Raw genomic sequence first — 57,671 nt, 5'->3', positions numbered from 1 at the left:
GCACGTCTTCCAGTTGTTCCTTAAGCAGTTCGTATGCAGCAGCATCAGCTGGGGCAAGCGCTTCTTGGTCCTCAATGAAATCTCCGAGGTGAGAATCATCTTCTTCCCCGATTGGAGTTTCGAGAGAAACTGGTTCTTGAGCAATTTTCATGATCTCGCGAACCTTCTCCGTGCTAAGCTCCATCTCCGCAGCAATTTCCTCCGGTGTCGGTTCGCGTCCAAGTTCTTGGAGCAATTGACGAGATACCCGAATCAGCTTGTTAATCGTTTCCACCATATGAACCGGAATACGAATGGTACGTGCTTGGTCAGCAATTGCGCGAGTAATCGCTTGACGAATCCACCAAGTCGCATAAGTACTGAACTTAAAGCCCTTCTGATGGTCAAACTTCTCAACCGCTTTAATAAGTCCCATATTGCCCTCTTGAATCAAATCAAGGAACAACATGCCTCTGCCTACATAACGTTTTGCAATACTAACAACAAGGCGCAGGTTCGCTTCCGCAAGTCTACGTTTTGCTTCCTCATCACCATTCTCGATACGCTGTGCAAGCTCAACCTCATCATCTGCAGAAAGAAGCGGAACCCGGCCTATTTCTTTTAAATACATACGTACCGGGTCATTAATTTTTATACCCGGCGGCAAAGCAAGATCATCATCAAAGTTAAAGTCGTCCTGTTCGCGCTCTTGCTCTTCCCCTTGAGCTGCGAGTGGATTTTCTTCATCGTTTTCGTTCAGTACCTCAATCCCAAAATCATCGAGCTGTTCGAAAAACTCATCAATTTGTTCAGGGTCTTGATCGAACGGAGCCAACTTATCCATAATTTCTTTATACGTCAAAGATGACCTCTTCTTGCCTTGTTCAATCAGTTGATCCTTCACATGATCCAATTTTTGTTCGGTATCTAGTTCAGTATGTTGATCATTCGCCATATTCCGACTCCCTCCCCCCTAGAAACGATCTTCCTGTCGTCCTTTGAGTTGTCTCTCTAGGGTTATAATCTCACTTGCTATTTGTGCTGCTGCCAAAAAATCTCCGGTACGCTCAGCACGCACCATCTCTTCTTTCTTGCGTTCAATATCACGATACTGCGGAACTTTAATAATGTCATGGATATATGCGTCCATCGTCGTATCATCGAACGGAAAATCACCGTCCATCATCAAAATCGATGCTGCTGTACGTTCTAATCGGTCATCATGCAGCGTTGCAATAAAGCGGCTTACATCCGGATCATAGCCTTGAGCAAAATAAGCGTATAAATAAGCAGCAAGAGCTGCGTGATCCTCTACATTAAACGCATCACCGAGTCGATCATGAACCGTTTGTGCTACATCTCGATCCCGCATCATAACGTGCAGCAACCTTCGTTCTGCATGTGTGTAAGCAGGCATAAGAGTAGGCGGTCCAGACTTTCGGGGCTTTTCATTCCTACCATTATTCCACGAATTGTCGTTATTATCCCCTTGCGGTTTCTTTTTTTGCAGCTCCTGTCTAATTTGATGACAGTCCTGTTTCAAAGCATCCAGGGAGATTTCGAACTCTCGTGAAATTTCCTTCAGGTAGACCTCGCGTTCTGTTGACGAATCAAGCTCTGCAACAATTTGTACCGCCTCAAGCAGATAGTTCTTTCTACCTTCTTCTTTTAGCAGTATATGGTTTTTCCTTGAATATATAAGCTTAAATTTTGTTACCGATACCGGCTGATCCATCGTCTCTCGCAAGAAGGCTTCCGGACCGTATTCGCTTATATAATCATCGGGATCCTTACCTTTCGGAAGCATCGCCACCGATACTTTGAGGCCTGCGCTCTCAAGCATCGGAATTGATTTGAATGCTGCTGCTTGTCCTGCGTCATCACCGTCATAACAAACGATGACTTCTTCGGCTTGTCGTTTTAAAATAGCGCAATGTTCCTCAGTTAATGCCGTACCCATCGTCGCAATTCCATTTTTCACGCCAGCGCTCCATGATTTAATGACGTCCATGTAACCTTCAAACAATACAACTTGCTTACTCTTACGAATAGATGGCCGCGCATAGTGCAGATTGTAAAGTGTTCTGCTTTTCGTAAACAGCATCGTTTCCGAGGTATTCAAGTATTTCGGCTGTCCTTCGCCTATAATGCGACCCGCAAACGCGGTAGCTTTGCCGTCTCGATCCCAAATTGGAAACATAATGCGATTACGAAACCGATCCACATATCCACTCCCGTCAGATTTAGCCGAAAGCAATCCGCCTTTTTCCATTAACGCCAGATCAAATCCACGATTCGTTAAAAACCGAGCTAGCAAGTCCCATTCCTCAGGGGCGTAACCAATCATAAAATGATCAATCAGCTTATCGCTGAGTCCACGATCCCGCAAATATTGTTTTGCAGTCTGTCCTTGCTTTGTGTTATTCAGCACATGATGATACAACTTAATCGTCAGCTCATGCGCTTCAATGATCTTAGCTCGGTCTGCGTCATGCGGCGTGGATTTCACTCCATCAGGAGAAGCCCAGGTTACAGGCATTCCCGCATCCAGCGCCAGCACTCGAACGGCTTCAGGAAACGAATATCCTTCCATCTCCTCAAAAAAACGTATAACGTTGCCGCCCTTGCCACAGCCGTAGCAATGGTAAATTTGGAGCTCCGGCGTTACTGTAAAAGAGGGAGTCTTCTCCGAATGGAACGGACATAACCCCTTCATATATTTGCCGTGCTTCGTGAGATGAACATATTTCCCGACCGTCTCTACGATGTCATAATGCTTTCGAACCGCATCAATGACCTCTTCCGGTATTTTATTACCGTATGTCATCGTTCATCACCTTCATCCTAGTAACACGTAAATAATATTCGCTATACGTCATGGTTCTCCTGCTCATTTCGTAAAACTTTTGTCAACTTTTGTTGAAACCGGGCACGATCGTCGTTGTTCATCGCTTTCGGACCTCTTGTTTTGCCTCCAGTTCGACGACGTTTTGCAAGCTCATGTCTACGTTCCATCAAATAATCAATGTTCTCATCGGTGTATTGCTCTCCGCGAGGAGACAATACGACAGCGCCTTTGCCGATCGCTATGCATGCCAGTCCAAAATCTTGTGTTACGACAATATCCCCACGCGCAATATGGTTCACAATGTAAAGATCGACGGATTGATTGCTTCGATCGACCTGTACAATTTCTACGCCTGGCTGCGGCTCCAGCCGATGGTCATGAGATGCAACCATAAGCACACCAACAGAAAAGAGTCTTGCCGTTTCGCCTATTTCCGTTTTTACCGGACATGCATCCGCGTCGACCACAATGGTAGGTTTTTCTTGTCGAATAGAAAATCACCGCTCGATTTCAAATTCTTATCCTATACTATTATATACGGCATAACTCTAAAAAATCCTTCCGCTTGACATTATGGCAATCGTACATATTCCATAATTAAGCTTGCTGTCTCTTCAACGGCTCGATGTGAGACATCAATAACTACACAGCCTAGCTGCTTCATAATAGTATCGGCATAAAGCAGTTCCTTTTCTATACGATCAGGAGTCGCATAAGATGCATTATTTGGTAAGCCGAGTGCTTTAAGACGTTCTTTCCGTATCGTATTCAAGTATGGAACACCTATTGTAAGCCCAATTACTTTGCGCTTTGGCAGCTTAAACAATTCGTCCGGCGGTTTCAGCTCCGGGACTAACGGCACATTCGCAACTTTAAACTTTTGATGCGCGAGGTACATCGATAAAGGCGTTTTCGACGTTCGTGATACGCCCACGAGTACAATATCAGCTTTCAGTACACCAGATGTATCTCTCGCGTCATCATATTTTACCGCAAACTCGACCGCATCAACCTTCTTGAAATAATTGGCATCAAGCACATGATTAAGACCAGGTTCCTGACGGGATTTACGTCCAGTCCGCTTCTCCAGCGTTTCAATAAAAGATCCCAAAAGATCAATAGCATCAACACTATAAGCTTCCGCAAACTTTTTCATGCTGTCGCGAAGATGCGGAATAACCAGTGTATAGATCACGATTGCATCAGCTTGCTGGGCCTGCTCAATAATCCGCAATAGACCTGCCTCTTCCGTTACAAAAGGGGCTCTGCGGATATCGGTATGAAGTGGATGAAATTGCGCGATTGCCGCGCGTACAACAAGCTCCCCTGTATCACCAGCTGCATCGGAGACGACATATACGATTACTTCGGGATTAGAACGAGACATGATCTATCATCCTCCTTACGGACTCAATTACCAAACGAGCTTCGAGAAATCAGCGATAATCGCAATATCTTCAGCGATACCGGCAAGCGTTGACAATCGATTCGCACGAACGGCCTCATCAGGTGCCATGACCATAACCTTCTCAAAATAACTATGAATAAATGGTTTCAATGAAGATAAGGATTGAACAGCTTTTGAAATATTACCTTCATCAATCGCAGCTTTAAAGATCGGACGCTGCTGCTGCCATTTTTCGTAAAGCTCTGTTTCGACTTGCTCTGCGAACAAAGCTGGATCAACCGCAGCATCTGTTGCTTTAGAGCCCAAGTTGCTAACACGGTTAAACTGCTCCACCGTTAGCTTGAATTCTGTGCGATCATTGCTACCAGCTAAAGCTTGAACGACGCTTGCACGCTCGATCGTTGATTTCAAATCTGCAAAGCCTGAGGCCATAACTGCATCTACAACATCATAACGAACGCCTTGCTCGGACAATACGTTCTTAACCCGGAGCGCAAAGAAATCAGATAAATCCTTGCGGATATCAGAAGCGTTACGTTTAAGGCCGCGGTTCTCATGAACGGATAGTGCTGCATCGTACAAATCATGTAACTGAAGTTTCAAGCCGTGCGCCAAAATAATTTGAACGATACCTGCTGCCTGTCTACGCAGCGCATAAGGATCCTGCGAACCCGTTGGGATAATGCCAATTGAGAAACATCCTACGATCGTATCGATTTTGTCGGCTAAGCTTACAATAGCTCCCGTTAATTCCGAAGGTGCCAAATCGCCGGCAAATCGAGGCTGATAATGCTCATTAATGGCTTTCGCCACTGAGCCGCGCTCTCCTGCTTTAACAGCATAATCTTCCCCCATAATGCCTTGAAGCTCCGGAAATTCATAAACCATTTGCGATACGAGATCGAATTTACAAATATCGGCAGAGCGGCTGATGTCGCTGGACGTTTGCTCATCGATGAGCAGATGCTTGCTCAGAAGGTCAGCTGTCGCACGAATTCGTCTTACTTTGTCAGCTACAGTACCTAATTCTTCGTGGTATACGATATTCTCAAGCTTCGATAGAGCATGCTCAATCGTCAGCTTATGATCTTCTTCATAAAAAAACTTGGCATCCGAAAGTCTAGCGCGCAGCACCTTCTCATTTCCTTTGGCCACAAGCTCAATCGATTTAAGATCTCCGTTGCGAACGGTGACGAAGAAAGGAAGCAGCTCGCCTTCGCTGTTGAAGACCGGGAAATACCGCTGATGCTCACGCATCGAAGTAATAAGAACCTCTTGCGGAATGTGTAGAAATGCTGGATCGAAACCGCCAAACAATACGTTTGGATATTCAACTAGAAATACAACTTCTTCGAGCAAATCTTCTTTGATTGCAATTTCCCAGCCTTTTTCTTTGGCTAGACGATCTATCTGAGCTACAATCAGCTCCTCACGTTCACTAACATCTACAAGAACATGCTGCTCGCGCAGACGCTCAACGTATTGAGCCGGCTCTTGCACGGTAGTATCATTTCCAAGGAAACGATGTCCGCGCGTAATATTTCCTGTTTGTACTCCTGTAATCTCAAACGGAATAACCTCTTGACCGAACAACGCCACGAGCCACCGGATAGGTCTTACAAACTTTAGCTCATGATTTCCCCAACGCATATTTTTCGGGAAAGACATCGAGGTAATCAATGTTAGCAAGCCGTCCGGCAGTACCACAGCGGTATCTGTACCAATGCTGCTTTTGGTCGCATATACGTACTCTACGCCAGCTAGCTCTTGGAAATACAATTGCTCAGGTTCTACGCCTTGGCTTCTTGCAAACCCTAGAGCTGCCTTACTCCAGTTACCTTGATCATCTTGTGCAATTTTACGAGAAGGCCCTTTGGCTTCTTCATTCATATCGGTCTGCTTCTCAGCTACGTCTTTGATAAGAACGGCTATACGACGCGGTGTAGCATAAACATTTACCGCTCCGTGCTCGATTCTCGAGTCTGAAAGCCACTTCACCGTTTTATCCTTCAACTGGTTCATCGCGCCGCGCACGAACCTAGCAGGCACTTCCTCAAGTCCGATTTCAAGCAACAAATCTCTAGTCATGCTGCTCCACTCCTTTCTTCAGCAACGGGAATCCAAGACGTTCTCTTTCCTCGTAGTAAGTCGATGCGCAAGCACGCGCTAAGTTTCTTACCCGTGTAATATAGCCCGTTCTTTCGGTTACGCTGATTGCGCCGCGCGCGTCGAGCTGGTTAAAGGTGTGCGAGCATTTCAATACATAATCATAAGCGGGAAATACAAGATGATGTCCCATCGTTTTTTGAGCTTCTTGCTCGTACATGTTAAACAAGGAGAACAACATATCCGTATCCGAAGTCTCGAATGTATATTTGGAATGCTCGTACTCTGGTTGTTTGAAGACGTCTCCGTAAGTTACCCCTTCAACCCATTCCAAATCGAAAACATTCTCTTTTTGTTGAATATAGGAAGCCAAACGCTCCATACCGTATGTGATTTCTACTGCAACAGGATTAGCATCAATTCCGCCAACCTGTTGGAAATAAGTGAATTGCGTAATTTCCATGCCGTCCAGCCAAACTTCCCAACCTAAACCCCAAGCGCCAAGCGTCGGTGCTTCCCAATTATCCTCAACAAAACGAATATCATGATCTTTGGCATCAATACCTAGCTGTTTCAAGCTTTCCAAATAAAGCTCCTGAATATTGTCAGGCGACGGCTTCAGAATAACTTGGAATTGATGATGCTGATAAAGACGGTTCGGGTTTTCACCGTAGCGACCGTCCGCTGGACGCCTTGATGGCTCCACATAAGCAACATTCCAAGGCTCTGGACCAATCGAACGTAAGAACGTCATTGGGTTCATCGTTCCTGCACCCTTCTCAACGTCATAAGGCTGTACGAGAATACAATTTTGTTCAGCCCAGAATTGCTGCAGCGTCAAAATCATTTTTTGAAAATTCATCACTGACCCTCTCCTTCTTCCTCTGTTTTCTACTTGTTAATGCGAAGCAGGCAAAGGCGTTTATACGCAAAAAACTCCCGTCACTACGCCTGCTCCCAGACGTAGGGACGAGAGTTGTAATCCCGCGGTTCCACCCTACTTGGTCAGCTCCTTACGAGCAAACCCTCTTTGCTTTCATACGACTCCGGAGTGCCTTTTCATCGTTTTGACCGTCTGGGCTTTCACTTCCCCCAGCTCGCTAATCATGTCCGCTTAAAACGATTACTTTCTCCATCATTGCCCGATATTCATATTGCATTATTTTATGCTTCTTTATGCCAATTGTCAAACTTGGTTTCTAAGCACCAAAATAAAGCAATTAATGAGCACGAATCTCATCACTTTTAGTTGTATTTCCTTCACGTTTACCGATAATGTCTTTCATACCCGTGTTCCCCATCATGAGGACGCAAACTAACGCCAAGCCTGCGGGAATTATGGACCAGACAAAGGTTGCCGATACCGAATCAGACAAAGCTGCAACGATTTTCTCCATGACAGGCGGCGGAATCTCCGCACGTTTATCCGGTGATAACAGCTCACGAGCATTTTCCGTCATCGGCGCTGCTCCTTCTCCACCTGCAAAAGCTTCTGTCATGCCCTTCGTAAAGTGGTTGCGCTGGATAATGCCGAATACAGTAATGCCAACTGTCATACCGAGTGAACGAATGAACGACATAGTAGATGTGGCGCTTCCTCTTTGCCGCATGTCGAATCCATGAATGGAGGACATCCCGAGAACAGAGAATGAGAAGCCGATGCCAAATCCCGTTAAGAACATATACACGGACAACATAAACCGTGTCGTTTCCGGCGTAATGGTAGATAACAAGAAAATACCTGTAATAAAAATAACAGCTGAAATCATCATGACGCTGCGGTAGGACATTTTGTTAACTAAAAATCCACCAAGCTGCGCCGCGAAAACCGAACCAAGTGTCATAGGAAGCAAAGTCAAGCCTGCACTAACCGCTGTTCCGCCAAAAACACCCTGTACAAACATTGGGATATATAAAGCTGCCGTAATAAAAGCCGCTCCATAAAACAATCCCGCTCCCGTACTTGCAGCAAATAGCCGTTGCTTAAACATATTGAACGAAATAATTGGTTCAGCTGCTTTGGTTTCCACGAAAAGAAATATGCCAAGTAAAACCGCAAAGCCAGCAAATAAGCCAATAATTTGCGCCGAATCCCATGCGAATTCCGTTCCTCCAAGTTCGAGAGCAAACATGAGACAGACGATAGAGCCCACCAGTGTAGTAGCTCCCCACCAATCGATTTTTTGCTTGGAATGAGAAAGAGATTCTTTGTAATAAATAACGATAAAAGCAAGAGCTACAAGACCAATGGGTACATTGATGTAAAAAATCCAGCGCCAGTTAATATATTCCGTTAAGTAAGCACCAGCAAGCGGTCCAAATAAACTTGAGGTACCAAATACTGCTCCGAACAAACCACCCATTTTGCCACGCTTCTCAGCGGGAAAAATATCAAAAACAATTGCAAATGCAATGGGCATCATCGCCCCGCCGCCGATACCTTGAATAGCACGGTAAATGGTCAGCTGCGTAATCGATTCAGCCGTACCGCAAAGAACAGAGCCGATTAAAAATAAAGAAATACCTAAGACGAAAAACCGTTTTCTTCCATACATATCTGACAGCTTCCCGAATATCGGCATACCTGCCATTTCCGTTACCAAATATGCAGATGTTACCCACACATATTTGTCCAGTCCTCCAAGATCGGATACTATCGTTGCCATTGCGGTCGACACGATTGTATTGTCAATTGATGCGACCAGTATGCCGAGCAAAAGCCCAGCAACAACAAAGCCAAGTCTATTTTGTCCTGTAGACATCAGGTGAATCCCTCCAATTACTATGAATCTCTAACAACCTCATCTATCATAAATCAATTGCTGAGATGATGTAATCATGCACAAGTATGAGCAGCTTCTCCGCCTTTAGACGGAGCAAAAACCAAATGCACCCATTTAACGAATTGAATTTCCGTTACATAAGTTTATCCAGCTGATCGAGAAAATTACGCGACTTCAACTGCAAACCTAAATGAGTATCCATTAACTTACGCATAGCAAGCTTAAGCTCAGCTTTCGTCTCAGGCTTTACTTGAATCGATCCAAGCCTTCTCATATCCATTCTGCGAAATAAACGAAGCAGCTTATAGGCTCCTTCGCCCAGTTGAACAGCCTGTGGATCTTTCCCTGTACATCGTGAGCATAATATTCCACCTACATACGGTGAAAGCTTAAAGGGACCTATTACATTTCCGCAGCTCACGCATTGATCCAATTCAGGAGCATAACCAGATAAGTCCAAAATGCGCATTTCGTATAGATGAGAAACAATTTGCGGGTCTTTGCCATCTTGGAAAGCTGAAAGGCATGCTTTTAACTGTTCAAAATGAAAGCCCGTTGCCTCATCATCCTGCAATGAGCGATCAGTTAATTCCGATACATAAGAGGAATAAGCTGCCAAATCAAGCTTTTCACGCAAAATATGGTGAGATTCTAAAATCTCACCATGATTAAGCGTGCCGAGCCCACTGCTTCGGAAATAAACAAACTCACCATATGTAAACGGCTGTGCGAGTGAAGAATGCTTGCTCTTTATTTTTTTCGCGCCGCGTATAAGTACACCAGCTTTTCCGTTTGTCTTCGTAAGCAGTGTAACAATTTTATTGCCTTCTCCATAATCCATGCTCCGCAGGACTATTCCCTCGACACGATACAACATATTGAAAACTCTCCCCTGAAAGCAGAAACGTATGTTTACCGTCCCATGGCGGCAAACATACGTTTAGCTGTTAAAAAAACAAAACCCCTATACTCGATTAACCGATTCAATTAATGCCATTGATACGTTAGACAGAAGTATCTTCGAGGTCCAGCTCGGCAAGCTCATCCTGATTTCCTACTAACGAATCGGAGCTGCCATCTGCTCCGTATTGGTTTATTTCCTTGTATAACATGAAAGACTCGACATCCCCGGTCAACGTAAAATACTTCCACGAAAAATTCCGCATACGTATTCATCCCTTTCCGTCCCCTGAAATGCTGCTTCAGACGTTAATAGGATGCGATAAACCGCTCGCGTCTATCCTTAACAAAATACGTCAATTATGCTTATTCGTTCCGATAACCAAGATCCTTTAGTACCCGTTCCTGATTGCGCCAATCCTTCTTCACTTTAACCCACAGCTCGAGAAAGATTCGTGAACCAAGCAGCGCTTCAATGTCTTTTCGTGCTTGCTTGCCAACTTCCTTCAGCAGATCTCCTTTTTTACCGATAATGATTCCCTTCTGGGAGTCACGTTCTACAAAAATAACGGCTCCGATATAGACTACACCGTTTTCCTTAACACGCATATCTTCAATCGTCACGGCGATCGAATGTGGAATTTCCTCGCGCGTCATATGCAATATTTTCTCACGAATAAGCTCCGAGCAAACAAATTGCTCAGGGTGATCTGTAATTTGATCAGCTGGATAATACTGTGGTCCTTCGGGCAAATAACGAGTTAGCTGCTCGAGTAATGTTTCCACATTGTTACCTTTAAGCGCAGAAATCGGAATGATTTCCGCAAATTCATGCAGCGCATTGTATTGCGTAATCATTGGGAGCAGCTGTTCAGGCTCCACTTTATCGATCTTGTTCATGACGAGGAAAACAGGTGTTTTCACTTTTTTCAGCTGCTCAATAATGAACCGATCACCGCCACCGAGTCCCTCAGACGCATCGATGAGAAAGAGTGCCGCTTCTACTTCCCGAAGTGCACTTTCTGCTGTTTGCATCATGTAATTGCCAAGTTTAGATTGCGGTTTATGAATACCAGGTGTATCAAGAAACACGATTTGTGTATCATTTGTCGTATAAACGCCATGAATCTTGTTACGCGTTGTTTGCGGCTTATCTGACATGATCGCTATTTTTTGACCGATAAGATGATTCATTAATGTTGATTTACCAACATTTGGTCTTCCGATTATAGCGACGAAACCGGACCGAAATTTTTTGTTGCTGCGTTCATTTGATGTTTTTTGATTCATATGCTTGTTTAACGCTCCCTATTATCTAATGAAGCCGGCGTGAAGGCACCCGGCAATATGCCTGATACGGTTGAGATCGTCCATTGACCTTTCAAATTCCCCATAATAACGGGCATTTCTGGCGAACATAGCTCAACTAGAACTTGGCGACATACGCCGCACGGCGCAATTGGACTGTCCGTATTTCCGATAACAGCAATAGCCTGGAATTGCCCAGGGCGTTTACCGTCGGCTACTGCACGAAATAATGCTGTACGCTCCGCACAGTTAGTTGGACTGTAAGCCGCATTCTCTATGTTGCAACCATAATGGACTTGGCCCTCATCGTCAAGCAGCGCTGCTCCGACTTGAAAGTTTGAGTAGGGGACGTATGCGCGTGACATGGCTTCTTTAGCCGCATTCATCAACGATGTGTAAGACTCCGACAATCCTTCGAATACCATCATAAACATCCCGCCATTCTCCGTTTTTAATCCATTATTAAATGCCATAAGGGCGGCCCAAGTATGAGCAGCCCTATAATAGCAGAAATTGCAGCAGCAACTAACACCGCCCCAGCAGCAACATCCTTCGCTGCTTTAGCCACTGGATGTTTAGTGGGACTAGCAAGATCAACTGCCTGTTCAATTGCTGTATTTATCATTTCAGCACTTATAACGACAGCGATCGCCATTAAAATAATCGTCCATTCAAGCGGCTTAAGCGATAGCATAAATCCTAAACCACACACTACTGCGGCGGCAATCGCATGAAACCGCATATGACTTTGAGTCCGAAGAGCAAAGTTTATGCCGGAAATTGCAACTGCAAAACTATTTATAACCTTTCGCATTAACGAGTCAAGCCAGCCTGCTGCAAAATAGCTTCTTGCTTAGCAGTCATTTCAGCTTCTGTTTCATCATCCTGATGATCATAACCTATCAAATGCAGAAAGCCATGTACGAACAAAAAGCCGATTTCGCGTTCCAAAGAGTGGCCGTACTCCTCGCTTTGAGCAAGAGCCGTATCGACACTTATGATAATATCGCCGAGCATGCCGGAAATCGGATCTTGTTCATCCTCGCTGTCCACTTCAAAAATAATATCAAGCTCGTCTACGCCATCTTCCTGCATAGCAAATGACAATACATCGGTTGGCCGATCAATTCCGCGATATTCACGATTTAAACGATGAATTTCCTCGTCGTTTGTGAAGGTTAAAGATACCTCACCATCGGAAATCCCTTCCGCTTCACCCGCAAGTTGCAGTAATTGCTCTATTTTTGTAATCCAATCCTCTGGTATTTCCAGTTTTTCCTGATCATTGCTCCAACCGAGTTGCAAGCTCATGCCAAACGCTCCTTTGTTTTCACATCATCCGGATATTCAATACGTGAATGGAAGATGCCAATTACGCTTTCTTTAAGTGATTGCGCAATTTTGTCCAGCTCCTTCATCGTCAAATCACATTCATTAAATTGATTGTCATCCAGCCTGCTTTTAATAATTTTGTGAATCATTGCTTCTACCTGTTCCACGGTCGGGTTGCGCAAGCTGCGAACCGCTGCTTCCACGCAATCAGCAATGCCTACAACAGCCGCTTCTTTGGACTGCGCCTTCGGTCCAGGATAACGGAAATCATCCTCTGTAAACGCAGGCTCAACGCCTTGCTCTTCTGCCTGCTTTACAGCCTTATAATAAAAGAACTTCAGCGAAGTTGTCCCATGATGCTGCTCTGCAATATCGCGAATCGGCTTAGGGATATTATGCCCCTTTAGCATGTCGACGCCGTCTCTCGCATGGGCAACAATGATCGATTTGCTCAACTTAGGATCAATCGTATCATGAGGATTTTCAATATTGGACTGATTTTCGATAAAATAATTCGGGCGCTTCGTCTTTCCGATATCGTGGTAAAAAGAGCCTACTCGACATAACAAGCCGTCTGCACCGATCACTTCGGCTGCCGCCTCTGACAAATTACCGACCATCACGCTATGGTGATAGGTGCCTGGCGTTTCTGTTAACAGCTTGCGTAGCAGAGGGTGATTTGGATTCGACAGTTCCACCAGCTTAAGCGCGGATAAAATACCGAATGTAACTTCAAAGAACGGCATCAAGCCGATTACGAGTATTGCTGTAATCAATCCACTTGCGAACGCAAATGCAACGGAATAGATGAATGGAGCTCGCTCCAGCTGTTCAGACAGCATCAAAATCGATAAAACCGACAAGGAACCGAATAAGCTCACCATAATCCCGGCCTTTAATATTGTTGATCGCTGGCTTGCTCTATGGATCGAGAAGATGGCAGCAAACGATACGACAATAATGACAAAGCCATACTGAAAATCAAATATTTGATGCTGGCTGGTATTCAAAATAATACTGCCCATGATCGCAAATAATATGGAGCTTATCATCGCAAGATGCATATCAAGCAGCAACGTAATTAGCATCGTGCCAAGAGCTGCAGGAGCCAAATAACCCGCATATGGAGCAGCATCCGTTTGCGTAAAAGAAATAATCTGAATCGTGATAATATTGATCAGAAAGATAAGCCACAGCATCAAGAGAGATGAATTATTGTACTTGGGCTTGACCCCGTTAATGCTTCCAGACTGATGCAAATAGGCGTAAATCACGACGATAAACATCAAAGACATAATCAACAGACCGAACTGCGGCCAGTAGTTTTTCCGATCCTGCAGAAGCGAGGAATCCACAAGCAGCTTATACAATTCCGGCGTAATCGTCTGACCGCGCTTCACGATCAGCTCGCCTTCTTTGATAACGACAGGCGGCGTGTTTTGTTTAGCCTGCACCTTAGCCTCGTCCGTCGCTTCCTTATCCAGAAATTTGTTCGGCATAATGGCGAATCTCGCCAGCTCCTGCACAATTTCCCTGCTCGTCCGGCTCGATAACGAGCTTGCGTTAACGAGTTCAGCGACCTGCGTTCGAGCGGTCTCCGCATCACGAAGCTGCTCTACTGTCAGTTTACGCACAATATCCCGAGCTACATCACGCATCTCGGTTAAGGTTTCTGCAGATAGATTAGGCATTTTGTAAAACGTTTCTTCCGGAATCGTGTACTGCTGCTCTTTGGCAATAAGAGCCATTTCCTCAAGCAGTGTATTGTTATATGTTCCTTTACCCTTGTTCAGCTTAACAAAAGTATCTATATACTCCGAATAACGACCTGGAATTTCATTGCGATAAATATCAATTTTATTTTGCAAGGTTACTTGATCGTCCTGATTTAACTGCTCAATTCGAACAAAGATTTGGTCGACAAGCACCTCGTTGCGTAACGGCACTATCGAATAAATAACATCGATCTTGTCGGCTGCGTCCTCTTCAGCTTGCCTAGTCGCCTTCTCGTCTTTAATTTGGAAGGGCGCTTTGATGTCCTTCTCGCTTACAGCGCCCTCCTGAATATCATAAGTTTCAGGTACGAGATGCGGAGACAGGCTGAAATAGAAAAGCAGCACAAACATCAACATCAGCACTGAGCGGACGGCTGCACTCTGCTTCCAACCCGCCGTTTTTGACGGAAGCAAGTTTCCCTGTTTTCCGGTCTGGTTTTGGTTCATGCAGCAGACATCCCTTTCTAGGCTTTGTTTTCAGCATCCCAGTTATAGGCAACAATAATCTTTTGAACGAGTGAATGACGAACGACATCCTGCTCCGAGAATAGGATGATTCCTATCTCCTCTATATCTCTCAGAATCCGCTGAGCTTCGATCAAACCAGAGTTTTTGCCTCGCGGCAAATCGATTTGCGTAACGTCTCCTGTAATAACCATTTTAGAGCTAAATCCTAGTCTTGTCAGAAACATTTTCATTTGTTCAGGCGTAGTATTTTGGGCTTCATCCAAAATAATAAAGGCATCGTCCAGCGTTCGGCCGCGCATATAGGCAAGAGGAGCAATTTCAATCATGCCTCGCTCCAGCGCTTTGACCGTCTGATCTGGTCCAAGCACATCATGCAGCGCATCGTACAAAGGCCGAAGGTATGGATCAACCTTTTCCTGTAAATCACCTGGTAAGAATCCGAGATTTTCTCCAGCTTCAACGGCAGGTCTCGTCAAAACAATTCTTTTTACTGAGCCTTCCTTTAAGGCAGCTACTGCAAGCACAACGGCCAAATATGTTTTACCTGTTCCGGCTGGCCCTATCCCAAAAACGATATCCTTTTTGCGGATCGTCTTCACATAATGGCGTTGTCCGATCGTTTTCACCCGAATAGGTTTCCCGCGAAAGGTGGTTGTAATTTCTTTCTTAAACAAGTCTAACAGCTCTTCTGCTTGCATCGATCTTGCGAGTTCAAGTGCATAGGCAACATCCCGTTCTGACGGCTTATAGCCCCCACGCACGAGCTGTAAGAGCACATTGTACAGTTGCTCTAACGAATCCACCTCTTCAACAGGACCTGAAATGACAATTTCCGCTTCACGCGATGTAATCGATGACTCCACTTGGGCTTGAATAAGACGTAAAAAATTATCCTGTGGTCCAAAAACTCCAAGTCCTTCCGCTGCGTTGCCGAGCGGTATCTTTACTACTTTCGTTTCAATTTGCAACAATCCTCATTCTCCCTGCATATGGACTAGTGGCATTTCCTTAACGATAGATTGCTCGACCTCAAAAAGAACTTTCATATAAACTTTACCATTGTCCGCCTTTTCATGCAAAACAATTTCATCGCGGATGACTGCATCACTGCCTGCTTTTAGGTACAGATTGGCTTTTGCCTGCAGGATCCCAACGTTCTTCGCTTCCTCTTCGGTAAGCGTTCGGTCTTCCATCCGGGTTTCCATGACAGTCTCCTTCATTCTGCCAATCGGCAGCGACCAATTGCGCCAGGCGACCTTCTCCTCATGCCTAATCGCTTCCGAAGAGCCGAAGGAAGAATCGCCATACCCGCTTACTTGAAGCGCTCTTGATCCAATCACTGCAAACCATTTCGTCTCTTTCTCACCAGTATACACCTTAACCTGCTGAACAAGCGGTGAAGAAATTTCAAATTCGTACCAAACCAGCCCCCGAACGTTGCCTTTGGCAACGACAGTCCGCGAGTTCATTTCTCCGCCAATTGTCCCAGAGATCAATATTTGATCTTTTTTCACTTTCGTATTTTTCCGAACGACGGGCCGTCCCGCCTCTGCTATAATCTCCGTAACGACAGCATCAGTAGATGCTACCAAATGACGAGGTGTATTCAAAGAAGCCTTCTCTGGAATCGTTGATTCCACCACTTGAATAATGACCTTCGTCCCCTTCTTCTCTACACCAACCCAAGTAGAGCCTGGCAGCTTGCGAACGAGCTTCTTGGACAGCACGTCAGCATCCGTTAAGCGAAATGACCACTGCATGGGATATAACCCTTCCTCCTTTGCAGCAGCTCTTATCTGATCCTCCGTCAGCTTGACGTTGCCTTGCACATCGATGCTCCATATGAGTGAAGATAGCATAAAGATAATAGCAAAAAACAATACGATTCCGGCTGCAAACAGTTTCCTGCGCTCTGCCTTGACCAGCAGAAAAGGAAGCCCTTTGCGCTTAGTTACATGAACGCGACAGCCTGTCTGCTTTAAATACGGACGAAGACCAAAAAAGTCACTGATTGACAGCTCACATTCGAGCAAGCCGCTGCTTGTCCACCTGATAGAAGACAGCTGCAAGCCGCCGGCTAGCGCTCGGTTGACGAGCTGCTCAGGTTGTCCTCCCCGAATATGAATGGTAACCATACCCTTTAACCAATTTGCGCCTTGTCCGCTCAAGTCCATTCCCCTCCATTACATTCAGCTATAAATAAAGTAAATCCCTTTGTCTATTTCATGGAATCAATTGAATATTCGTAATTTGTCCCTCAACAAACACTTCTTCCGTCCAGATGGTGCGGATGACAAGTGAACTTCCTGTTACTTCCAATTGACCTTTGCTTAAAGCAAGTCTTAATCGCTCACTTGAGAAATGAACGACACCACGGTGGTTTTCGATATATAATTGGCAGTCTCCAATCATCGTTAAACGCGGCAAATCAAATACGACATCATGCGGCATATCAAGCAGCTCTGCTGTCATTTTGCGAAATCTCTTTTTTATGTGGCGCATGTACGATTCTTTGCCTCCTTCAAGGTTTGCTAAAGTAAAGCAAAGGAACGGCGATTTTCATGTACTGTACCAAAATATGCGAACTGCTCGATAAATATGGCTGCAAATTAAAAAAACCGCCTAAGCAATAAGCTTAGGCGGTTCAAAGTTATTTTCGAAAAGGTCGCTTGGAGCGAGGCGGCCCTAATACTTCAGACCAGATCACCGCTTTACGCAGATCATCTGATCGAATGGACGCTGCATTGATGCTCTGGCTTCCGTAATTGCGCTCTGCTGCGGTCTGAGCGGCATCTTTACTAGTTGCAGCTCTTTGAAGCACGCGCTGAAGAGGTGCTATTTGCGGCGGCCCAGCGGTCTCTCTGCTTGAATACGATGGATTCATCTCAGTTGAGCGCTCTTGCTCGGAAGTCGTGCGATAAACAGTACTTCCAGCTGCTTGTTGCGGCTGAGGACGCTCTGACTCACGCTCATGTTCACCGGTCCCAGGGAACAACGTTCGCGGCAGCCCTCCGCCGCCAAAGTCAGGCATTTGACCAGGCTTCTTCTTCGCGCCGGATTTGCCGAAAAAAGAAGCTAGCGCACCCAAAATAACGACGACGATAAATATGTTATTCATTATAAATTCAATAATTTTCAACTTGCCTTCACCTCCAAGGCGCAGTTAATCTGATCCATTCAAATAACTGGGCCATTGACTTTATCGGCCGTCTTTAATGTCAGAAGAACTATCCTGCTTGCCGATAGAGCTGCGCATATGTGTATCCGCTTCGATGTTTTTCAAGTTCATATAGTCCATAACTCCAATTTTTCCGCTTCTGAGCGCTTCAGCCATAGCAAGCGGAACTTGGGATTCCGATTCTACTACTCGAGCTTCCATCTCAACGACTTTTGCTTTCATTTCCTGCTCGTGAGCAACAGCCATTGCGCGGCGCTCTTCTGCTTTCGCTTGTGCGATTTTCTTATCCGCTTCAGCTTGTTCCGTTTGAAGATGTGCACCGATGTTTTTGCCTACATCCACGTCCGCGATATCGATCGACAATATTTCAAACGCTGTACCTGCGTCAAGCCCTTTGCCAAGTACTGTACGAGAGATCATATCCGGATTTTCTAGAACATCTTTATGTGATCCAGCAGAACCTACAGTGGTTACAATCCCTTCACCAACACGAGCAATGATGGTCTCCTCGCCGGCACCACCAACGAGACGCTCAATATTGGCACGAACCGTAACTCGCGCTTTTACTTTTACTTCGATACCATCCTTCGCAACCGCAGCCACGATCGGTGTTTCAATAACGCGCGGGTTAACGCTCATTTGCACAGCTTGCAATACATCACGACCAGCCAAATCGATAGCAGCCGCACGTTCAAAAATAAGAGGAATGTTCGCACGTTGTGCTGCAATCAAAGCGTTAACTACACGGTCGACATTACCGCCGGCCAAGAAGTGACTCTCCAGCTGATTAATGTTAAGACCAAGCCCTGCTTTTGTTGCTTTAATTAACGGGTTGACGATTCTGCTTGGTACAACTCGGCGAAGACGCATAGCAACGAGTGTAATAATACCTACTCTAACGCCCGATGCCAATGCTGATACCCATAGCATGATCGGGAAAAAGCTTAAGAACACAGACAATACGATAATAACAACGACAGCCAAAATTAAAAAAGAAACGATAGGATCCATTTATACCAACCTCCATTTGTATATTCGCTTTCTCTATTTCAATACTTCTTTGACAACAACCCATGTACCTTCCGCTTTAATGACGATAACCATGCGGTTCGAATCGATAAATTCACCCGAAGTGACGACATCGATTCGTTTGTCATCAATGACAATGGTTCCTGCCGGCCTAAGTGGAGTGATTGTCGTCCCTTGCATTCCAAGCAGGGAATCCTTCATATCTGCCGATACGAAACCTTGCTCCGTCGTTAACTTCTCGCGCAATATGAATTTATTCCAGATGCCTCTGGATTTGTTCATTCTAACAAAAATGACGATGAGAATGACCGCTACAACTAACGCAATGACGATCGATATGAAGGCCGTCATTGGATCAGATGCTGCTGTGACTACCCCAGCTACTAACGCAGCACTGCCGAGCAGTCCTAGAATGCCAAAGCTTGGTACAAATACTTCAATAATGAGTAAGGCTATTCCAATTACAAACAGCACGACTGACTCCATTCCAGCAAATCCAGCTACATAATGACCAAAGAAATACAGTGCAAAAGATAAAATACCGACAACACCTGGTACTCCAAAGCCTGGAACTATCATTTCAATAACAATACCCGCAATACCAAGTATGAGCAAAATCGTCATAACGATTGGATTGAGCAGCCATCTAGCTACGTTTTCCGCAAGAGAGGGGACAACCTCAATTTGAGTACGCCCTTCTAAGCCAAGCCATTTGATTGCTTCGTCAACGTTAGCGGCTGTATGCTCTGAATAACCGACCTTCTCAGCTTCACTGGCTGACAGGGTGAGAATTTCTCCCTTCAGCTTATCTCTGCCGAGCTTATCCTTCAGTTCCACCGTTACATTAGGATCCACCATTGCGACTGCGATACGTTTATCCCGACCCTGTAATCCCGCTGACTCGCTCATTTCAGAAGTCCAAAAGGAAATGGTTTTTGGATTATCTGCTAATGTTCCCGAGCCATCCACCACTGCAGCTGCACCAATTGTACTGCCTGGCTGCATGATGATATTGTCAGCATTCAAAGCAATGTAAGTGCCTGCCGATACCGCTTTACCCTCAACAAAAGCCGTAGTTGGAATGGTACTCTCTCTTATAAGATGACCAATCTGCTCTGCGTTTACGACTTTGCCGCCAAGTGTGTTTATAACGAGAATCACATGCTCAGCTTTTGCTTCTTCAGCTTCTTTAAAGGCTCTCTCCAAAAAGGATTGAAGTCCTGATTCAACCGTTTGCTTAACGGGAATGACATACACGGCTGGTCCGACCTCATTTGCTGCCTTTGCTTTCTCCACAGGGGACCCAAAAAACGCTGCAAGCGTCACCATCAGCATTGCTGCGATCAAAGCGATTGGAGTGGCGGACAAACTTCTTCGCCATCGATTCATCTGCACGAAGGTTCCTCCTTTTTTTCATGTTTGCTTACTACTACGTTTATCGAATGAAAACGTTTCAGACAGCATTTCCAATATCATACCATTTACACTTGAAATGGACAAAAAAACACCCCCGTTAAGGGGTGTTTTGTGAGTCCGTATGTTTAGTTAGTTGAGGTGTTGCTGAACGAGCTGATTTACTAGTTTACCGTCAGCGCGTCCTTTTGTTTTAGGCAAAAGGGCACTCATAACTTTTCCCATATCGGCTTTGGAAGAAGCACCGAGTTCATGGATGGTCTGCGTTACTATCTCTTGAATCTCTTCTTCAGTCAGCTGTTCGGGAAGGTATTGACTAATAATTTCAATTTCGACCACAAGACCCGCTACTAAATCATCACGGCCGGCTTTTTTAAATTCTTGGAGGGAATCTTTACGTTGTTTGATTTCACGACTCAATATATCAAGCACTTCGTTATCGTCCAAAGGACGCTTGAGATCGATTTCCAAGTTTTTTACTGACGCGCGCATCATACGAATTACGGAAAGTTTAAACTTGTCCTGATTCTTCATGGCTTGCTTCATATCGTCGGTCAATCTTTCGCTCAGGTTCATTATGGAAGGATCCTCCTAAAACTTTCTCTTGCGCGCAGCCTCAGACTTCTTCTTGCGCTTTACACTTGGCTTTTCATAATGCTTGCGTTTTTTCACCTCAGCTAGAACACCATCTTTAGCGATGGAACGTTTAAAGCGGCGAAGCGCAGCATCAATAGTTTCGTTTTTGCGAACTTTAGTTTCAGACACCAGTTTTCCCTCCCTCCGAAACAGACCGTCCAGAGCTATAACACGGTTTATCAAATTTCATTATATGTCAAACCAAAAGGCAGTGTCAACTTTAGATATCTGCCACCAGAGAAGAAAGTTTCGTTCCCCCTAATAGATGGATATGCAGATGATAAACAAGCTGTCCTCCGTCGGCATTAACATTGTTGACCAGACGATAACCTGACTCAGCAATTCCTTGTTCTTTAGCGATTTGACGAGCTACCGCGAACAGCTCAGCTATAACTTCGTCATCATCATCGGTAACATCATTCATCGTAGCGATATGTTTCTTCGGAATGATAAGAATATGTACTGGAGCAGCTGGCTGTATGTCGTGGAACGCGAGAATTCTGTCATTCTCAAATACCTTCTTCGACGGTATCGCACCTTCGATTAGTTTACAGAAAATACAGTCCATAGGTTTCACCCCCTATTCGCTTTCCTTTCCATATCATACCGAATTTTTAGCCTCTCGTCCAATGATAATACATAAAAGGAAAAAACTTTGTTACTTGATCCTTAAGAACACCGTGAAAATGCCACTTTCTACTAAGAAAGCTTAGCCGAATGCTCCTCCATAATTTTTTGTACCTGCACCACGAGTTCTACCCATTCGAGTCCGCTGGACAATCGAATAATAGCAATTCGACTCTCGCCAATATTCGTATTGAAGCCGTTCAACACACCGGAAATGGCTTCGAATGAGCTTATTAATGCAACGATATATGCTTCATCAGATTCATTCAAAGGACCTTCATATCGACCAATGGTTTGCAAACCTTTATCGACATCACTTACATAAGTTAAGGGAAGCTCTGTATTTATTTGATCTGGCTGAGAGGTCACATCTGCTGCTTCAGCTGTAAATTCCACCAAAGCATGCCCGTTAGCAGCCACTTTGCCTGAATCATATTTGATAATATAGCGCTCATCCAAACTTTTGCTTTGAAGCAAAGCATCCAGCTGTGGAATCATTTTCTCTACATATTGCCTAGAATCAACAGCTGCTTTGAAAATTTTTTGACCTTTTACATAATTGTTTTCTTGTTTATTTTGTAAAAATTGCGAGTACAAAAAAACGTTGCCGATTAAGCTGAATACTAGAATAACGAGGGTTATCGGCAGCGCAATGGAGCGTTTGCCTGTGTGCTGTGGTTCCAACTTCACAGCCTCCTTTTATTTTTTGTTCGTTCTATCAAGCTGAACCGTCTGGCCGCCGTCAAAGAAAAAGACGTGACATTCGTTCACCTTACGCCCTAGAACAGATTCAATTGCTTCTGCATACAGCTCAAGTTGGAAACGATGTCGTTCTGCCGCTTCCACCCATTGCTGCTTATAAATTCGATCCGTCTTATAATCGAGCAATACAACACCCTGAGCATCCTCGAATAAGCAGTCGATAACACCTTGAATCAATATCGGTTCATCTAGATCAGAATTGGGATAAACACGATTCGCTGGGAACATACAGCTAAACGGAACCTCTCTGCGCACCCATTCCGCGTTAAGCAAACGCTGACCAAGCTCACTTTTGAAAAAAGCTGCGACGTTCGGCAGGTCGATTGCTTCCGATTGTTTCGCCGTCAGTAGCTTTCGCTCAATCATTTGGCCAAGGGTTTGTACGAGCATCGGTTCATCGACTTCCTCCGTAAGGGAGACAAGCTGCATAAGCAAATGATTGACAGAGCCCTTCTCGGCGGCTGTAAGCGACTTTTCCTCCATAAAGGCAGGACGGCGCAGTCGGAACGTGTACGAGGCTTCTGGGGCTTCTGCAGCTTCTCGTAGATGTGTATCCGACTGTTGCTTATTCAGCTCACCCAAAGGAACAGCTTCCTCCTGAACCTCCGAGTACAGTCTCTTCATTTCCGTAACTGACGTTTTCGCTGCAAGTGCCGCTGCTTCCAGATGCGGATACTGCCATTCCAGCCGATCGCGCAGCTCCTCTTCTACCTCTACATGCTCAAGCAGCGACAGCGTAGTCACCGCTTGCAACCGCTCTTCCATCTCAAGATCATGCTGCTCCGTCGACTCTGTTGCTGCAGCGGCCTCTGTCCCGAATAAGGAAGCAGAAACGACACCTGCATGCCAATTGGGAGCATTACAGTCAGCCTGTTGAGTGTCATTAATTTGCCTTGCAGCGAGTGGACCGAGCCAATCGATAAAAGATCGTGCAGCCGCAACCCGGAAATCAGACATTCTACCGTTCACATCGACAGAAGACAGCCAACGCCTCAGCTTGGATTCAGCATCTGCTACAGTCGCAACGAGAAACATTTTCTCCTTTGGCCGAGTGAGAGCAACATATAAAATTCGCATCTCCTCAGCGAGCATCTCTTTGCGCATCGCCCTTCTTATTGCCAAATAAGGCAGCGTCGGATAACTGATGCGCAATGCCGGATCAACAAAACGAGGCCCGAAACCAAGCTCCTTATGTTTCAAGAAGGCACTTCGAACATCCTGTTGATTAAAAAGCTTGCCTAAGCCTGCTACGAATACAACCGGAAACTCAAGCCCTTTACTCTTATGGATGGACATAATGCGAACAACATCCTCTTGTTCACCTAGCGCTCTTGCCGTTCCTAAATCACCGCCGCTATCTCGCATTCGTTCAATAAATCTTAGAAAACGAAACAAACCGCGGAACGAGGTTGCCTCATATTGACGCGCCCGGTCATGCAGCGCTCGCAAATTCGCCTGGCGCTGTGTGCCTCCCGGCAAACCTCCAACAAAATCATAATATCCAGTCTCGCGGTAAATCTCCCATAGCAAATTCGCAAGTGAGCCCTGCCTTGCTTCCTCGCGCCAGCGATCCAAGCTGTCCAAAAACAGTGAAAGTTTTCTGCGGGTATCATCGTCAAGAAACAAATCGCCTGCTGCCTGTAGAACTGCATCATAATACGTAGATTTTGCCGATTGGATGCGTATTCTTGCAAGCTCCTCCGCATTTAGTGCAAATAATGGCGACCGCAAAGCAGCAGCGAGCGGAATATCCTGATACGGATTATCGACAACTCGAAGCAAGGACAGCATCGTCTCGACTTCAGTCGCTTCAAAATAACCGCTGCTTAGCTCCGCGTACGCTGGAATGCCGCTTCCTTGAAGCTCTTCAATAATGATCGGTGCCCATTGTTGAGTCGCCCTAAGCAGGATTACAACATCTCGCCACTGCATAGGTCGATTCTCACGCCGTTTACCATCATAAACCTGGAAACCGCTGTCGATAAGAGACCTCAGCTGATGAGCAATCCAACGCGCCTCCAACTGTGCAGCTTTCAGCTCGGAAGCTGATTCGACGGGCACTCCGTTTTCTCCTTGTTCACCTTCATCGGGCAACTCTGATGAATCCGAATTTTCGCCAGCAGCTTCCTCACCATCATCTGCATCCGCTTTGTTCAGCACAGCAAACTCGACTTGACAGCGATCGGCCGGCACTGGCTCTGGATAAGACGCGCCACACACGAGCTCTGCTCGCTCATCGTAATCCATCTCGGCCACAGTCTCACGCATGATGGCGCGGAATACAGCATTAACGCCATCAACGACCTCCGATCGACTTCGGAAGTTACGCGCCAAATCGATACGCAGTGCGCCAAGCTCATCCGTTTCAGATCGCTTATTCATCTCAGAACGAGACAGATACGATTTATATTTTTGCAAAAACAACTTCGGCTCAGCGAGTCGGAAGCCGTAAATGCTCTGCTTGACATCACCAACCATAAAGCGATTGCCAGCCCCTGGACGTTCGATTAACGAGACGATAGCTTCCTGCACCATATTCGTATCCTGATACTCATCAAGCAGAATTTCATCGAACTGTTGCTGGAATTCCATCGCAGCAATCGAAGGTGACATTTGCTCTGGCGTAGATGATGGATCGCGCAATATACGTAAGCAATAATGCTCCAAATCGCCAAAATCCAGCATCCCTTTTGCACGTTTAGCCGCTTCATATCCTTGTCCAAATTCGATGACGAGCTCTGATAACGCCTGCATCAGCGGTGCCAGCTCCTGCAGCTCTTCCAAAAACTGCTCTGCCGTTCTGCCAAAGAGCTCTTCCGATAGAGAGGTAATCAGCTTTTTCGCTTGATCGCGCAGCTCCTTGGCTTGCTCCTGAAGCGGCTTATCATATTCATCGCCACGCATCGCTTTTAGCTTGCCGAATTGAATCGCTTGGAAAGGTTCTATCCAACTTTCCCACGGCATGGAATGAACCATTTCCGAGAGATTGCTGATGATTTGCAGATCCTCATCAAAAGTAGCGGCGTAAGGTGCGGGTCCAGCAGGTTGACGTGAAAGTTCAAGCGCTTGATGCAGCAGCGAGCTCGCTCCTTCTAAAGCCAGCTCAATGTCACTTGTTAAGCTGACAACCCATGGACTGTTTTGCAAGGCTGATACATCCGCGATATTAAAGGCATTGGCTGTTTGCCTTAGCCAATATTCAGGCCATGGATGGCTTTGCGCAAAGTCATATAATTGTTGAACAAGCCGGTACAAAGGCTCATCCCCACGTTCACCGCCATAGCGGTCGGCAAGATGGAGAAAAGCGCCATGATCGCCTGCCCCTTCGTATTTTTGTTCGAATAGCTGATCAAGAACATCGAGGCGCATAAGCTCACTTTCCGTCTCGTTTGCAATACGAAAACCAGGATCCAGTCCGATTAGCGGGTAGTAACGCCTTATGACATCCATACAAAACGAGTGAAGCGTCGTTATAGATGCTCTATTCATCAGAGCCAGCTGACGGCGCAAGTGCTCTGATTCGGGTTGACGCTCCAGTTCTAACTCTAATGCGTTACGTATCCGGTCCTTCATTTCCGCTGCAGCCGCCTTCGTAAAGGTGGCAACGAGCAGACGATCGACATCAGCGTTCGCCGATATTTTACGGATGATCCGTTCAACGAGCACCGCTGTTTTACCCGAGCCTGCTGCAGCAGCTACAAGGATGTTCGAGCCGCTTGTAACGATTGCATCCCATTGATCATCGGTCCATGTGCTATTTTCCGGCTTGGGCGAATCCTTTGCAGTAAACATCATCCATTACTCCCCTTCTAGCTGCTGCCATATATCTTCCTTGGAAGGTTTGCTCAGCTTCCTGTACTCATTACCGTCAAACTGAGCATCGAACTGACAAACCGCTTTATAATCGCAATATTGACAAGGCGTCTTCGTTCCGATGCGATACGGTTCAATCGAAACATCACCCGCTTGTATCGAGCTGCCGATTCGGCTGATTGTATTCCTGACAGAATGACGAAGAACATCCCATTGTTCGTTCGATACGACAGAAGAACTGCTGTAAAAGCTGCCATCCCGCTTCAAGGCAACCGGAAGCAGTTCTGAATAGCCGGTCTCCAATTCATCATCCATAAGCTTGACCGTTCCCGAATCCGCCGTAACAAGTCCACGCATCTTGAACCGCTTTAAGAGCTGACCGTTAGCCTCATTCGGACTGATGCTGTTTGTCATCGTCAAAATCGGATTATGCACATGAAAATAGAGAACGCCAGCTGGAGACGCAGGTTGACCGAGCCATGCAGATGCATGCGTAACCAAAACATCCAAATAAGTCAGCATTTGCAGCGAGAGCCCATGAGCGACTTCTTCAAGTCTGAGGTGCGTAGAGCTCGACTTATAATCAAGCACGCGCAGCAGCAGGCCTTCCTCAGTTTCCGCCGCATCAACGCGGTCTATTCTGCCGATAATCTCTATTTCACCGCCAGCCTCAAGCGGAATTCGGAGGGCAGGCAGTGTCCCATCAGGACCAAAATCAACCTCGGTGCCTACTGGATGAAATTGTGCTCTTCGAGCATGCTCACCCAGCATTAGCGCCGCTTGTCCAACAATTTCCTTAAGCTTGCGAGCAATATATTTAAAACGACTGCTGCTTAATAAGATTTGTGATTGCAGCTTCGGAACCAAATCATCCACCGTTTGTGAGACGACTGCCTTAAGCTCCGCTTCGGATGCCTTCCCCCAGCGCCCTCCAAAGTTCGTTGCCAGCTTGCTCAGTGCTGCGTGAAATAGCTGACCTACGTCAGGAGCATCCAGCCGGTATAGCTTTCTTTCCCTTAACTTTAAACCGTGTATGGCAAAATGCTGGAACGGGCACGATACGAACCGTTCCATACGCGATACGCTTACTTGCAGTCGCGATCCATAAAGTTCTCTAGCTGTATCCTTAGTAAGAAACAACTCCTGGTTCTCATACGTTAAAGAGCTTGTCAGCAGCTGAAGCTTATGCTGCCATTCCGGACGAACTGCGTACCAATTGTAAAGATCCCACCAGAAAGGCGCAATGGTTGCCCCCTGCTGCCATTTCCGGATTGCTCCGATCAAATAAGACATCGTTCGCTGCGGCTGGGATACGAACATCCTTTGCTCGGACAATGGCAAGCTTGGCGACGGTTCTGCCGCAATGCTTTGAACGGCAATTCCGGGGAACAAATGACGAACATGTCTTACAATCTCTGATGGAAGCAAACTCTTCCCTTCCTCATCAGCTTGTGCCCAGCTGAGCCATAAATGCCTGCTTGGCGTAGTCAATGCGTTATAAATCATGAACCGCTCATCAAGCAATCGCCTGCGCACTCCAGGCGCCATGACGATTCCATCATCAGCTAGCCGTTCCCGCTCAGATTCGGTAAGAATACCGTCTTCTTTCACTCGCATCGGCATAATTCCATCATTAGCGCCCAGTACATAACATACCTGTACATGCCCCGACCGCGTCCGATCCATACTGCCGATCAACACTTGATCCAGCGCTGGCGGTACCGCGGCAAGCTTCAGACTATCAAGTCCCGCCTCTATCATGCCAGCGAACAATTCAGGTGTTACGGTTTGCTTTCCTGCCAGCTCCACTAATTGGTCCAAAAGCTGCATCACGCTGTCCCAAAGCTGCTTATGACTTCTTGCTCTTTGTGTTTTTCCGGCCCCAGTATCTTGAATACTCCAGCGCTCCAGTTTATCTGCTGCTTCGGATTGATCAAGCAAACGATATAAAGCCTCACACATCTCTTGGACGTTATCTGCCTTGTTCAATGCATCTGCGAAGCTGCGAAGGGGAGGTACCACAACCTCTCTTGCAGCAAGCACGATATTGAATTCTCGCTGCGCCTTTTCACTGATTTTGGTCTCTATATCCTCATCATCATCAAGCGATACAGGAACTAATGGATGCCAGCGCTTATTATCAAGCCATTTCCACCCGTCGATCCCTGCCGCAAGTGCATAGTTTTCCAACATATCGAACCAATCTCTAGGCAGGCTGCCATCCACCTTAAACAGCATCTCCGTCTTAACGCAGCGGAACACAGCATCATAGCGCCAACCAAACAATACCGTTTCGAGAGCAGATCGGATAAATTCAATCAACGGGTGATGAACGGCCTTCTCTTTCTGATCGACAAAATAAGGAATGCCATAATCCGCAAAGACAAGTCCGATATAGTCAGTGTAATCCTCTGCATTACGCACCATAACAGCAATATCTCGCCAGCGAAGCCCATCCTTACGCGCTCTGCGAACGATATCACGAGCGACAGCCTCAACCTCAGCACGACGGTTCGCTGCGGCATGCAGCGATAAGCCGCAGCGTATATCCTCTGCATCTAAAATTGTTTTATCCGCTATAAGCATCGGAATTCGCTCGCTATAATGCTTCTCGAGATGAGCAAGCATCGGACTGTTTCTAAAACGAATGGGCGGACTTTCGTCCAGCATCACTGGCGGATTAATCTCAACTTCATATTTAGCCGCCAAATCCATCAGCTTATTATAGGTTTCAGCTGTAGGATGAAACAGATCTAACTCATGCGGCTGCTCTCCTAACCCATAAGCTTTGTTTAGCGTAAGCGTGACCGTCACCTGAGCGGAAGAAGCGATCAACGTTCCTAACGCTTCATATTCCGTTGGAGTAAAACCATAAAATCCATCTACCCATATATGCGCGTCATTCATAGCGGAGGCATTCGCAAAACCATTTTGCAAATAACGCAAATAATCCTCGGCGTCAATATACATACCCGCGAGTTCCTGCTCCATCTGACTATAAATGAGCTGCAAATCATGCAGCTTGCGCTTTAGCAATGTAGATTGACCTATACCTGCCTCAGAAGCATCCTGCTTTTCCTGTAAGAGCTCTGAATCTATTCCGTACCTTTTCCACTCCGTTAACAGTTCAGCAAGCCTATCAATGAATCCTGGCTGTTCCGCACCGCTTTGAAACAGCTCCAGCTGCTGTCCTAGCCGATGAACGATCTTATAGAGAAGCATATGCTTCCCCGTATCATTGATCGGTACAAGCGCCGTACCGCCCGTCTCCTGCATGACCCGAAAGGCTAGGCGCCGAAAGCTAAGCGCCTGTGCCCTGATCGTACCGTTTAATTCGCCGCTTTGGAGCAGTGCGTATTCGGTTTGAAAAGTAGCCTGTTCCGGTACGAGCATGACGAGCGGCGGTCCGTCCGGTTGAACGCGCAGCTGCTTTCTTATTTCATTCAAGCAATAGGATGTTTTACCGGCTCCCGAACGCCCGATGACAAAGCGAAGCGACATGTGCAACTCTCCCGTCTATTCGTTTAACTCGATTATTTGCTTCGTACTTCAAATATTGCGAATTTCAAGTAATGTCCTTCATTTACGCCAAGGAGCTGTGGATGATCTTTACCTGCAGCACGCCATTCGACCAAACGAAGAAGCTTGCCAGCATCTACAGCCGCTTCTTGGATCGTCTCCAAGAACAGCTCAGGGCGCATATGATACGAGCAGCTTGCCGTAACTAAATAGCCGCCTTCATTTACAAGCTTTAGACCTTGTAAATTAATATCCTTGTAGCCGCGGCATGCGCCCGGTACTGCGCTCTTTGTTTTTGCAAAAGCCGGCGGATCAAGAATAACGACATCCCACGTACGTCCCGTTCCGCCTTCCAGCTTCTTAGATGTATCTACGCCACCTAAAGCACGCTGTTTTCTCTCGTCGATCCCTTTCACTTGAACACGCAAATAGTCAAAGGCATCTGCAACAACAAACTCGACGCGATCAGAGTACCCATTGCGTTCAACGTTACGTTTTGCGGTATCAATGGCATGCTCCGAAACATCCAAGCATGTTACTTTCTTAGCGCCATATTTGCAGGCATGCAGCGTGAAACTTCCGGTATGGGCAAAACATTCAAGCACCGACGCGCCATCCCAATAAGGAAAAGTAACCACTTTGCCGTTCGCGTTCACAGGTACTAAATGAGATGCATCTGTTGAACGAATGACTGATGTACCTTCAGCTGGAATAGAGCCTGACTCCAGAGATTCACGGTCAACGAGATGAATGCCGCTACGACCTCCCCAGCCTGTCATTAGCGGAGCAATCGCTGCGCGGTTTTCACGTTGATCGAAGAAATAGCCGGTTTTCTGGCCTTCTACAATATCAACTTCTAGCTTCAATCCATTTTCCTCGATTTCGATGATCGATGGGCATTCTCCGTAAAGCACACCTGTGCGCTCCTCCAAACCTTCAAGCACTCGAACACCTACATCACTGCGCTCATAGATGCCAATCGGCTGAAACACGTCAATCAGTGCTTCAATCAGCGCTTCTTTTCTTACATCCATTCCAAGCGTTAGAAGCTGGAGTACAAGCACATTATTGAAACGGTCAACAACGAGCCCAGGCAGGAAATCTGCTTCTCCGTAAACTAGTCGGCAATCGGCATCCGCAACAAAGCGGCGGCGATGCTCTTGGCATTGTTGAAGGCGCTCACGGAAAAAGCCTGCATCCATTGCAGCAATTGGCTCATGAGCAACGATTCTTACCGTAATTTGTGATTTTGGATTCCAGTAGCCCGTTGCCAAATAACGGCCTTGATGAGTAACAACATCAACCAAATCACCTGGCTGAGCATCGCCTTCCAATCGATCAATTTCCGTTGCATAAACCCATGGATGTCCTTGCTCCAGTCTCTTTTTTCTTGCTTTTAGAAGAAATATTTTTGGATTGCTCACGTTTATCTCGCTTCCCCTCATTGGACTTGCTAGTCATGCTTGTCTTGCTTGCTGCATATGTATATTTACGAATCAAAACATGAAATAAATAATAAGGAGTTCAGAAAATGGTTCAAACTATACTTATTCCAATGCTGCTCGGGTTCGCTGTTTTCATGTGCGGCATGAAGCTAATGGAGCTAGCACTGCATCGTTTAGCCGGCCCTTATTTGACCGGAATATTGAAGCGATCTACCGCAACACCGATCCATGGACTCGCAATCGGCACAGTCACGACTGCTTTTCTTCAAAGCAGCACGGCCGTAACGGTTATCGCTATCGGGATGGTCAACGCTGGGCTGCTTACTTTCCCGCGTACGCTAGGCATCATTCTCGGAACTAATATCGGTACCTGCATAACGACAGAACTAATCGGTCTAAATTTAAATAAGCTTGCCGTTCCTTTATTAATCGTCTCCATCGGATTATGGCTGGTAACGGCATTGCTAGGTGAACTGCGTCTGTTTCCGGCTGTTCAGAATGCTCGCTGGCTTCCGTCACTTCGTTCTTCCTCTGTCGTTCTGTGCGGCTTTGCTCTGCTCCTTACCGGCATGACGATGATGCAAGGTGTAGGTCCTGCCGTCCAAGATAGCCCCATGTTCGGATGGTTTCTTGGAAAAGCAAACGATAGCTTATGGTGGGGACTTGCAGCGGGCGCGCTTCTTACAGCTGCTGTACATAGCAGCGCAGCCGTTATCGGCATTATTATGGGCTTCGTATCGATAGGTGCGATGCCTATCGAACTCGGAATCGCCGTCGTGCTCGGCGCGAACATCGGTACATGTGCAACTGCATTGCTTGCCTCAATTGGCGGCACTAAATCCGGTCAGTATGTCGCATGGTCCCATGTCGTCTTGAATGCCGGAGGCGCCTTGCTATTTATGCCATTCATTGGCGAGCTTGCAACGATCTCTGAATGGATATCTTCATCTGCAGCGGGGCAAATTGCTCATACACAAACGATTTTCAACATTCTAAGCTCCTTGCTTGCTTTACCATTTTGTTATCTTCGGACATTTAGGCGCCTTGATCCTGTTTCATAGCGCTAATCCGTTTGCAAGCCCAATAAATGGAATGCTCCCGCAACGATACGATGATTGTTATCGTATCCGGATTGCCTCTGACGTTTCCAAGCTTCTTGCGGATCGAACCAGTCGACCCCGCGAATCTCTTCAACTTGTGCCTGCAAGGAGCCGCCAACCGCTTCAACTAAATAATAATGGACCTCTTTATCGACCGTCCCAAATGCATCATGCTCATATCTATATTTTATCTGATCAATCGGAGCAATGATCACTCCTTCAAGACCCGTTTCTTCGACGATTTCACGTAAAGCGGTTTGTTCAATCGTTTCGCCGGGCTCCATTTTTCCTTTTGGCAGCGAGACTTTTCCGTAACGATCCTGAATGAGCTGAATTTGCAGCTTCCCTTCCTCGGTTCGGCGATACACGACACCGCCTGCTGAAATTTCCTTCATGTCCATTTCCCCCTTGCAGCATTGAACAGAATGTATATGCAGCAAAGGATTCCTCCATCTTTTCCAAATAAGGAATCGATAAGCAAAGGAATCCCCGCATTTTGTTAAGCTATAACTATGCTCTTATCGCTTCTGGTCGCTCCAGTACGAAGCTGTGCTGCTCCGTGTCGCTTGCAGCGGCAGGATGGTCTTCGAGCACACGAACAAGCTTAGCGCGACATTCATTAACGCCTGCTTCCGTGATTTTGACTCGGCAGAGCTTGCCGATCAGCGCTTCTGTACCGTCGAATACAACCTGAATATAGTTGTCCGTATAACCCATAACGAGTCCAGTACCCGGTGCTCCCTTGTAATCGCGCTCTGGGATTACATCAAGAACATGGCCGATGTACTGTTCTGCGTACGCAAGCTGCATTTTCTCTGATAAGTCAATTAGCTTATGCACTCGCTCATTCTTCACTTCTTCATCCACTTGCTCGTCCATTCGAGCGGCAGGCGTTCCTGTGCGCTTCGAATAAGGGAACACATGCATTTCAGCAAATTTCAAATCTTCCATGAAACGGAAGCCAGCTTCAAACATTTCTTCCGTTTCTCCAGGGAAACCGACAATGACGTCTGTTGTAATTGCAACGCCAGGCATTGCCTCGTGCAGTCTTTTGATTTTTGCTGCGAATTCTGCTGTCGTATATTTACGTCGCATCCGCTTTAATACGGAGTCTTCACCTGCTTGGAGTGGAATATGCAGATGGCGGCACATTTTGCTGGAACGATTCAACACGTCAATCATAGCGTCGTCGATTTGACTCGCTTCGATCGAGCTGATGCGTATGCGCTCAAGTCCCTCTATTTTGTCCAAATCCCATAACAAGCTTGTCAAATTATAATTTTCCATATCATCGCCATAGCCACCAGTATGAATCCCTGTCAGCACAATTTCCTTGTAACCGGAAGCAACAAGCTGTTTAGCTTGCTCTAGTACGCTTTCCGATGCACGGCTGCGAGATAGTCCGCGTGACCAAGGGATAATGCAAAACGTACAGAAGTTGTTGCAGCCCTCTTGGATTTTCAAGAATGCACGCGTGCGCTCCGAGAAGTCAGGTACATTCAGCTCTTCAAAGTCACGTGTCTTCATGATATTGCGAACAGCGTTAACCGGCTGGCGATCGCCCTGAATTTGATTGACGAAGGTCATGATTTTCTCGCGATCCTGCGTCCCGATGACAAGATCGACGCCTTCAATAGCCATTATTTCTGCCGGAGATGTCTGAGCGTAACAGCCAGTTACCGCAATGACCGCATCTGGATTACGGCGAACAGCGCGTCTAATAATTTGACGGCTCTTCTTATCCCCTGTATTGGTTACCGTACAAGTATTAATTAAATAAACATCAGCGGTCTCTTCGAAATCGACCTGCTCATAACCTTCGTTTTTGAATAGCTGCCATATCGCTTCTGTATCATAGAAGTTCACTTTGCAGCCTAGCGTATAAAATGCGACTGTTGCCATCGTTGTTACGCTCCTCCCATTTCTCCGGATTCATATAGTAAGCAGGTTAATCCTACGATACCTGCTGTTTCCGTTCGTAATATTCGTCTGCCTAATCCGACCAGCGCAGCACCTGCCGCTTCTGCCTCATCAGCTTCACGATCGGTGAAGCCGCCCTCAGAACCGACAATGAGCAGTACTTTCGGCGAACTGACCACTTCAGATCGCTGAATCCACTCTCGAATGGCTGTCTTAACTCCTCTGCCGTGGGCTAGATGACCTTCACGCTCGTAACAGAACAATACCAAATCATAATTGGACATTGACTTCACAAGCTCTTTCCAGCTATGAAGCGGCTCAATCGTAGGTATGCGGTTGCGATGTGCCTGCTCTGCCGCTTCCTTCGCAATTTTGCTCCACCGTTCAATGCGCTTTGCTTCCTTCTTGGCATCATATTGAACGACCATGCGCTCCGATTGAAAGGGTACGAATGCATAAGCACCGATCTCAGTCCCTTTCTGTATAACCAGCTCCATTTTATCGCCCTTTGGCAAGCTTTGTGCGAGCGTTATTGCCCATTTCGGCTCACTATCATTACCTAACATCTCAATAATTTCAGCTGTTATTAGCGTTGCAGATGCTTCAAGCACAGCGACTCGTGCCGTGCGCGACTGTCCGTCGCTGACGATAAACTTATCGCCTGGCTTCGTGCGCATGACCCTTGCTGCGTGATGTGCATCCTCGCCGACTAAGCGGATTTCGGAGTCGCCAAACTGCTCCGCCGCGATGAAATATCGTTGCATAATCGTTTTCCAACCACCCTTAAACAAATTCCATCCTTCATAATAACATGTTTGTATTCACTAAATCTATCAGAAACCGTTGCCAGCAGCCTACTTAAGCACGCGCAACATTTATAGGAAAATCTGGTAAACCCATGCAAAGGTGTTGTTCATTAAATCTGCGCCTAATCCAAGTACTGGATCAAGCGTAACTTTGCGTAGCGGTGGTATAAACACAATCAATAAAAAGATGAACATTCCCCACTGCACATTTTGATCCATCTTATAACGAATCTTAAGCGGCAGTAGATCAGCGATGATCCGGTAGCCGTCAAGCGGAGGAAGCGGTATAAGATTAAAAATAAACAATAAATAATTATACCAAATAAAATAATCAAAAAATCGATGAACAGCTGCATCAACGCCTACAGATGCTCCACTTAGAATGTCTGAAGCCAAAATCGCAACATAAATAAAAATACTTATCGTACCCATTAGCAAATTACTTAGCGGCCCTACTGCGGTTACAATAATGCTCATAACTCTCGGGCTGCTGAATTTGCTCGGGTTTACCGGCACGGGCTTCGCCCATCCAAACCCGGCAAACAGAATTAGAAGTGTTCCCAAAACATCCAAATGTACACGCGGGTTAAGAGTTACTCGGCCGGCATTATAAGCGGTATCATCGCCAAATTTATAAGCGCTGTAAGCATGAGCAAACTCATGCACCGTAAATGCAATAATTAAAGCTAATACGATAAATGGCAAATCCTCAAGAGGAAATCGCAAAAAGCTTTGCAAGTCCATTAAATCACCTGTGGCTTTCTCGCTACGATTGCGATCCAATCCTCATCGCGGCGCTTCTCAATAATCTCAAATCCGTGACGGATTAACCCTTCTTCTACATCTGTTTCTTTATTCTTGTAAATACCAGAAGCAATATATATTCCGTTTGGCTTTAATGCCGCATATACATCGTCCACAAACATCAAGATGATCTCTGCCAAAATATTAGCAACTACGAGATCTACCGGCACGGTAACCCTGAACGCACCGCTCGCAGATGCTTGTTCTCCTCCTGCAGTGTCTTCCTTAATTACACCAAGCAAATCGCTAAGACGTACTTCGACTTGCTCCGATAGATTATTTAGCGACACATTCTCTTTAGCACTGGATACAGCTACTGGATCAAGATCAACCGCAAGCACGCTTTTCGCGCCAAGAAGACAAGCTCCAATAGCCAGTATGCCTGATCCTGTGCCTACATCGATGACTTCTTCTCCGCCGCGAATAACTGACTCAAGGGTTTGCAGACACAGTGAGGTGGTAGGGTGTGTGCCTGTTCCAAAAGCCATTCCTGGATCCAGCTCAATTATGCGCTCATCTGGGCCAGCTTCATACTCTTCCCAGGTTGGCTTAATCGTTAACGAATCTGAAATGCGGATTGGCTTAAAATATTGCTTCCAAGCCGTAGCCCAATCCTCATCATCTACAGTAGCAACGATATATTCTACAGTGCCGGGATCAATATCAAATTCACGAAGCTCTTCGACGCGAGGTCTAATAGCTGCAACTAGGGCATCTGTATCGGTTTCTTCTCCAAAGTAGCCCTTAATGACAGCTTGGCCTTCTGGAATATCATTAAGCGGCGTCTCATACCATTGTCCAAAAGATGTATCACGCTGTTTGCTGAGTGTACCCGATTCTTCAATGGATACGCCCCCTGCTCCCATTTCATGCAAAAAGTTGGATATCATCTCTTGCGCCTCTTCAGTTGTTGAAATCGTAAGTTCAAACCATTTCATATGTAATATCCTCCAATGCCAATCGTAAACGGCTATCGCCGACCGCAGTCGACTAGACAAACGTTTCGCTTTAAAAACCTAACATCTATTGTACACCAGAGTAGTGCCTTTGCACAAAAAAATGGCACAAGCTGCCGAGGCTGTACCAAAAATAGATAAAACTATTAACCAAGTACAAAGAGGAATTGAAGTTAGCGTGAAGAAGATAACAACTATTTGAAATAACGAATATCAAAATCAGTGAATAACAATTGGAATTTACTTGCCTAATTTAGAGCATGGGGTGAACGACGTTGAAACAATTAATTTTAATTAGACATGGCGAAGCGGAGCATCTACTTTCTGGGCTTGTTGGAGGTTGGACCGATACAAAATTGACCGAGAGAGGTAGACAGCAAGCTAAATGTACGGGGGAACGATTATTAGAACGTTTTGCAAATGTTTCGGTGAATTTGTGCAGCAGTGATTTATCTAGGGCGAGTGAAACAGCTGAGATAATCGGCAGTGTTCTTTCTAAAGACCCTATCTTGTACGAAGAACTCCGGGAGCTAAATAATGGATTAGCTGCTAATTTATCTGCAGAAGATGCAAAAAAAATTAGGAATCCTATTACTGAACCGGTAATTGACTGGGTACCCTACCCACAGGCAGAAAGCTGGATGTTGATGTTTGTTCGCCTTTCAGCCTTTATGGACAAGTTAATTAATAATAATGATGATGATGTCATTATATTAGTTAGTCATGGAAATGCAATTATATCCTTAATCCATTATTGGTTGGAGTTTTCTACAGAAATGTTTAAAATATCATTTGATATACAGCCTTGCAGCATAACAAGTTTAAGAGTGAATAAATGGTCTGAAAAAACAATTTCAAAACTAAACGATACCTCACATTTGGAAAATAAGGGAATTGCAACTACTGACATTTATTTCAGCTGATTCCTATCGTTAATAGAAATGGTCGTTGTTCAGATTTTACAAAGACGAGCTAAAATGATAGGCATGTACCCGAAGATACATGCCCCCATGTTTATCGCTAAGTTATAGTTGTATTTGCGTTGCCACCCATTTGTTTAATAAGATGAAGCGCACGTTCAGCGACTTCATCATCTACGGTTGCCGTAAGCAACCCGCTATCAAACAAACCGTTCACTTCAATTGCACGCAGCGCTTGAAGCTTGCGCATGGCCTCTTGTGCAGCACCTTCACCCTCAAAGGTCGCTTGAATTTCAATTTGACTCATTATGCCTGCTCGTTGCGCTCATCAGCTTGCGCTGCACGCTCTGCAGCTTTGCGATCAGCTTCGTCTGCAAGCTCCTCGGAAAATTCCACATCTTCGTTTTTACCTACAGGCAAGTTGCCAAAGTTTGTTTTCTCCAAGCTGTTATTGTTGTTGTTGTTGTCTGTCATGTTATTAGTTCCCTCCGGTTGTTTGGTGATGTATGGTTTTCCTACCCGAATAGAGTATGTTTATCCGCCATAATCTATACAGCCGTGTGAAGAAAAAAAAAGACGTGCCGGGTTATTCACCGCGGAACGCCTTTTTCATTTTTTTAAATATCGTTTCATGATGCTCTTGATCATTAGATGCGGAATCGCCGCTTTGTCCGCCAAACTGACGAAGCAGGTCCTTCTGATCATCCGTCAAGCTAGTTGGTGTAACGATGGTAACCTTCACATGCTGATCGCCTTGACCGTATCCACGCAGCTTAGGAACACCTTTGCCTTTGAGCCTGAAGTAAGTGCCTGTTTGTGTGCCAGCTGGCACCTTCAACTTCACTTTCTCTGTTAAAGTTGGAATCTCAATTTCATCGCCAAGCGCTGCTTGAACGAATGTAAGTGGAACCTCACAATAAATATCGTCGCCTTCACGCTCGAAAAACTCATGCGACTTCACCCGTATAACAATATACAAGTCGCCCGCTGGACCGCCGCGAAGACCGCCCTCACCCTCGCCAGACATCCGGATTTGAGCTCCGTCATCAACGCCGGCTGGAATACGGATGTTGATTTTGCGTTGACGCTTCACTTTACCCGCGCCGTGACAAGTTGTACATTTTTCTTTGATTACGCGGCCTGTGCCGCTGCAATTCGTACAAGCACGGCGGTTGACCATACGACCAAATGGCGTATTTTGAACAACCTCTTGCTGTCCGCTGCCCTTACAAACCGAACAGCTTTCCGGTTTCGTACCTGGCTTTGCCCCATCACCGTGACAGGTATCGCATGTTTCTGTGCGCGGAATCGTAATTTCCGTTTCTTTGCCAAATACAGCTTCCTTAAATTCAACTGTCATCGTGTACTGGAGATCGTTGCCTCGCTGCGGTGCATTTGGATCTCGACGTCCACCGCCACCACCAAAGAACATGTCGAAAATATCGCCGAAGCCGCCGCCAAAATCAGCACCGCCGCCTCCGCCGCCCATACCTTGGTTTGGATCAACATGACCGAACCGGTCATACGTTGAACGTTTTCCATCGTCGCTTAATACATCGTACGCTTCTTTAACTTCCTTGAACTTCGTCTCAGCATCTGCTGCCTTGTTCACATCGGGATGATATTGACGTGCTAGCTGTCGGTATGATTTTTTAATATCGTCTGCCGATGCATCCTTGCCAACACCAAGCACCTCATAATAATCGCGTTTGCTTGCCACCTGTTCTCACCTCCGCTATTTATCATATGATTCCTCATGCATTTGCGCACGAAAGGAGGTCAAAGCCAGGTAGCGCCTGTCTTTGACCTCTCGCTCGCTACACTTTATTTATTATCGTCAACCACTTCATAGTCAGCGTCTACTACATTTTCTTTCCCTTTTGCAGCGCCAGCTTCTGGTTCAGCACCTTCAGCTGATTGTGCTGCTTGCTCATACAGCTTAACAGAAAGCTGTTGAACGATTTCAGTCAACTCTTCAGCTGCTGCATTGATTTGCTCAAGATCGTCAGTTGCAAGCGCTGCGGTTACTTTCTCTTTCGCAACGTTAGCTTTTTCGATTTCAGCAGCATCAACTTTATCGCCAAGATCTTTAATCGTTTTGTCAACGGAGTAGATCAATTGGTCTGCACTGTTTTTCGCTTCTACAAGGTCACGACGTTTGCGATCTTCTTCAGCGTTAAGCTCAGCGTCTTTCATCATTTGGTTGATTTCATCATCGCTCAAACCGCTTGAAGATGTAATCGTAATTTTTTGGCTCTTGCCTGTTCCTTTATCAAGAGCAGATACGTTAACGATACCGTTCGCATCGATATCGAAAGTAACTTCGATTTGTGGAACGCCGCGCGGTGCAAGAGGAATATCATTCAATGTGAAACGACCAAGCGTTTTGTTACCTGCCGCCATTGAGCGCTCACCTTGCAAGACGTGAATTTCAACGCCTGGCTGATTATCCGCATAAGTGGAGTACACTTGCGATTTGCTCGTAGGAATCGTTGTGTTGCGATCGATCATTTTAGTGAACACGCCGCCAGCAGTTTCGATACCAAGCGACAATGGAGTAACGTCAAGCAATACAACGTCTTTCACATCGCCAGTCAATACGCCCGCTTGTACAGCTGCACCAAGTGCTACAACTTCATCTGGGTTTACGCCTTTATGAGGTTCTTTGCCGATCAATTTTTTAACAGCTTCTTGTACCGCAGGAATACGAGTCGATCCGCCTACTAGTACAACTTTATCGATATCGCTTGGAGACATTCCTGCATCGCTAAGCGCTTGACGAGTAGGTCCAAGCGTACGCTCTACAAGAGAAGCTGCAAGCTCTTCAAATTTCGCGCGAGTAAGGCTAAGCTCCAAATGCTGAGGAACGCCGTCAACCATTGTAATGAACGGAAGGGAGATAGCTGAAGTCAATACGCCGGAAAGTTCTTTTTTCGCTTTCTCAGCAGCATCTTTCAAGCGTTGAACAGCTGATTTATCTTTAGATAGATCGATGCCTTGTTCTTTCTTGAATTCAGCAACGAGATGATCGATTACGACTTGGTCAAAGTCATCTCCGCCTAGTTTGTTGTCGCCGCTTGTAGCTTTAACTTCGAAGAATCCGTCGCCAAGCTCAAGGATGGAAACGTCAAATGTACCGCCGCCAAGGTCATAAACAAGAATCGTTTGGTCTTCTGTTTTCTCAAGGCCGTATGCTAGAGCAGCAGCTGTTGGCTCGTTGACAATACGAAGCACTTCAAGACCAGCAATTTTACCAGCATCTTTAGTAGCTTGACGTTGGCTGTCGTTGAAATAAGCAGGAACCGTAATGACGGCTTGCGTTACTGTTTGACCCAAGTAAGCTTCAGCATCAGCTTTCAATTTTTGCAAAATGATTGCAGAAATCTCTTGTGGTGTGAAATCTTTATCATCGATTTTTTCTTTGTGGTTCGTACCGATGTGGCGTTTAATTGAGCTAATCGTACGATCAGGGTTTGTGATCGCTTGACGTTTTGCTGTTTCACCAACAACACGCTCGCCGTCTTTCTTAAAACCTACAACTGAAGGTGTTGTGCGGTTACCTTCCGGGTTAGGAATAACGACAGCTTCTCCGCCTTCCATTACTGCTACGCAAGAGTTTGTTGTACCAAGGTCAATACCAATTACTTTACTCATAGCTATAGTTCCTCCTACATTTTTTAATTTTATAGTAATAACAGCTTGCTTTGTCTTATTTTCGACGAGAAAGCTTTTACCGTTTAACTGCTTACTTTAACCATCGCAGGACGCAATACCTTATCTTTCAAGATGTAGCCCTTCTGCACTTCCTCGACAATAATGCCTTCTTCATGCTCTTCGGAATCCACTGTCATTATAGCTTGATGGAATTCAGGATTAAAAGGCTCGCCAACAACGTTCATGGCTTTAAGACCTTCCTGCTCAAGTGTTGACTCTAGCTGACGGAAAATCATGTCTACACCCTTCGCGAGTGATTCGAAATCACCGTTTATAGATGCAGCAGCTACAGCGCGCTCAAAATTATCTACAACTGGAAGCAGTTGATCGATCAGCTTCATCGATGCATACTGTCCAAGTTCTTCTTTTTCTTTCAATGTACGGCGACGGAAATTATCGAAATCCGCTTGTACGCGCAGGAGGCGCTGCTCTTTCTCTTCTGCCAGCTTCACAAGCTCCGCATAACGCGAATCTTCTTCCACTACCTCGCTTGCCGTATCCTCGTATGCTTGCTCTGATTGCTCAGCAGATACTACTTCTTCCACTGCCTCAGCGGCTTCATTATGTTGTTCTTTCGTACTCATGCAATCACCTCCTAAAAAAGTTTACGAAGCAAACTTGGCAAAATAATCATTAATTACTTATACCAGCGGCCAAGAAGAACCGCCATATCCTTGGATATAATATCCAATAAACTAATGACTTTGCCGTATTCCATTCGTGTTGGTCCTAGAATGCCGATCGTTCCCAGCGATTGGCCATCAATGGCATAGGTTGCTGTGATAAGACTGCAATCGCTAATTGCCTTATGGTCATTTTCTGTCCCGATACGTACTTGTATACCTGACGGAAGGCCGGTAAACATTTTCATAATGGCTGGTGTCTCATCAAGCAAATCCAAAATCGTTTTTACTTTGTCTACATCCTTGAATTCAGGCTGTGTCAGCATGTTGGTTGTACCGCCTAAGAAGATCCGATGCTCATCTTCATTCTGCAGCGCATGATCCAGAACCTGTAACAGCTGCTCATAATGATCAACATGCCTCTCAAGTTCTTGCCCAACTTCTGTGTAAAGCTTCGACCTTAGACGAATCAGCGGAACGCCAACCAATCTCGTGTTCAAAATGTTAACGACCTTCTCCATGTCCTCCATCTTGAGGCCTTCTGGAATCGAAATCGTCCGATTTTCAACATGTCCAGTGTTCGTCACGATAATAGCGACTGCCGATGTTTGATCAAGCGGCACAAGGCCAAAATGCTTAAGCGATGTGCTGAACATTTCCGGTCCAAGCAAAATAGATGTGTAATTGGTTAAGTTGGAAAGGATCATCGCCGTTTGTTGAATAACCTGTTCCATTTGATTCATTTTGTCCGTTACGAACGAGCGAACCACACCAATGTCTTTCTCATCCACTTCGCTAAGCTTTATTAAATGGTCGACATAATAACGGTAGCCTTTCGTCGATGGGACACGCCCTGCTGACGTGTGCGGCTGCTCCAAGAAGCCTAGCTCCTCCAAATCCGCCATTTCATTGCGAATGGTGGCTGGACTGAAGCCAACGTCGCCGCGCTTCGAAATACTGCGTGAGCCGACTGGTTCAGCCGAGCGAATATAATCATCCACTATCGCATGCAAAATCATCCGTTGTCGTTCCGTCAGCATTCGAATTCCCCCTACGTAAATGATAAACCCGTTATTTCGATGTACCTTCGTTAGCACTCAATCCGATCGAGTGCTAATCATTACTACAAAAATACCAAACCAGCTTGTCGATTGTCAAGTCAGTTCAGCATTTTTCATGTGCCTATTTCAATTTAAACGTCTGACAAATTGTTTAATCACGCAAGAAAACGTAATTTAATCATCAACTTTTGCTTAAAAGAAAAGCCGCTGCGCCATCAAAATATAATGGCGTAGCGGCTCATCCTATCGACGATTTAAACTTTATGAACTCTTCCTGCTTCATCAGTTGCATACTTTTCTCTTCTCACGCGTGTTTCACCTTGGTATAATTCTACGATTCGGTAAGGAGCAACAGAGTCATCTATAATAACTTTCCAGCCATTTGTATTTAGCAAAGCGAACAGCTCATCGTAACCCATTGCTTTAAAACCATAAAACCCGCTAAATCCTGCCCATTTCTTCAAAAGCACTGTTGTTACATGCTTTAGCTTATCTTCTACTGCTACGATTTGATCTTTTCTTTGGCTCATTTTTATTTCTCCTCTATATGACAATAAACATCTACCTTGACTATATACCAAAACGCGCATCATTACTATCAACGAGTTTGGACAAATGGATTTGAATAAGCTATTACAACCATCAATGCTTTCTAACATAACTGAAACAGCGCACACCAATTGAGTATCGGCACGCGCTGTCAGCATTGTTTTTTCATGTGTCTACTTAAGATGGGTATGGTTATTCTAGCGGTAATGGAAAATAGTTCTATTTTTAAAAATGGAAGTCGCGTATCATAAAATGCCCTTTAATTCAGCATTCTCAGAACAGCTATCTCATCGCACGCAAGCTGCTTTGGACAATTGACGCAATCCTTCCATACCTTTTCCGGGAAAATTTCTTTGTCTACAACCTTGAAGCCATTTTTCTCAAAAAAGGATACCGCATACGTTAAAGCCATAACCTTCGGAATTTGCTGCTCTCTTGCTTGTTCGATCAACGCCTCTACCAGCTTGCTCCCAATTCCTACGCCTTTGTAGCCCTCGGACATGCCAAGCGAACGAATCTCAACCAATTCCGTACCGAGCCGCAGCAGTGAACCACAGCCAACTACTTCTTCCCCAATTTCCGCGACGACGAATGTATCTATCATATATTCGAGCGCTTCCCGAGTGCGAGGCAGCATAATGCCTTTCTCTGCATATCCTTTAATCAATTCAAACAAAGTCTCGATATCGTTTGATGTCGCTTTTCTGCATACGACCTGTACTGCCTGCATTTGTGCATTCGCCTCCACCCGGTGCAAGATCATAATCAATATGAATAAATATACACCACAACGAATTTTTTCTCAAGAGTATTTTAGCCGTTATATCCGATGAAAGCACCAAAAACTTCGTTCCCGAGAAGTACACCTTTGTCAGTCAATCGATAAATGATATCGTCTTCTGTATGCTCAGCTTCCAACAGGCCATCATTCATTAATTTATGAATCACATCGCCAAACTTGTCCTCCAGCCTTTGACCTTCAAACTGATTCGAGAAGCGTGACGCCGGAACGCCATCCAGTAGTCTGAGCCCTACCATCATTAAATCCTCCATCGCCTCTGCCTCAGCAACCTCAAACGATTCGAGGCGCGGAAGCTTACTCGCTGCCGCATCGATATAAGGTGTAATCCCTTTTAGATTAACGTGACGCATGCGATTGACATAACCGTGTGCTCCTGCTCCCAAGCCGTAGTATGGCTCATTGCGCCAATAGGTGGAATTATGACGGCTCTCATAACCTGGTTCGGCGAAGTTACTAATTTCATAGTGCCCGTAACCGTTTTTCTTCAGCATGTCCATGAGCAAAATGAACATATTAAATTCCTCTTCCTCTGGAGGCAAAGGCAGCTCATTGCGCTCATACAGCTTATGGAACAATGTGTTTTCTTCTACTTTAAGACTATAGATTGAGTAATGAGGCAATCCCAGCTCCATCGCTTTATTCACACTGTCTCTCAATAACTCTACCGTTTGACCTGGCAGTCCAAACATTAAATCGATGGATAAGTTGGTAAATCCAACTTTTCGCGCGTTTTCGATGCTGCGATATACATCATCTACACTATGAATGCGGCCAATACGCTCCAGCAATCCATTATCAAAGGATTGAACCCCGAAGCTGATGCGATTCACGCCGCCTTCCTTCATAGCCGTCAGCTTATCTATATCTGTAGTTCCTGGATTCGCTTCCATCGTAAATTCCACATCAGGGGCAAGCGGAAAATACGTACGGACAGCCTTCAGAAACCTTTCCATTTGCGGAGGAGTCAATACGGTAGGGGTACCGCCGCCAACAAAAACAGTATCGATTTCTACTGGAGGCCACTCAGCTACTGTACGCTGCATTTCTTGCTCAAGCGCATCAAGATACTGATCGACAGGCTGCCCTTTCAGAACATAAGAAGTGAAATCACAATAATGGCATTTATTCGTACAAAACGGGATGTGTATATATAAAGCGCGTGGTGATTGCGTGATGGTCATTGTTAACATTCTCCTTCAAGCGTAAACAGCTGATACCGCATCCTCGTGGCGCGGCTCACATTCCGCATTGAAATATAAGTCTATAATATAGTTTATTTAAATAGAAAAGAGGGAGAGCAGCGCCCTCCCTCATCCTCGTACGTTTTAATCCTCGCCGATTTTGAGTACCGCCATGAACGCTTCCTGCGGCACCTCTACACTACCTACTTGCTTCATCCGCTTCTTGCCTTCTTTCTGCTTTTCAAGAAGCTTACGCTTCCGGCTAATGTCACCGCCGTAGCATTTGGCAAGAACGTTTTTGCGCATTGCTTTTACGGTCTCACGTGAAATGATCTTGTTGCCGATAGAAGCTTGAATCGGCACCTCGAACATTTGGCGCGGAATGAGTTCCTTCAGCTTCTCGCAAATAACCTTGCCGCGTTGGTAAGCACGATCGCGGTGGACAATGACAGACAAAGCATCAACCTGTTCATTGTTGAGCATAATGTCCATTTTGACCAGATTGGATCTGCGATAGCCCGATATCTCGTAATCGAACGATGCATAACCTTTCGTGCTTGATTTCAACTGATCGAAGAAATCATACACAATTTCTGACAAAGGTAATTGATACGTAAGCGTTACACGATTCAAATCCAAATATTCCATATTCACGAATTCGCCCCGCTTGTTCTGGCAAAGCTCCATGATTGCGCCGACATAGTCATTTGGTACAATGATAGCAGCCTTAACGAAAGGCTCTTCTACGAAGTCAAGCTTGCCTGCTTCAGGATAGTTCGATGGATTATCAATCTCCATCGTATCACCATTTGTCAGTGTAATTTTGTAAACTACGCTTGGTGCTGTCGTAATAAGTGGGATGTTGAATTCCCGTTCAATCCGTTCTTGAATAATTTCCATATGAAGCAAACCAAGAAATCCGCAACGGTAGCCAAAGCCCAAAGCAGTTGATGATTCCGGCTCATATTTGAGTGATGCGTCGTTAAGCTCCAGCTTCTCAAGCGCATCACGCAAGTCATTATAGTCCTGTGTCTCGATTGGATAGAGTCCACAGAATACCATCGGATTAATCTGACGATAGCCTGGCAGACGTTCAAGTGCAGGTTTCTTCGCATCCGTAATTGTATCACCGACACGCGTGTCCTTCACGTTCTTGATGCCCGCAACGACAAAACCAACATCACCAACCGCAAGTTCCTTCACGATCGCCATGTTCGGCATGAATGCCCCAACCTCGATGACCTCAAATTCTGCTCCCGTTGCCATAAACTTAATTTTATTGCCTGCTTTGATGCTTCCATCCATAACCCGTACATAAACGATTACGCCTTTGTATGGATCATAATGGGAGTCAAAAATAAGCGCTTTAAGCGGCTGATCTGGATCTCCTTCTGGTGAAGGCATCTTCGTAACAACCTGCTCCAGTATTTCCTTAATGCCGATTCCAGCTTTTGCGGAAGCAAGTACCGCGTCGCTGGCATCTAATCCAATTACATCTTCGATTTCCTGCTTCACCCGTTCAGGCTCTGCACTTGGCAAATCGATCTTGTTAATAACAGGTACGATTTCCAAATTGTTATCTAACGCCAAATATACGTTAGCGAGCGTCTGAGCTTCAATGCCTTGCGCAGCATCAACAACGAGCAAAGCACCTTCACAAGCAGCGAGACTACGTGAAACCTCGTATGTAAAGTCGACGTGTCCAGGCGTGTCAATCAAATTGAGTATATACTCGATCCCGTCATCTGCAGTATACGCTAAGCGTACCGCTTGCAGCTTAATGGTAATTCCGCGTTCCCGCTCCAAATCCATTTTGTCAAGAACCTGCTCTTGCATCTCGCGAGATGTCAATGCGCCGGTAAATTCTAAGATCCGGTCAGCAAGCGTAGACTTTCCGTGGTCTATATGCGCGATAATGGAAAAATTCCTAATTCTCTTTTGTCGGTCACGTACGTCAGTCATGCCTAACCCCCACAATTTCCAATAATGCTATTCATTCCTCCTATTATATCAGTTAAGGGGAAGACCAGCAATGTTCATTATCACTTCGTCAAGCCATCGAATATAGATACGACCATTCGAATGCCTTCACTTGACATATTTTGCAGCAATCCTGAGGTTGAATCTGCGATCTTGTTGACAGCTGGCTGATCATTTTTGAGCGGAAGGCCAGGCATCCTCTCGTTCTCGATAGGCAAGGGTTCAGCAGTCTCCGCCTTATTAGCGTCTTCTCCATACGCAGCAAGTCGCTTTAGTTCCTTAAGCTCCTGCTCAAGCTGGGCAATTTTTTGCTGCTGTTCCTTTTGAAAGTCATTAGCTGGCTGTACATACTGCTCCGCCTGTTCCATCTCTGTATTCCCGTTCGCGCCTTCGATAGGCCCATAAATACGCTCAATTCCCGCAGAGGACCTTTCAATACCGTACATTATGATAATGGCCATGGCGCCGCCCAGCACCGTCCATTTTAACGCGTTTCGTTTCACTTGTTCTTCGCCCCTCTCCTTGCTTTAGGTTGTTGATAGCTAGTTTGCCGACGCTTTCTCATCCGCCCAATAAATTTCCGAGATAACCTCAGCAAGGGCATCTGCCGTACGATAGGATTCATCGAGTGTGTTGTCTACGCCGCCTACTTCAATGAGCACATTATCTTCGGCTAGCGATTGATTGTATTCGGCATTGCCGGAAGAGGCTGTTTTTCCCCAGATTCCGCGTGATATGCCTGGGTATTTTTTATCGAGCGCTTCATGAATTTTGGTCGCAAACGCTTCATTTTTTTCCCAATTCGGATTTTTATGCCCAATGATGAAATATACTTGCGCGTAGCTTTTGCCATCGATATCGATCGTCGTATATTTCCGTTTCTGCGAATCACGATGAAGATCAAAGAAAAATTTCAAATCCTTGCTGCTTGCAATGGCTTCCTTCACCGTTTTCATCGAATATTTATAGGAATAGTTCCAATCATAGCCTTTAATAGCGGTTGGATAATCGATATCGGAATGCTGCGCCCCTACACCCTTCTCCTCCAGCTTTTGCGCGAGCCTTTTCCCAACCAGCGTTATATTTTTTGTAGTAGAGTTTGGGTCCTTCTTCTTGTCTGTCAGCACAGGGTACCAGGATTCACGATTATGCGAGTGATAGATAAAAGCCACTTTCCTACCGCCAGTCGTCGGCTTAGTCGGCTTCACAGGCTCACCGTTATCCCCCTCACCGTTTCCTTCAGAGGGCTTATCCGTCTGCACGGGCAGCGGTTCCTCTTCATTCCCCACTTCGGTTCCATTGTTTGATACATCTGTTCCATTTTCCTCATTTAATTCATCAAGTGGATCATATGTAATCGGGGCATTGTCTTCCGGCCCTACCGCTGTATCCGTGCCCACACCTTTACGAATTAAGTAAGCATCATTAACTCCCATACCAGGGAGCTCCCCTGCAAGCAGACTTTTTGGATCGTTAGGATTAATATCCGTTAAAGCTCGCATGAGAAACGCACTTATTTGCTTGGATGTAAAAGAATCCGTTTCCCGACTGCTTTGAAAAGAAGGCATTTCCATCTCTAGCATATCCCCAAAAAAACCACTCGATACAGCAGCAGCGAAACCTTTCATCGAATTAACTGGCGAAGCTGTCGTTTGCTGGTGCGCCATTCCCGCTACACCTAACAAAATAAAAAACAGCATAGAGCAAAAAGAGAGCAACGCGAACGTACGTCCCGTTGTTAGCAATTGCCTCATTCGTCTACTTTCCTTTCCTATATCAAGCAGCATGATTTTTCTTTTCATTTGTTTTATAACCTCCCGCTTTATAGTACTTGTCGCTTTAGTCACTACTAAACTATGAGAGTAATAGAGTTCATAGAACTAAATCTATGTACAATAGTCGCGGGTGATAGAGTTGGTTTATGGAATGTAAGCATCGCCAAAACAAAACAAAGAGGCTGTCCCAAAGGTGTTAAACCTTTAGGTCAGCCTCGTTTTTACAAACTCGTATGGAATTAATGAGTATAGGCAGCTACATTGTTTGAATCGACCGCCTCATGCAGCGATGCATTAAGCCCACTGGCAATAATATTCGCTATATCCTCAATAAACTCGTCAATTTCCTTTGGTGTAACGAGAAGATCGTGACCAAGCGGACTAAGCACTTCCCTGACTAGCTGCAGCCTCTCGTTCTCTTCCATTTGATTCACCAAACCCAAAATTTGATCTGAGTTGCCGGTTTGCTTCTTAAAATGATTGCTCATCATTTCAAGTGTGTTATTGACGATGGTCGAAGCGTAAACAACCGTAGGGACACCGATCGCAATAACAGGAACGCCTAAAATTTCTTTCGTAAGCCCTTTTCTTTTATTGCCGATGCCTGAGCCCGGATGAATGCCCGTATCTGCAATTTGGATCGTCGTATTGACTCTCTCTACAGCCTTAGAAGCTAATGCATCAATGGCAATGACAAGTTCCGGACTCGTCTTCTCAACAATCCCCTGTACAATTTCACTGGATTCAATACCCGTTATACCAAGCACTCCAGGAGCAACTGCGCTTACAGCACGGTAACCAGGAGCGACTTGATCTGGCATAAGCTCAAAGTAATGACGGGTCACCATCACGTTCTCTACCACAATCGGACCAAGAGCATCCGGTGTAACATTCCAGTTGCCTAAGCCTACAATTAGAACTCGCGCTGTTTTGTTAATTGATAACCGTTCAAGGAAAGCTTCAAAATGTTTAGCAAACTGCGTCGCCACACGGTCCTGCAAACCTGTATCGCCATTTCGCAGCTCCGGAACCTCGATTGTTACATAATGCCCTTGCATTTTGCCAATCGCCTGAGCACCCTGCTCGTTCTGTACATGTAGCTGCGTAATCGTTATGCCTTCATCTTCGGAAGTTTCAGATTGGATGCCTGGTATTGGTCCGCCAAGCGGGGCCTCAGCCATCTCCTTCGCTTCAAGTGCCAAGTCGGTTCTAACATTATATTTTTGCAAATCAAGCTCGTTCTCCATTGATCATTCTCCCTTCAAACACCAGTTCTGATGTTATTGTTTGCAGTTGGATTATTTTCATACTCGCAGATGAGCCTTCGTCCTTACAGAATACTGTATCCAACCTATACTTCCTGCTATTGCTTTTTGAGGAGTAGCATGATAATATACTTTAAGTTGTGTTGTCTAGGTTTATGATGTAGATAAACCGTTGTAAACAGTTTAGGAGGTGAATTCCATGCCAAATATTAAATCCGCGATTAAACGCGTTAAAACAAGTGAAAAGCGTCGTGCTTTGAATGCATCCCAAAAATCCGCACTTCGTTCGGCCGTTAAATCTGCTGACCAAGCTATCGCTGGCACTGATGTAGAAGCTGCTAAAGCAGCTCTTATCGCTGCAACGATAAAATTGGACAAAGCAGCAACTAAAGGCCTGATTCATAAAAATGCGGCTTCCCGCAAAAAATCACGTCTTGCTAAACGATTGAATGCCCTTTCGGCTCAAGCCTAAGCAAAGATACCCGCTCAAACGAATGACGTTGTCCGCTTGGTCAACTGAAAGTCGTTTAGCACAACAAAAAAGCTTCACTGCTCTTACCGAGCGGTGAAGCTTTTTTGTTGATTAAAAAAACGGCTATGGAAAGGACGCTAAGCGCCCTTCTCCATGCCGAGTGAAAGCAAATAAAGCTCTAAACCGAGCGTTTTATCGATTGCTCCAGTTTTCATTTTATAATCAAGATCCGCAAGTGAAGCAAGCAGCCTGCCTAGTCTAGCCACTTGAAACTTTCGGCTTTTCTCTGCGGCAAGCTTGACTGCGTACGGATGCAAGCCTAATTGACCAGCCATTTGCTGAGGTGAATATTGATGCTGCTCCAGCTCTTTGATTTGAAGCATAATTCTTAATTGCCTAGCGATAAGCGCAGCAATCTTAATGGGTTCCTCACGACGAACTAGCAGCTCCCTATACATGCGTATAGCCCGGTCAATACGAAGCTCTGCAATGGCATCTACAAGAGCAAATACGTCTTCTTCGACGGTTGCCGCTGTAAGCAGTGATGCAGTTTCTACATTGATGACACCGCCTGTGCCCGCATGTAAACAAAGCTTGTCCACTTCCTGCGACAATTGCTGCATATTCGCTCCAACACGAGACAGAAGCAGCTCAGCAGCATCACCTGACAACGTCCTTTGCTGGTCAGTTGCCCGTTTAATCATCCATTGCTTAAGCTGTGCTGCATCCAGTTCGGGAAACGGAACTAGGGAATGTCGATCCTTTAACGTCTTTACAAGCTTTCGACGTTCATCCAGTTTCTCTGACTGGACAGAGATGACGATAATCGATGTCTCAGAAGGGTATTCCATGTACTGAATCAGCTTCTCTGGACGATGCTCAAGCTTTCCGCCTTCTTTCCCCCCTGCACAAAGAACAGTCGCATCTCGAATTAAGATAAGTTTGCGCTGTACAAAAAAAGGCGAGGTTTCCGCTTCAAGAACAGCTTCCTCAATCGAGGTTTCCGCCGTATCAAATTTAACAATGCCAAGCTCGCGCTCCTCAGCAGTAAACATCGCTTCGGTTAATACGTTTATAAATTGCTGCAGGCGATAACGATCCTTGCCATAAAGCACATAGATTGGACGAAAGCGTCCGCCCTTAATCTCTTTTAATGCTTCCTTTGCATCCATACCTTCACCTCATCACGAGTAAGTACAATTAGACGGCAACAAAGGGATGAGCCGTATAAAGCCTCATCCCTTTGCCGAACATCTATATAAACATTCGCAGGCAGGTCCATGGTACCGCCCTGCGGATGGTCATACGACGTTAAGAGTTCGTCGCAGACACTATCGCTGCTAACATTATACGCATTAATCCAAATAATTGTGCGTAATAACCTCTAGTTTTGTAGAACGCAACACGCTCAATACGGAGGAAATTTCAAATTAATGCCCGGCCTTCTGCTCCGTTAGCGTAGAAAGATCAATCACATATTTCTCGATTGCCCCTTGTTCAACATGAACCTCATAGGTCAGCTTTGTGCTGTCCTCCGACCAGACTAGATTCAACAGTTCACCGTTTTTGCGCGGCGATGTGAATACAGTCGATTGGTCAGATGCGGCAAGAACTTGAATTTTAAAATTCTCAACTTTCCCGTTATAAAGGCCATCTGGAGAAACAATTCCAGTGCTGCTCGATTGAATGCCAAAACCCTTCTCGCCTTGGTTATCAACCGTTCCTCCAGACGAATTCGAAGTATCGCCTTTTGTAGTACCTTCTTCTAGAGGTTCTCCAGCAATCCCTTTATCTCCGTCAGCTGTTAAAGGTTTTTGAGCGGTGCTTTTTGTCGTGGGCAATGCTGATGAATCTGATTCATCACCTTTTTTTGCCGTTTCTGTCTTAACTTCTTGGTCTCCAGTGCCGCTATCGGTTCTATACGACATTTCCACTGGCGTTTCGTTCATCATATCAGCCGCGGCGTTATTCGATTGCTTGGCGGTAGATAGTGAAGCATTCATATCGCCGATCGAGCCTGAATTATACGTTACTATAAATAATCCTGCAACGATACCGGCTGCGATCACACCGCTCATAACGCGCATGGACGGCCAGCGGCGTTCTCGCTTCGTGAGACGTTTTGTAGCTTCCGTTCTGCTGACCATTGATGGCGGTTCCGCTTCAGGTTGACCAAACAGTTCCATCCGCTCTAATTGAGGCATAATCGCATCGACTAAGCTATAGCTCGGCATAACTTTTGGCAAGCTGGTAAGCTCGGCGGACAACAGTTTTAACCGCTCGAACATGGCTGCACAGTCCGGACACTGTCTAGTATGATTCATCAAGACTTCGATCTCGCTTTCATCAAGATCGCCGTCTAGCTGTCTTTGCATTAATTCCATCACCTCTTGACAATTCATCCCCGGACACCACCTTTCTGATAATCATGGAGTAAAGTCTGCAGCTGCTGCCTAGCTCTGAATAAATAGGATTTCACCGTATTAAGCGGCAAATCAAGCGAATCTGCAATTTCATTGTAAGAGAAATCCTGTAAATACCGAAGGACGACGACCGCACGATGATGCTCAGGAAGCTTATCGATTGCGGCTTGAATGTCTTTAACAGCGTAAGCAGACATTACCTCGTCCTCCACGTTTTGTTTCTCGTGGAATACCATGTCGTGCTCATCTATTGAGACGGTCGGTTTATTTCTCCGAAACTTATCAATGCAAATGTTTGTTACAATACGCTGAATCCATGTTTTGAATTGCGCTTTTTCTTCGTACGAGCCTATTTTTGTATAGATGCGAATAAGCGCTTCTTGCGCTGCATCAAGGGCATCTTGTTCATTATTTAATATATAATAGGCTGTCCGATAAACATGTGTTTCAATCTCTCGCAAAAGAGTAATTAAAGCGTCGCGATCTCCCGACTGAGCGGCTCTTATAAGCTCCGGCTCCACCACGAAGGATCCCCCTCTCTTGCAACCATTCTGACGAACTGGTTGCGGTAAAAGTTGCAGATTAAATAGAAAAATTACTTTATTTTTTTTAGTAAGTTTTAACAAGCAGAGCGATTGTCCCCTAGTGGAACATCCTGCCATGCTTCATGCAGGAAAGAATCATAACAAATTTACAGATAATCGCTATGCTGTGAAAGAATCGAAATAAACTCCACATTAAAGGATACCAAATTTCCAGTAACTCGTATATAGAAAGTAGTCGAGAACCAATGAAAACAGCTTGACTGCCTTATTCCTAAGTATGAATGATTATCATTTGATATGCGAATTGTTGTACATAAAGACGGATCAATCGCTGCTTGTCCCCGTTTTTTTCTAAACTTCTGCTCAATTTTTTATTGTATACGTATATAAATCTCGGCTAGTTACAATAAATCGTACCTCGCCATCTCGATCTGTTCGCCACAAAGCGGTTCCGGCATCGTTTAACCTAGATAGTACATCCGGGCTAGGATGACCATAACTATTCGTTGCGCCTACTGAAGCTACCGCTCCAAGTGCTTGCCAATAATCAAGCCAGTCCGAGCTCGTAGAAAAACGACTGCCATGGTGCGCGATCTTCATGACAGAGACAGTTGCTTGCTTAGGAACCATTAAGGATTGCTGCTGTTCATTCCGTATGATAGCCCGTTCCGCAGCAGCGTTAATATCACCGGTAAACAAGAAGACGGATTGATAAAGTTGAACACTGAGCACGACACTTGCTTCATTCTGTTCCTCAAGCTGTTCCACAACGCCTTCCTTATCATCAATTGGCCACAAAACACTCACCTTCGTGTTTGGATCTAATTGCTGCTTCATGCCCGCAGCCGCACTGTACATCGGAATTTGCAGCGCCAGTACTTGCTTTAAAAGCTGCTGCGCATCGTCTGCCTCCTTAACCGTTCCGTTCCACCAAATGCTGCGTATCGGAATGGACTCCAATACCGCTTTCAAACCACGAATATGATCACTATCCAAATGTGAAATCACGAGAATATCGATTTCTCGAACTCCTCTTTTCATTAGTAAAGGTACAAGTACCTTTTTCCCAATTTCAAAAGGGTCGCTCCGCTCCTTCCACTCTTCACCCGGCTTGCGATAGGTCATTGTACCTCCGCCATCGATCAAAATATGCTTGCCGCTTGGCGTACGGATATGTACCGCATCCCCTTGACCGACATCGATAAAGCTGACCACAGCATCATGGCTTAATAAATCTGGTTTATAGGCATAAAAAAGCATAATAAGCGCTAACCCTATAAGCATATACAAACTAATGCTTATCTTTTGGTTGCTTTCATTGATCCCTATGTAAGTATGAACGGCTCCTATTGGTGCTGTTTCCTCTAAGTTTGCTGCATCTTCCGCATGCTTCGCTGCGATTCGTATTGTCCAAAATCGTAAAACACGGAATATGACACCAAATATAAGCAGCCAAGCTAACACCCACCAAAGCGGCGGTGTTGCCCAAATCGTTCTTAACGAATCCATTTCGGATAACTGCTCGACAAAGGCAAAAGTCCACTCATTCGCAAAATGTGAACAAAAGGCAAGCAGCTTACCTCCGCCTTCCCAAGGTATTGCAAGCAGCAGGGCAACTGCGCCAAGCGGCATGACAACAAAGCTGATAAAAGGAACGAGCAAAAAATTAGCAAGCATAGACAACGCATGAAACTGATTGAAATAATAGATCGTTAGTGGAAAAGATACGATCTGTGCAACGAGCGTAACAGCTGCCAAATCAAGCAGTGGTTTTCCTCTCCGCCACTTTGGCATCGCTTGCCGTACGGGCTGAACACCTACGATTAAGCCAACCGTTACGATAAACGACAGCTGGAAGCTTACATCTTGGATAAAGAATGGGTTATAAATAAGCATAAGCACCGCAGCGGCAGCAAGCAGATGCAATCCATCCTTCAGCTTGCCCATCCGGGCAGCCAACAACCCCAGAACGGACATTAGTCCGGCGCGAACAATGGAAGGGGAAGCGCCAGCAAGCAGCACATAAAATGGAACGGAGAACATAAGAATGAGCAGCATTCGTTCGCGGCTAATTCGTGCGAAACGCAGTAGGGCGCTTAGCGCATAGAGGAACACAGCAACATGGAGACCAGAAATAGCTAAAATATGCGTTAAACCAAGCCTTGAAAATTGCTGGAACTGCTCTGGATCGAGGTCCTCGCGAATGCCGAGGACCAGACCCTTCATGTATCCGGACTGTGAGGACGGATACAGCGCATCCATTCGCGCGCCAAGCCATGCGCGCGCGTTGTCGACGCGGCCAAGCAGCGCGGCCGCGGTCCACTTAGGGCCCGGCGCCGGCATTACGGCGGTGGTGCCCTTCACTTTGAGCAGCCAGTGGATTCTCTGGCTGCTGAGATAGCGGCGGTAATCAAACCCGCCGCTATTGGATGCGCCAGCCGGCCGAGTGAGCTCGCCGGCAATGCGCACTTTGTCGCCGCGCTGCCAAGCCGCGGCGATGGCCTGCTCCGGCTGCTCCGCTAGCCGGACATGCACGATCAATCGCTCGCGCACCTCTTGCGCAGCGGCTTCACCCTGGGCGTGGATGCTATGCGCCTCCACGCGAAACATCGCGCGGTCGCCGTCGACCTCCACCGCCGACACAATCACACCCTCCGCCTCCGCCGCATACGCAGCTCGCGGTCCATCCGCCTCAGCGGCGGCGAGCAGTGCTGGCAGCTCAGTCACGTTACGGGCATCTGCCCATAACCGTTCTCCAGCGGCTAGGCACACTGCCAAAGTACAAGCCGCCGCAAGCTGCCACGTCGCTTGGCTGCACAGCACTGCGGCGGCTGCCAGCAGTATACCCGCTCCCGCCGCAAGCCAAACGCCGCTGCTGTTCAAACCTGCAGCAGCGGCGCTCCCGAACACCCAGCAGATCGCAAACCAAATCAATGGACGTCGATTCACCTATAGCTCCCCCATTTCACTAATCCTCAAAACAAAAAAAGAACCCCTGACGCATCTAAAGATGCAATCAGAGGTTCCTCCTCAGTTCTACTATTCTATAAGCTGCGCTATGATGTTACATCCATATGCGCCTGAGCAGGTGGTTCGAAATGATCCAAACGACGGAAAACAATACCTTTCTGGGCCATCAGATGAATCACCTTTTCACTGTCTTTAGGATAACTGCGATGATAGACGATTTCGATAACTCCGCTGTTCGCAAGCATGTTGGCGCAAGTCCAGCAAGGCTGATCGGTAACATATACGGTTGATCCTTCGCGATCGGTACGATCCGTGAACAGCAGCAAGTTTTGCTCTGCATGTATCGTTCGGATACATCGCTGCTTCTTGAATAGCTGCTCCTTGCCGTCGACCTGCTTCATCTCAACTTCCTCCGAAATCATGCAGCCTGCCTCAAGACAGTCCTGCACGCCCATTGGCGCTCCGTTATATGCTGT

Annotated in this window: 53 protein-coding genes (2 of these 53 cut by a window edge); 3 read left to right on the top strand and 50 right to left on the bottom strand. The window is 45.9% G+C overall.

The genetic code is table 11. The features are described 5' to 3' along the window. The 27 genes from rpoD to AC787_RS07530 form a co-directional block, all read right to left on the bottom strand. On the bottom strand, nt 1-934 hold the 5' portion of the coding sequence (rpoD, locus tag AC787_RS07655) for an RNA polymerase sigma factor RpoD (protein ID WP_053376806.1). The gene continues 197 nt to the left of window position 1, outside the view; only the first 934 of its 1,131 coding nucleotides appear in the window; the start codon lies at nt 932-934; its stop codon lies beyond the left edge, outside the window. An 18-nt stretch (nt 935-952) separates the two neighbouring features. Next, nucleotides 953-2,806, bottom strand: a complete 1,854-nt coding sequence (gene dnaG, locus AC787_RS07650; protein WP_054024232.1) for a DNA primase — start codon at nt 2,804-2,806, stop codon at nt 953-955. 41 nt (nt 2,807-2,847) lie between these two features. Further along, nucleotides 2,848-3,297 carry a YaiI/YqxD family protein gene (locus AC787_RS07645; RefSeq protein ID WP_054024231.1) on the bottom strand — a complete coding sequence of 150 codons (450 nt, stop codon included), beginning with the start codon at nt 3,295-3,297 and terminating at the stop codon, nt 2,848-2,850. A gap of 101 nt (nt 3,298-3,398) precedes the next feature. After that, nucleotides 3,399-4,214: a pyruvate, water dikinase regulatory protein gene (locus tag AC787_RS07640; RefSeq protein WP_054024230.1), complete on the bottom strand. Its 816-nt coding sequence runs from the start codon at nt 4,212-4,214 to the stop codon at nt 3,399-3,401. A gap of 27 nt (nt 4,215-4,241) precedes the next feature. Further along, nucleotides 4,242-6,323: a glycine--tRNA ligase subunit beta gene (glyS, locus tag AC787_RS07635; protein ID WP_054024229.1), complete on the bottom strand. Its 2,082-nt coding sequence runs from the start codon at nt 6,321-6,323 to the stop codon at nt 4,242-4,244. After that, nucleotides 6,316-7,203 (bottom strand): glycine--tRNA ligase subunit alpha, encoded by an 888-nt coding sequence (gene glyQ / locus AC787_RS07630; protein ID WP_054024228.1) that lies wholly within the window; start codon nt 7,201-7,203, stop codon nt 6,316-6,318. The genes glyS and glyQ overlap by 8 nt, the downstream gene beginning before the upstream one ends. Nucleotides 7,204-7,561: 358 nt before the next feature. Further along, nucleotides 7,562-9,103: an MDR family MFS transporter gene (locus AC787_RS07625; RefSeq protein ID WP_054024227.1), complete on the bottom strand. Its 1,542-nt coding sequence runs from the start codon at nt 9,101-9,103 to the stop codon at nt 7,562-7,564. 154 nt (nt 9,104-9,257) lie between these two features. Beyond that, complete coding sequence (recO, locus tag AC787_RS07620) at nt 9,258-10,001, bottom strand: DNA repair protein RecO (protein ID WP_054024226.1); 744 nt, start codon at nt 9,999-10,001, stop codon at nt 9,258-9,260. Between the two features lie 127 nt (nt 10,002-10,128). Beyond that, on the bottom strand, nt 10,129-10,290 hold the full coding sequence (locus AC787_RS33110) for a YqzL family protein (protein WP_082360670.1): 162 nt from the start codon (nt 10,288-10,290) through the stop codon (nt 10,129-10,131). 100 nt (nt 10,291-10,390) lie between these two features. Beyond that, nucleotides 10,391-11,314, bottom strand: a complete 924-nt coding sequence (gene era, locus AC787_RS07615; protein ID WP_054024225.1) for a GTPase Era — start codon at nt 11,312-11,314, stop codon at nt 10,391-10,393. An 8-nt stretch (nt 11,315-11,322) separates the two neighbouring features. After that, complete coding sequence (cdd, locus tag AC787_RS07610; RefSeq protein WP_054026961.1) at nt 11,323-11,757, bottom strand: cytidine deaminase; 435 nt, start codon at nt 11,755-11,757, stop codon at nt 11,323-11,325. A 26-nt stretch (nt 11,758-11,783) separates the two neighbouring features. Beyond that, a complete protein-coding gene (locus AC787_RS07605; RefSeq protein ID WP_054024224.1) occupies nt 11,784-12,146 on the bottom strand; it encodes a diacylglycerol kinase family protein in 363 nt (120 codons plus the stop codon). Then, on the bottom strand, nt 12,146-12,643 hold the full coding sequence (gene ybeY / locus AC787_RS07600) for an rRNA maturation RNase YbeY (protein WP_054024223.1): 498 nt from the start codon (nt 12,641-12,643) through the stop codon (nt 12,146-12,148). The genes AC787_RS07605 and ybeY overlap by 1 nt, the downstream gene beginning before the upstream one ends. Beyond that, nucleotides 12,640-14,886 carry an HD family phosphohydrolase gene (locus tag AC787_RS07595; protein ID WP_054024222.1) on the bottom strand — a complete coding sequence of 749 codons (2,247 nt, stop codon included), beginning with the start codon at nt 14,884-14,886 and terminating at the stop codon, nt 12,640-12,642. Before AC787_RS07595 ends, ybeY begins: the two co-directional genes overlap by 4 nt. 17 nt (nt 14,887-14,903) lie before the next feature. Then, nucleotides 14,904-15,875, bottom strand: a complete 972-nt coding sequence (locus AC787_RS07590; protein ID WP_054026960.1) for a PhoH family protein — start codon at nt 15,873-15,875, stop codon at nt 14,904-14,906. 6 nt (nt 15,876-15,881) lie between these two features. Continuing rightward, on the bottom strand, nt 15,882-17,081 hold the full coding sequence (yqfD, locus tag AC787_RS07585; protein WP_054024221.1) for a sporulation protein YqfD: 1,200 nt from the start codon (nt 17,079-17,081) through the stop codon (nt 15,882-15,884). 49 nt (nt 17,082-17,130) lie between these two features. Next, nucleotides 17,131-17,409 (bottom strand): sporulation protein YqfC, encoded by a 279-nt coding sequence (gene yqfC, locus AC787_RS07580; RefSeq protein ID WP_054024220.1) that lies wholly within the window; start codon nt 17,407-17,409, stop codon nt 17,131-17,133. Between the two features lie 148 nt (nt 17,410-17,557). After that, a complete protein-coding gene (locus AC787_RS07575) occupies nt 17,558-18,046 on the bottom strand; it encodes a hypothetical protein (protein WP_054024219.1) in 489 nt (162 codons plus the stop codon). 60 nt (nt 18,047-18,106) lie between these two features. After that, nucleotides 18,107-19,096 (bottom strand): flotillin-like protein FloA, encoded by a 990-nt coding sequence (gene floA, locus AC787_RS07570; protein ID WP_054024218.1) that lies wholly within the window; start codon nt 19,094-19,096, stop codon nt 18,107-18,109. Nucleotides 19,097-19,129: 33 nt separating this feature from the next. Further along, nucleotides 19,130-20,503 (bottom strand): NfeD family protein, encoded by a 1,374-nt coding sequence (locus AC787_RS07565; protein ID WP_054026959.1) that lies wholly within the window; start codon nt 20,501-20,503, stop codon nt 19,130-19,132. Nucleotides 20,504-20,659: 156 nt separating this feature from the next. Then, nucleotides 20,660-21,103, bottom strand: a complete 444-nt coding sequence (locus AC787_RS07560; protein WP_054024217.1) for a GatB/YqeY domain-containing protein — start codon at nt 21,101-21,103, stop codon at nt 20,660-20,662. Nucleotides 21,104-21,118: 15 nt separating this feature from the next. Then, on the bottom strand, nt 21,119-21,292 hold the full coding sequence (rpsU, locus tag AC787_RS07555) for a 30S ribosomal protein S21 (protein ID WP_005547957.1): 174 nt from the start codon (nt 21,290-21,292) through the stop codon (nt 21,119-21,121). Nucleotides 21,293-21,383: 91 nt separating this feature from the next. Beyond that, the gene (locus tag AC787_RS07550) at nt 21,384-21,731 is read right to left on the bottom strand and encodes a histidine triad nucleotide-binding protein (RefSeq protein WP_054024216.1); all 348 of its coding nucleotides are present in this window, start codon (nt 21,729-21,731) and stop codon (nt 21,384-21,386) included. 131 nt (nt 21,732-21,862) lie between these two features. Beyond that, nucleotides 21,863-22,474, bottom strand: coding sequence for a hypothetical protein (locus AC787_RS07545; protein ID WP_054024215.1), 612 nt, complete (start codon nt 22,472-22,474; stop codon nt 21,863-21,865). A gap of 15 nt (nt 22,475-22,489) precedes the next feature. Beyond that, on the bottom strand, nt 22,490-26,347 hold the full coding sequence (gene addA / locus AC787_RS07540) for a helicase-exonuclease AddAB subunit AddA (RefSeq protein ID WP_235560925.1): 3,858 nt from the start codon (nt 26,345-26,347) through the stop codon (nt 22,490-22,492). A 3-nt stretch (nt 26,348-26,350) separates the two neighbouring features. Beyond that, entirely contained in the window at nt 26,351-29,866 is a 3,516-nt protein-coding gene (gene addB, locus AC787_RS07535; protein WP_054024214.1) for a helicase-exonuclease AddAB subunit AddB, read from the bottom strand. Nucleotides 29,867-29,898: 32 nt separating this feature from the next. Beyond that, on the bottom strand, nt 29,899-31,329 hold the full coding sequence (locus AC787_RS07530) for a class I SAM-dependent rRNA methyltransferase (RefSeq protein ID WP_054024213.1): 1,431 nt from the start codon (nt 31,327-31,329) through the stop codon (nt 29,899-29,901). A gap of 86 nt (nt 31,330-31,415) precedes the next feature. Between AC787_RS07530 and AC787_RS07525 the strand changes: the two genes are divergently transcribed. Continuing rightward, nucleotides 31,416-32,390: a Na/Pi cotransporter family protein gene (locus tag AC787_RS07525; protein ID WP_054024212.1), complete on the top strand. Its 975-nt coding sequence runs from the start codon at nt 31,416-31,418 to the stop codon at nt 32,388-32,390. 2 nt (nt 32,391-32,392) lie between these two features. On the opposite strand, the gene AC787_RS07520 is transcribed toward AC787_RS07525, so the two are convergent. The 5 genes from AC787_RS07520 to prmA form a co-directional block, all read right to left on the bottom strand. Beyond that, nucleotides 32,393-32,824, bottom strand: a complete 432-nt coding sequence (locus tag AC787_RS07520; RefSeq protein WP_054024211.1) for an NUDIX hydrolase — start codon at nt 32,822-32,824, stop codon at nt 32,393-32,395. 115 nt (nt 32,825-32,939) lie between these two features. Further along, the gene (gene mtaB / locus AC787_RS07515; protein WP_054024210.1) at nt 32,940-34,331 is read right to left on the bottom strand and encodes a tRNA (N(6)-L-threonylcarbamoyladenosine(37)-C(2))-methylthiotransferase MtaB; all 1,392 of its coding nucleotides are present in this window, start codon (nt 34,329-34,331) and stop codon (nt 32,940-32,942) included. A 5-nt stretch (nt 34,332-34,336) separates the two neighbouring features. Beyond that, on the bottom strand, nt 34,337-35,113 hold the full coding sequence (locus tag AC787_RS07510; RefSeq protein ID WP_054026957.1) for an RsmE family RNA methyltransferase: 777 nt from the start codon (nt 35,111-35,113) through the stop codon (nt 34,337-34,339). A 111-nt stretch (nt 35,114-35,224) separates the two neighbouring features. Further along, nucleotides 35,225-35,899: a site-2 protease family protein gene (locus AC787_RS07505; protein ID WP_054024209.1), complete on the bottom strand. Its 675-nt coding sequence runs from the start codon at nt 35,897-35,899 to the stop codon at nt 35,225-35,227. Then, on the bottom strand, nt 35,899-36,897 hold the full coding sequence (gene prmA, locus AC787_RS07500; RefSeq protein ID WP_054024208.1) for a 50S ribosomal protein L11 methyltransferase: 999 nt from the start codon (nt 36,895-36,897) through the stop codon (nt 35,899-35,901). Before prmA ends, AC787_RS07505 begins: the two co-directional genes overlap by 1 nt. A 293-nt stretch (nt 36,898-37,190) precedes the next feature. Between prmA and AC787_RS07495 the strand changes: the two genes are divergently transcribed. Beyond that, nucleotides 37,191-37,838 (top strand): histidine phosphatase family protein, encoded by a 648-nt coding sequence (locus AC787_RS07495; protein WP_054024207.1) that lies wholly within the window; start codon nt 37,191-37,193, stop codon nt 37,836-37,838. Nucleotides 37,839-37,935: 97 nt separating this feature from the next. On the opposite strand, the gene AC787_RS07490 is transcribed toward AC787_RS07495, so the two are convergent. From AC787_RS07490 to gpr, 13 genes are all read right to left on the bottom strand, one after another. Further along, nucleotides 37,936-38,142 carry a hypothetical protein gene (locus AC787_RS07490; RefSeq protein WP_054024206.1) on the bottom strand — a complete coding sequence of 69 codons (207 nt, stop codon included), beginning with the start codon at nt 38,140-38,142 and terminating at the stop codon, nt 37,936-37,938. Next, the gene (locus AC787_RS33030; RefSeq protein WP_069188207.1) at nt 38,142-38,309 is read right to left on the bottom strand and encodes a YfhD family protein; all 168 of its coding nucleotides are present in this window, start codon (nt 38,307-38,309) and stop codon (nt 38,142-38,144) included. Before AC787_RS33030 ends, AC787_RS07490 begins: the two co-directional genes overlap by 1 nt. A 112-nt stretch (nt 38,310-38,421) precedes the next feature. Beyond that, complete coding sequence (gene dnaJ / locus AC787_RS07485) at nt 38,422-39,555, bottom strand: molecular chaperone DnaJ (protein ID WP_054024205.1); 1,134 nt, start codon at nt 39,553-39,555, stop codon at nt 38,422-38,424. 104 nt (nt 39,556-39,659) lie between these two features. Beyond that, nucleotides 39,660-41,489: a molecular chaperone DnaK gene (gene dnaK, locus AC787_RS07480; protein WP_054024204.1), complete on the bottom strand. Its 1,830-nt coding sequence runs from the start codon at nt 41,487-41,489 to the stop codon at nt 39,660-39,662. An 83-nt stretch (nt 41,490-41,572) separates the two neighbouring features. Then, nucleotides 41,573-42,133 (bottom strand): nucleotide exchange factor GrpE, encoded by a 561-nt coding sequence (gene grpE, locus AC787_RS07475; protein WP_054024203.1) that lies wholly within the window; start codon nt 42,131-42,133, stop codon nt 41,573-41,575. Nucleotides 42,134-42,186: 53 nt separating this feature from the next. Beyond that, entirely contained in the window at nt 42,187-43,212 is a 1,026-nt protein-coding gene (gene hrcA / locus AC787_RS07470; RefSeq protein ID WP_054024202.1) for a heat-inducible transcriptional repressor HrcA, read from the bottom strand. Between the two features lie 275 nt (nt 43,213-43,487). Continuing rightward, nucleotides 43,488-43,763: a hypothetical protein gene (locus AC787_RS07465; RefSeq protein ID WP_054024201.1), complete on the bottom strand. Its 276-nt coding sequence runs from the start codon at nt 43,761-43,763 to the stop codon at nt 43,488-43,490. A 278-nt stretch (nt 43,764-44,041) separates the two neighbouring features. After that, nucleotides 44,042-44,512 (bottom strand): N-acetyltransferase, encoded by a 471-nt coding sequence (locus AC787_RS07460; RefSeq protein WP_054024200.1) that lies wholly within the window; start codon nt 44,510-44,512, stop codon nt 44,042-44,044. An 83-nt stretch (nt 44,513-44,595) separates the two neighbouring features. Continuing rightward, nucleotides 44,596-45,774 (bottom strand): radical SAM family heme chaperone HemW, encoded by a 1,179-nt coding sequence (gene hemW, locus AC787_RS07455; RefSeq protein ID WP_054024199.1) that lies wholly within the window; start codon nt 45,772-45,774, stop codon nt 44,596-44,598. 135 nt (nt 45,775-45,909) lie between these two features. Then, on the bottom strand, nt 45,910-47,727 hold the full coding sequence (lepA, locus tag AC787_RS07450) for a translation elongation factor 4 (RefSeq protein ID WP_054024198.1): 1,818 nt from the start codon (nt 47,725-47,727) through the stop codon (nt 45,910-45,912). 80 nt (nt 47,728-47,807) lie between these two features. Further along, nucleotides 47,808-48,248 carry a hypothetical protein gene (locus tag AC787_RS07445; RefSeq protein ID WP_054024197.1) on the bottom strand — a complete coding sequence of 147 codons (441 nt, stop codon included), beginning with the start codon at nt 48,246-48,248 and terminating at the stop codon, nt 47,808-47,810. Nucleotides 48,249-48,287: 39 nt separating this feature from the next. Further along, complete coding sequence (locus AC787_RS07440) at nt 48,288-49,547, bottom strand: stage II sporulation protein P (protein ID WP_054024196.1); 1,260 nt, start codon at nt 49,545-49,547, stop codon at nt 48,288-48,290. 212 nt (nt 49,548-49,759) lie between these two features. After that, nucleotides 49,760-50,767, bottom strand: coding sequence for a GPR endopeptidase (gene gpr / locus AC787_RS07435; RefSeq protein WP_054024195.1), 1,008 nt, complete (start codon nt 50,765-50,767; stop codon nt 49,760-49,762). 217 nt (nt 50,768-50,984) lie between these two features. On the opposite strand from gpr, the gene rpsT reads away from it, so the two are divergent. Next, nucleotides 50,985-51,257: a 30S ribosomal protein S20 gene (gene rpsT / locus AC787_RS07430; protein WP_054024194.1), complete on the top strand. Its 273-nt coding sequence runs from the start codon at nt 50,985-50,987 to the stop codon at nt 51,255-51,257. 137 nt (nt 51,258-51,394) lie between these two features. Here rpsT and holA read toward each other — a convergent pair whose 3' ends face one another. The 5 genes from holA to AC787_RS07405 form a co-directional block, all read right to left on the bottom strand. Further along, nucleotides 51,395-52,429 carry a DNA polymerase III subunit delta gene (gene holA / locus AC787_RS07425; protein WP_054024193.1) on the bottom strand — a complete coding sequence of 345 codons (1,035 nt, stop codon included), beginning with the start codon at nt 52,427-52,429 and terminating at the stop codon, nt 51,395-51,397. Nucleotides 52,430-52,687: 258 nt separating this feature from the next. Beyond that, entirely contained in the window at nt 52,688-53,659 is a 972-nt protein-coding gene (locus tag AC787_RS07420; protein WP_054024192.1) for an anti-sigma factor family protein, read from the bottom strand. Then, nucleotides 53,656-54,204, bottom strand: a complete 549-nt coding sequence (locus AC787_RS07415; RefSeq protein WP_053376850.1) for an RNA polymerase sigma factor — start codon at nt 54,202-54,204, stop codon at nt 53,656-53,658. Before AC787_RS07415 ends, AC787_RS07420 begins: the two co-directional genes overlap by 4 nt. 384 nt (nt 54,205-54,588) lie before the next feature. After that, the gene (locus tag AC787_RS07410; protein ID WP_054024191.1) at nt 54,589-57,174 is read right to left on the bottom strand and encodes a DNA internalization-related competence protein ComEC/Rec2; all 2,586 of its coding nucleotides are present in this window, start codon (nt 57,172-57,174) and stop codon (nt 54,589-54,591) included. Between the two features lie 107 nt (nt 57,175-57,281). Continuing rightward, a protein-coding gene (locus AC787_RS07405; protein WP_054024190.1) for a deoxycytidylate deaminase crosses the window boundary here: on the bottom strand, nt 57,282-57,671 show its 3' portion. It continues 141 nt past the right edge of the window; 390 of the gene's 531 nt are visible here — the last part of the coding sequence; the start codon falls outside the window, past its right edge; its stop codon occupies nt 57,282-57,284.

The organism is Bacillus sp. FJAT-28004 (assembly GCF_001280845.1).
Classification (GTDB): Bacteria; Bacillota; Bacilli; order Paenibacillales; family Paenibacillaceae; genus Pristimantibacillus.
The sequence above is the reverse complement of the archived record's forward strand: the minus strand, read 5'-3'. Positions and strand labels throughout refer to the sequence as shown.

Coding starts and splice junctions, on each gene's coding strand:
- AC787_RS07440 (WP_054024196.1), bottom strand. CDS start 49,547: ATGAAAAGAAAAATCATGCTGCTTGATATAGGAAAGGAAAGTAGACGA.
- rpsT (WP_054024194.1), top strand. CDS start 50,985: ATGCCAAATATTAAATCCGCGATTAAACGCGTTAAAACAAGTGAAAAG.
- gpr (WP_054024195.1), bottom strand. CDS start 50,767: ATGGAGAACGAGCTTGATTTGCAAAAATATAATGTTAGAACCGACTTG.
- hrcA (WP_054024202.1), bottom strand. CDS start 43,212: ATGCTGACGGAACGACAACGGATGATTTTGCATGCGATAGTGGATGAT.
- dnaK (WP_054024204.1), bottom strand. CDS start 41,489: ATGAGTAAAGTAATTGGTATTGACCTTGGTACAACAAACTCTTGCGTA.
- holA (WP_054024193.1), bottom strand. CDS start 52,429: ATGGATGCAAAGGAAGCATTAAAAGAGATTAAGGGCGGACGCTTTCGT.
- AC787_RS07560 (WP_054024217.1), bottom strand. CDS start 21,103: ATGAACCTGAGCGAAAGATTGACCGACGATATGAAGCAAGCCATGAAG.
- AC787_RS07420 (WP_054024192.1), bottom strand. CDS start 53,659: ATGAATTGTCAAGAGGTGATGGAATTAATGCAAAGACAGCTAGACGGC.
- AC787_RS33110 (WP_082360670.1), bottom strand. CDS start 10,290: ATGCGGAATTTTTCGTGGAAGTATTTTACGTTGACCGGGGATGTCGAG.
- AC787_RS07525 (WP_054024212.1), top strand. CDS start 31,416: ATGGTTCAAACTATACTTATTCCAATGCTGCTCGGGTTCGCTGTTTTC.
- AC787_RS07460 (WP_054024200.1), bottom strand. CDS start 44,512: ATGCAGGCAGTACAGGTCGTATGCAGAAAAGCGACATCAAACGATATC.
- yqfC (WP_054024220.1), bottom strand. CDS start 17,409: ATGCGCCACATAAAAAAGAGATTTCGCAAAATGACAGCAGAGCTGCTT.
- AC787_RS07465 (WP_054024201.1), bottom strand. CDS start 43,763: ATGAGCCAAAGAAAAGATCAAATCGTAGCAGTAGAAGATAAGCTAAAG.
- addB (WP_054024214.1), bottom strand. CDS start 29,866: ATGTCGCTTCGCTTTGTCATCGGGCGTTCGGGAGCCGGTAAAACATCC.
- AC787_RS07490 (WP_054024206.1), bottom strand. CDS start 38,142: ATGAGTCAAATTGAAATTCAAGCGACCTTTGAGGGTGAAGGTGCTGCA.
- lepA (WP_054024198.1), bottom strand. CDS start 47,727: ATGACTGACGTACGTGACCGACAAAAGAGAATTAGGAATTTTTCCATT.
- AC787_RS07505 (WP_054024209.1), bottom strand. CDS start 35,899: ATGGACTTGCAAAGCTTTTTGCGATTTCCTCTTGAGGATTTGCCATTT.
- prmA (WP_054024208.1), bottom strand. CDS start 36,897: ATGAAATGGTTTGAACTTACGATTTCAACAACTGAAGAGGCGCAAGAG.
- AC787_RS07530 (WP_054024213.1), bottom strand. CDS start 31,329: ATGAGGGGAAGCGAGATAAACGTGAGCAATCCAAAAATATTTCTTCTA.
- AC787_RS07565 (WP_054026959.1), bottom strand. CDS start 20,503: ATGAATCGATGGCGAAGAAGTTTGTCCGCCACTCCAATCGCTTTGATC.
- cdd (WP_054026961.1), bottom strand. CDS start 11,757: ATGGTATTCGAAGGATTGTCGGAGTCTTACACATCGTTGATGAATGCG.
- AC787_RS07550 (WP_054024216.1), bottom strand. CDS start 21,731: ATGGACTGTATTTTCTGTAAACTAATCGAAGGTGCGATACCGTCGAAG.
- AC787_RS07595 (WP_054024222.1), bottom strand. CDS start 14,886: ATGAACCAAAACCAGACCGGAAAACAGGGAAACTTGCTTCCGTCAAAA.
- dnaG (WP_054024232.1), bottom strand. CDS start 2,806: ATGACATACGGTAATAAAATACCGGAAGAGGTCATTGATGCGGTTCGA.
- AC787_RS07605 (WP_054024224.1), bottom strand. CDS start 12,146: ATGCGAAAGGTTATAAATAGTTTTGCAGTTGCAATTTCCGGCATAAAC.
- era (WP_054024225.1), bottom strand. CDS start 11,314: ATGAATCAAAAAACATCAAATGAACGCAGCAACAAAAAATTTCGGTCC.
- AC787_RS33030 (WP_069188207.1), bottom strand. CDS start 38,309: ATGACAGACAACAACAACAACAATAACAGCTTGGAGAAAACAAACTTT.
- addA (WP_235560925.1), bottom strand. CDS start 26,347: ATGATGTTTACTGCAAAGGATTCGCCCAAGCCGGAAAATAGCACATGG.
- yqfD (WP_054024221.1), bottom strand. CDS start 17,081: ATGGACTTGAGCGGACAAGGCGCAAATTGGTTAAAGGGTATGGTTACC.
- AC787_RS07520 (WP_054024211.1), bottom strand. CDS start 32,824: ATGAAGGAAATTTCAGCAGGCGGTGTCGTGTATCGCCGAACCGAGGAA.
- AC787_RS07640 (WP_054024230.1), bottom strand. CDS start 4,214: ATGTCTCGTTCTAATCCCGAAGTAATCGTATATGTCGTCTCCGATGCA.
- mtaB (WP_054024210.1), bottom strand. CDS start 34,331: ATGGCAACAGTCGCATTTTATACGCTAGGCTGCAAAGTGAACTTCTAT.
- hemW (WP_054024199.1), bottom strand. CDS start 45,774: ATGTTAACAATGACCATCACGCAATCACCACGCGCTTTATATATACAC.
- grpE (WP_054024203.1), bottom strand. CDS start 42,133: ATGAGTACGAAAGAACAACATAATGAAGCCGCTGAGGCAGTGGAAGAA.
- glyQ (WP_054024228.1), bottom strand. CDS start 7,203: ATGAATTTTCAAAAAATGATTTTGACGCTGCAGCAATTCTGGGCTGAA.
- recO (WP_054024226.1), bottom strand. CDS start 10,001: ATGTTGTATCGTGTCGAGGGAATAGTCCTGCGGAGCATGGATTATGGA.
- floA (WP_054024218.1), bottom strand. CDS start 19,096: ATGGATCCTATCGTTTCTTTTTTAATTTTGGCTGTCGTTGTTATTATC.
- ybeY (WP_054024223.1), bottom strand. CDS start 12,643: ATGAGCTTGCAACTCGGTTGGAGCAATGATCAGGAAAAACTGGAAATA.
- AC787_RS07625 (WP_054024227.1), bottom strand. CDS start 9,103: ATGTCTACAGGACAAAATAGACTTGGCTTTGTTGTTGCTGGGCTTTTG.
- glyS (WP_054024229.1), bottom strand. CDS start 6,323: ATGACTAGAGATTTGTTGCTTGAAATCGGACTTGAGGAAGTGCCTGCT.
- AC787_RS07510 (WP_054026957.1), bottom strand. CDS start 35,113: ATGCAACGATATTTCATCGCGGCGGAGCAGTTTGGCGACTCCGAAATC.